49 protein-coding genes (1 of these 49 cut by a window edge) are annotated in these 57,671 nt (G+C 56.8%); 26 read left to right on the top strand and 23 right to left on the bottom strand.

Annotation, left to right across the window (positions count from 1 at the left end):
- Positions 1-1,130, bottom strand: the 5' portion of a protein-coding gene (locus tag RCI_RS10715; protein WP_012036456.1) for an MFS transporter. The gene continues 82 nt to the left of window position 1, outside the view; 1,130 of the gene's 1,212 nt are visible here — the first part of the coding sequence; it begins with the start codon at positions 1,128-1,130; its stop codon lies beyond the left edge, outside the window.
- Positions 1,131-1,302: 172 nt separating this feature from the next.
- Between RCI_RS10715 and RCI_RS10710 the strand changes: the two genes are divergently transcribed.
- Positions 1,303-1,827, top strand: coding sequence for a hypothetical protein (locus RCI_RS10710; protein ID WP_012036455.1), 525 nt, complete (start codon positions 1,303-1,305; stop codon positions 1,825-1,827).
- A 280-nt stretch (positions 1,828-2,107) separates the two neighbouring features.
- On the opposite strand, the gene RCI_RS10705 is transcribed toward RCI_RS10710, so the two are convergent.
- Positions 2,108-2,587 (bottom strand): chemotaxis protein CheW, encoded by a 480-nt coding sequence (locus RCI_RS10705; protein WP_012036454.1) that lies wholly within the window; start codon positions 2,585-2,587, stop codon positions 2,108-2,110.
- Positions 2,588-2,831: 244 nt separating this feature from the next.
- Here RCI_RS10705 and RCI_RS10700 point away from each other — a divergent pair, with 244 nt between their 5' ends.
- Positions 2,832-3,410: a M50 family metallopeptidase gene (locus RCI_RS10700; RefSeq protein WP_012036453.1), complete on the top strand. Its 579-nt coding sequence runs from the start codon at positions 2,832-2,834 to the stop codon at positions 3,408-3,410.
- Positions 3,411-3,452: 42 nt separating this feature from the next.
- Here RCI_RS10700 and RCI_RS17260 read toward each other — a convergent pair whose 3' ends face one another.
- The 5 genes from RCI_RS17260 to RCI_RS10670 all read right to left on the bottom strand — a co-directional run bounded on the left by RCI_RS17260 (position 3,453) and on the right by RCI_RS10670 (position 12,599).
- Positions 3,453-3,965 (bottom strand): hypothetical protein, encoded by a 513-nt coding sequence (locus RCI_RS17260; RefSeq protein ID WP_158308908.1) that lies wholly within the window; start codon positions 3,963-3,965, stop codon positions 3,453-3,455.
- Between the two features lie 284 nt (positions 3,966-4,249).
- Entirely contained in the window at positions 4,250-7,048 is a 2,799-nt protein-coding gene (locus RCI_RS10690) for a chitobiase/beta-hexosaminidase C-terminal domain-containing protein (protein WP_012036451.1), read from the bottom strand.
- A gap of 711 nt (positions 7,049-7,759) precedes the next feature.
- Entirely contained in the window at positions 7,760-8,704 is a 945-nt protein-coding gene (locus tag RCI_RS17255) for a hypothetical protein (protein WP_197535220.1), read from the bottom strand.
- 765 nt (positions 8,705-9,469) lie between these two features.
- Entirely contained in the window at positions 9,470-11,398 is a 1,929-nt protein-coding gene (locus RCI_RS10675; protein ID WP_012036449.1) for a molybdopterin biosynthesis protein, read from the bottom strand.
- Positions 11,391-12,599, bottom strand: coding sequence for a molybdopterin molybdotransferase MoeA (locus RCI_RS10670; RefSeq protein WP_012036448.1), 1,209 nt, complete (start codon positions 12,597-12,599; stop codon positions 11,391-11,393). Before RCI_RS10670 ends, RCI_RS10675 begins: the two co-directional genes overlap by 8 nt.
- A 116-nt stretch (positions 12,600-12,715) precedes the next feature.
- Here RCI_RS10670 and RCI_RS17190 point away from each other — a divergent pair, with 116 nt between their 5' ends.
- The 3 genes from RCI_RS17190 (at position 12,716) to RCI_RS10660 (ending at position 14,582) form a co-directional block, all read left to right on the top strand.
- Complete coding sequence (locus tag RCI_RS17190; RefSeq protein WP_012036447.1) at positions 12,716-12,868, top strand: hypothetical protein; 153 nt, start codon at positions 12,716-12,718, stop codon at positions 12,866-12,868.
- 344 nt (positions 12,869-13,212) lie between these two features.
- A complete protein-coding gene (locus tag RCI_RS10665) occupies positions 13,213-13,866 on the top strand; it encodes an ABC transporter permease (protein WP_231844833.1) in 654 nt (217 codons plus the stop codon).
- Entirely contained in the window at positions 13,863-14,582 is a 720-nt protein-coding gene (locus tag RCI_RS10660; RefSeq protein ID WP_012036445.1) for an ABC transporter ATP-binding protein, read from the top strand. The genes RCI_RS10665 and RCI_RS10660 overlap by 4 nt, the downstream gene beginning before the upstream one ends.
- Here the strand turns inward: RCI_RS10660 and RCI_RS10655 are convergent.
- The gene (locus tag RCI_RS10655; RefSeq protein WP_012036444.1) at positions 14,560-15,318 is read right to left on the bottom strand and encodes a matrixin family metalloprotease; all 759 of its coding nucleotides are present in this window, start codon (positions 15,316-15,318) and stop codon (positions 14,560-14,562) included. The two genes, RCI_RS10660 and RCI_RS10655, sit on opposite strands and share 23 nt — an antisense overlap.
- A gap of 362 nt (positions 15,319-15,680) precedes the next feature.
- Between RCI_RS10655 and RCI_RS10650 the strand changes: the two genes are divergently transcribed.
- Positions 15,681-16,085: a hypothetical protein gene (locus tag RCI_RS10650; RefSeq protein ID WP_048198475.1), complete on the top strand. Its 405-nt coding sequence runs from the start codon at positions 15,681-15,683 to the stop codon at positions 16,083-16,085.
- A 79-nt stretch (positions 16,086-16,164) separates the two neighbouring features.
- Here RCI_RS10650 and RCI_RS10645 read toward each other — a convergent pair whose 3' ends face one another.
- Positions 16,165-16,494: a winged helix-turn-helix transcriptional regulator gene (locus RCI_RS10645; RefSeq protein WP_231844832.1), complete on the bottom strand. Its 330-nt coding sequence runs from the start codon at positions 16,492-16,494 to the stop codon at positions 16,165-16,167.
- 438 nt (positions 16,495-16,932) lie between these two features.
- Between RCI_RS10645 and RCI_RS10640 the strand changes: the two genes are divergently transcribed.
- Both RCI_RS10640 and RCI_RS10635 read left to right on the top strand, forming a co-directional pair.
- A complete protein-coding gene (locus RCI_RS10640; RefSeq protein WP_148266597.1) occupies positions 16,933-18,468 on the top strand; it encodes a 2-isopropylmalate synthase in 1,536 nt (511 codons plus the stop codon).
- A 185-nt stretch (positions 18,469-18,653) separates the two neighbouring features.
- Positions 18,654-19,226 (top strand): TIGR00288 family NYN domain-containing protein, encoded by a 573-nt coding sequence (locus RCI_RS10635; RefSeq protein ID WP_012036440.1) that lies wholly within the window; start codon positions 18,654-18,656, stop codon positions 19,224-19,226.
- A 90-nt stretch (positions 19,227-19,316) separates the two neighbouring features.
- Here RCI_RS10635 and RCI_RS10630 read toward each other — a convergent pair whose 3' ends face one another.
- Together RCI_RS10630 and RCI_RS10625 are read right to left on the bottom strand one after the other, a co-directional pair.
- Positions 19,317-20,285 carry a DHH family phosphoesterase gene (locus tag RCI_RS10630; RefSeq protein WP_012036439.1) on the bottom strand — a complete coding sequence of 323 codons (969 nt, stop codon included), beginning with the start codon at positions 20,283-20,285 and terminating at the stop codon, positions 19,317-19,319.
- A gap of 7 nt (positions 20,286-20,292) precedes the next feature.
- Positions 20,293-20,982: a HisA/HisF-related TIM barrel protein gene (locus RCI_RS10625; RefSeq protein ID WP_012036438.1), complete on the bottom strand. Its 690-nt coding sequence runs from the start codon at positions 20,980-20,982 to the stop codon at positions 20,293-20,295.
- A 189-nt stretch (positions 20,983-21,171) separates the two neighbouring features.
- On the opposite strand from RCI_RS10625, the gene RCI_RS15885 reads away from it, so the two are divergent.
- The 6 genes from RCI_RS15885 to hsp20 all read left to right on the top strand — a co-directional run bounded on the left by RCI_RS15885 (position 21,172) and on the right by hsp20 (position 29,606).
- Positions 21,172-22,536: a cytochrome c biogenesis CcdA family protein gene (locus tag RCI_RS15885; protein ID WP_052309958.1), complete on the top strand. Its 1,365-nt coding sequence runs from the start codon at positions 21,172-21,174 to the stop codon at positions 22,534-22,536.
- Positions 22,537-23,020: 484 nt separating this feature from the next.
- Positions 23,021-23,716, top strand: coding sequence for a (5-formylfuran-3-yl)methyl phosphate synthase (locus tag RCI_RS10615; protein ID WP_012036435.1), 696 nt, complete (start codon positions 23,021-23,023; stop codon positions 23,714-23,716).
- Between the two features lie 149 nt (positions 23,717-23,865).
- On the top strand, positions 23,866-25,341 hold the full coding sequence (gene guaB / locus RCI_RS10610) for an IMP dehydrogenase (protein WP_012036434.1): 1,476 nt from the start codon (positions 23,866-23,868) through the stop codon (positions 25,339-25,341).
- A gap of 196 nt (positions 25,342-25,537) precedes the next feature.
- Positions 25,538-26,194: an ArsR family transcriptional regulator gene (locus RCI_RS10605; protein ID WP_012036433.1), complete on the top strand. Its 657-nt coding sequence runs from the start codon at positions 25,538-25,540 to the stop codon at positions 26,192-26,194.
- 70 nt (positions 26,195-26,264) lie between these two features.
- Positions 26,265-29,093: a CDC48 family AAA ATPase gene (locus RCI_RS10600; protein WP_012036432.1), complete on the top strand. Its 2,829-nt coding sequence runs from the start codon at positions 26,265-26,267 to the stop codon at positions 29,091-29,093.
- A 15-nt stretch (positions 29,094-29,108) separates the two neighbouring features.
- Entirely contained in the window at positions 29,109-29,606 is a 498-nt protein-coding gene (gene hsp20 / locus RCI_RS10595; RefSeq protein WP_012036431.1) for an archaeal heat shock protein Hsp20, read from the top strand.
- Between the two features lie 230 nt (positions 29,607-29,836).
- Here hsp20 and RCI_RS10590 read toward each other — a convergent pair whose 3' ends face one another.
- The 3 genes from RCI_RS10590 to RCI_RS10580 form a co-directional block, all read right to left on the bottom strand.
- A complete protein-coding gene (locus RCI_RS10590; RefSeq protein WP_048198473.1) occupies positions 29,837-30,565 on the bottom strand; it encodes a DUF1614 domain-containing protein in 729 nt (242 codons plus the stop codon).
- Positions 30,566-30,573: 8 nt separating this feature from the next.
- A complete protein-coding gene (locus RCI_RS10585; RefSeq protein ID WP_012036429.1) occupies positions 30,574-30,825 on the bottom strand; it encodes a PRC-barrel domain-containing protein in 252 nt (83 codons plus the stop codon).
- 218 nt (positions 30,826-31,043) lie between these two features.
- On the bottom strand, positions 31,044-33,275 hold the full coding sequence (locus RCI_RS10580) for a CDC48 family AAA ATPase (protein WP_012036428.1): 2,232 nt from the start codon (positions 33,273-33,275) through the stop codon (positions 31,044-31,046).
- 579 nt (positions 33,276-33,854) lie between these two features.
- Between RCI_RS10580 and RCI_RS10575 the strand changes: the two genes are divergently transcribed.
- Entirely contained in the window at positions 33,855-35,051 is a 1,197-nt protein-coding gene (locus RCI_RS10575; RefSeq protein WP_231844830.1) for a LarC family nickel insertion protein, read from the top strand.
- Between the two features lie 414 nt (positions 35,052-35,465).
- Positions 35,466-36,440 (top strand): transposase, encoded by a 975-nt coding sequence (locus RCI_RS10565; RefSeq protein ID WP_231844829.1) that lies wholly within the window; start codon positions 35,466-35,468, stop codon positions 36,438-36,440.
- A gap of 370 nt (positions 36,441-36,810) precedes the next feature.
- Here RCI_RS10565 and RCI_RS10560 read toward each other — a convergent pair whose 3' ends face one another.
- The 3 genes from RCI_RS10560 to RCI_RS10550 all read right to left on the bottom strand — a co-directional run bounded on the left by RCI_RS10560 (position 36,811) and on the right by RCI_RS10550 (position 40,295).
- Entirely contained in the window at positions 36,811-37,101 is a 291-nt protein-coding gene (locus RCI_RS10560; RefSeq protein ID WP_012036423.1) for a hypothetical protein, read from the bottom strand.
- Between the two features lie 173 nt (positions 37,102-37,274).
- The gene (locus RCI_RS10555; RefSeq protein WP_012036422.1) at positions 37,275-38,309 is read right to left on the bottom strand and encodes a glycosyltransferase family 39 protein; all 1,035 of its coding nucleotides are present in this window, start codon (positions 38,307-38,309) and stop codon (positions 37,275-37,277) included.
- Positions 38,310-38,360: 51 nt separating this feature from the next.
- Entirely contained in the window at positions 38,361-40,295 is a 1,935-nt protein-coding gene (locus RCI_RS10550; protein WP_012036421.1) for a glycosyltransferase family 39 protein, read from the bottom strand.
- A 184-nt stretch (positions 40,296-40,479) separates the two neighbouring features.
- On the opposite strand from RCI_RS10550, the gene RCI_RS10545 reads away from it, so the two are divergent.
- The 3 genes from RCI_RS10545 to RCI_RS10535 all read left to right on the top strand — a co-directional run bounded on the left by RCI_RS10545 (position 40,480) and on the right by RCI_RS10535 (position 43,268).
- Positions 40,480-41,475, top strand: a complete 996-nt coding sequence (locus RCI_RS10545; RefSeq protein WP_048198469.1) for a nuclease-related domain-containing protein — start codon at positions 40,480-40,482, stop codon at positions 41,473-41,475.
- A gap of 137 nt (positions 41,476-41,612) precedes the next feature.
- The gene (locus RCI_RS10540; protein WP_012036419.1) at positions 41,613-42,605 is read left to right on the top strand and encodes a hypothetical protein; all 993 of its coding nucleotides are present in this window, start codon (positions 41,613-41,615) and stop codon (positions 42,603-42,605) included.
- A 69-nt stretch (positions 42,606-42,674) separates the two neighbouring features.
- The gene (locus tag RCI_RS10535) at positions 42,675-43,268 is read left to right on the top strand and encodes a YdeI/OmpD-associated family protein (protein ID WP_048198466.1); all 594 of its coding nucleotides are present in this window, start codon (positions 42,675-42,677) and stop codon (positions 43,266-43,268) included.
- Between the two features lie 3 nt (positions 43,269-43,271).
- Here the strand turns inward: RCI_RS10535 and radB are convergent, their stop codons facing one another.
- On the bottom strand, positions 43,272-43,943 hold the full coding sequence (gene radB / locus RCI_RS10530) for a DNA repair and recombination protein RadB (RefSeq protein WP_048198463.1): 672 nt from the start codon (positions 43,941-43,943) through the stop codon (positions 43,272-43,274).
- A gap of 227 nt (positions 43,944-44,170) precedes the next feature.
- Here radB and RCI_RS10525 point away from each other — a divergent pair, with 227 nt between their 5' ends.
- A complete protein-coding gene (locus RCI_RS10525) occupies positions 44,171-44,917 on the top strand; it encodes a hypothetical protein (protein WP_012036416.1) in 747 nt (248 codons plus the stop codon).
- 17 nt (positions 44,918-44,934) lie between these two features.
- On the opposite strand, the gene RCI_RS10520 is transcribed toward RCI_RS10525, so the two are convergent.
- Positions 44,935-45,657 (bottom strand): hypothetical protein, encoded by a 723-nt coding sequence (locus RCI_RS10520; RefSeq protein ID WP_012036415.1) that lies wholly within the window; start codon positions 45,655-45,657, stop codon positions 44,935-44,937.
- Positions 45,658-46,066: 409 nt separating this feature from the next.
- On the opposite strand from RCI_RS10520, the gene nrdD reads away from it, so the two are divergent.
- Both nrdD and RCI_RS10510 read left to right on the top strand, forming a co-directional pair.
- Entirely contained in the window at positions 46,067-48,409 is a 2,343-nt protein-coding gene (gene nrdD / locus RCI_RS10515; RefSeq protein ID WP_012036414.1) for an anaerobic ribonucleoside-triphosphate reductase, read from the top strand.
- Positions 48,410-48,494: 85 nt separating this feature from the next.
- A complete protein-coding gene (locus RCI_RS10510; RefSeq protein WP_048198458.1) occupies positions 48,495-49,262 on the top strand; it encodes an anaerobic ribonucleoside-triphosphate reductase activating protein in 768 nt (255 codons plus the stop codon).
- A gap of 6 nt (positions 49,263-49,268) precedes the next feature.
- Here the strand turns inward: RCI_RS10510 and RCI_RS10505 are convergent, their stop codons facing one another.
- Entirely contained in the window at positions 49,269-49,868 is a 600-nt protein-coding gene (locus tag RCI_RS10505) for a hypothetical protein (RefSeq protein WP_012036412.1), read from the bottom strand.
- 701 nt (positions 49,869-50,569) lie between these two features.
- On the opposite strand from RCI_RS10505, the gene RCI_RS10500 reads away from it, so the two are divergent.
- The 4 genes from RCI_RS10500 (at position 50,570) to RCI_RS10485 (ending at position 54,841) form a co-directional block, all read left to right on the top strand.
- Complete coding sequence (locus RCI_RS10500) at positions 50,570-51,520, top strand: AAA family ATPase (protein ID WP_012036410.1); 951 nt, start codon at positions 50,570-50,572, stop codon at positions 51,518-51,520.
- Positions 51,517-52,296 (top strand): sugar phosphate isomerase/epimerase family protein, encoded by a 780-nt coding sequence (locus RCI_RS10495; protein WP_012036409.1) that lies wholly within the window; start codon positions 51,517-51,519, stop codon positions 52,294-52,296. Before RCI_RS10500 ends, RCI_RS10495 begins: the two co-directional genes overlap by 4 nt.
- Complete coding sequence (locus RCI_RS10490) at positions 52,293-53,486, top strand: MFS transporter (RefSeq protein ID WP_012036408.1); 1,194 nt, start codon at positions 52,293-52,295, stop codon at positions 53,484-53,486. The genes RCI_RS10495 and RCI_RS10490 overlap by 4 nt, the downstream gene beginning before the upstream one ends.
- Positions 53,487-53,620: 134 nt before the next feature.
- Positions 53,621-54,841, top strand: a complete 1,221-nt coding sequence (locus RCI_RS10485) for an MFS transporter (protein ID WP_012036407.1) — start codon at positions 53,621-53,623, stop codon at positions 54,839-54,841.
- A 625-nt stretch (positions 54,842-55,466) separates the two neighbouring features.
- Here the strand turns inward: RCI_RS10485 and RCI_RS10480 are convergent.
- The 3 genes from RCI_RS10480 to RCI_RS10470 all read right to left on the bottom strand — a co-directional run bounded on the left by RCI_RS10480 (position 55,467) and on the right by RCI_RS10470 (position 57,502).
- Entirely contained in the window at positions 55,467-55,961 is a 495-nt protein-coding gene (locus tag RCI_RS10480; protein ID WP_012036405.1) for a DUF5806 family protein, read from the bottom strand.
- A gap of 98 nt (positions 55,962-56,059) precedes the next feature.
- Positions 56,060-56,974, bottom strand: coding sequence for a ribonuclease Z (locus RCI_RS10475; protein ID WP_012036404.1), 915 nt, complete (start codon positions 56,972-56,974; stop codon positions 56,060-56,062).
- 48 nt (positions 56,975-57,022) lie between these two features.
- Positions 57,023-57,502, bottom strand: coding sequence for a carboxypeptidase-like regulatory domain-containing protein (locus tag RCI_RS10470; protein WP_052309957.1), 480 nt, complete (start codon positions 57,500-57,502; stop codon positions 57,023-57,025).
- Positions 57,503-57,671: the final 169 nt, after the last annotated feature.

Below are 57,671 nucleotides of genomic sequence, written 5' to 3'. Positions count from 1 at the left end.
AGAGTAAAGCCGACACATGCTATGAAGGCCGCTTTCAGGCCCCAGATGTCGCTTAAAAAGCCCACGAGGATCGGGCCACCGCCGTCTCCGAGCTCTTTGAAAGTCCCGGACAGGCCCATGACCGTACCCATAATTGCGGCAGGCGCAATATAAGCGAGGTACGAGTTGGATACCACCCACAATGATGCGATACCGATACCAGACAGGACTACGGCTGCAAACCATATTGGGGCCGATGGTACGAGGGCGATCATCAACAGCGCCACAGTCAGCAACACTGAGCCCACCATCAGCGGCAGACGTGAGCCGTACTTATCGGCCGCTTTGCCGCAGTAGTACTGGGCCAGGACGTAGATTACGGCCTGTACTCCCAGGATAAGGCCGGTAGTGCCCGTATCAATCTGGTTTTGCAGACCGTACATGGGCAGGAAAGAGATGATGGAGTAGAAGACCAGCATGCCGGTCATACCGATGAAGTAGCAAGCCAGATAGTCGGACTGGGAACCCTCCCTGATCATCTCCGCGACAGGAACTCGCTTGTGCTCTTTTGGGTTATAGCTTTCCCGTACGAACGCAAAAGACAGAAGCAGACAGACCAACGCTACCCCGGTACAGAGCCAGAACATCATGTTGAAATCCCGGAAATACTGGATGATGAGGCCGCCCGCGATGGGGCCGAGAGCGTAGCCTGCACCTTTGATGGAATTGTAGGTGCCCATGGCTTTCCCCTTTCCCTCCTTGAAGAGATCGGCTACGAGGGCTACCGATGTCGTGGAGAATGCGCCGATGGCGATCCCCTGGATGAACCTGATGGAGAACAGGATGGTCGGATCGTGGAACATAGGATAGACCACGGATACAACGATCAGCCCGGCGAATCCAAGGAGCATCAATTTCATGTGCCCGTAGCGGTCTGCGAGAATCCCGAACGGCGTCTTGAAGATAACCTCAGCGATGGCCAGCGAGCCGATTACCAGGCCTATCTGGGTGGTCGTGGAGCCGAAGGAGTCCATGTAGGTACCCAGATTAGATGCGATCAAGTGGCCGGTGAATGACGCCGCGAAGCCCGCGAACGAAAGGGTGAGTAGAGCCAGTGTCTTAGAAAAGCGATCAGTGTTAAGCAATGACACGATAAAGCCTCTTATGCGCTATAGTAATTTTTTACTGTGAATAATATAATCAATTGTTTGCGTTGATAGCCCATATAGTTTTGGGCATCACGCCAGTGCATGCCCATTATCATAAAAAAAGCATAAATATATAATTCCGGTACACGAATGATACGCTGGCAGAGGTACTCCCATGTACAATTTCCCCGTCGGCACGTCACGCAAAGACCCTTCGTTCAGCCGCATCCTGAGGATCATAGAAGGCTTCCGGGGCTACGACAGCATCGACGACCTGAAAGCAGCCGACAGCCAGGTCAGGGAACGGCTCGCAGAGCAGCTGAAGAAGACGAGGGAGGAAGCAGACAGAGCACGGAGCAGCCTCGAAAGCCGCATGCGCCTCTCGAACGCCCTGGAGTTCACCGATATGCTCTCCAGTATAGAAAAGGCCCGGATCAGGCTCTCGCAGCCGCCCAGCCCAAAGATAGCAGCATGCAAAGCCTACACGCCGCAAGAGGATATTGTGGGCAAAATCATCAGGCTGGACTTCCAGATGCTTGGCGACGCCGAAAACGTGTACAATCTCATGCAGGAATTCCAGCGCATGGACCAGGATCATTTGATCCGCTCCAACATCCTCAAGATCATCATGGCAGCCCGGGACATCACCGCCAGCCTTGACGAGAAAGACAGACTCGTGAATTGTATGATACAAGTCTAATTCTCCCGATGACTGTTGACCTTCTGACCACGGAGAACTGGTTACCACAGAGACTCACGGAGAAACGGTTCACCACAGAGGCACAGAGAAACACAGAGACGCACAGAGATATTTAAGTGAATAATTGGATAGGAATCAATTTATAAATACATCTCTGTGAACCTCTGTGCCTCTGTGGTAAACAGTAACTCTGTGAACCTCTGTGCCTCTGTGGTGTGCCGTTTTCTGTGGTACACAAGCTAGTCGAGGATGGTTAAAAGGAAAAAAGTTTGTTGATCTCTTATGCAGTAACACCATGAGCCACTGCGTCTATGTCGTCGCGGATGACCTGCTTGAGGTCTACGAGGATTAAGAGCCTGTTGTCGATCTTGCCCACTCCCTGGATGTACTCGGAGCTGATGGCGCTGGACAGCGCCTGGGGGAGAGGCTCGATCTGGGCTGAGGCGAGGTTCTTGACCTCGGTGACCGAGTCCACGATGACGCCGACTACGTTTTTGTTGACTTCCATGATCATGATCCTGGCGTTTGAGTCCATGTCCTTGCCATCCAGGCCGAGCCTGGTCCGCAGGTTGACTACAGTGGTGACCTGGCCGCGGAGGTTGATGACGCCGTCGACGTACCTCGGAGAGCCGGGTATCCGGGTGATCTCTCCGACCCGTATGATTTCCCTGACCTGAGATATGTCTACGCCGAACTCTTCGGTGCCAAGCTTAAAAATGACGAGCTGCATCTCACCGCTTATTGAAGTATCTTCAGCCATAATAACGCCCCTGATAACGAACGATGTAAAATTTAGAGCCGGATAATAAATAGCTATTGTATTCAAACTGTAATTACAGAGCAATGGCCAAAATGAGCTTATCAGGGCTCCGGGTAACACGTGCAAACATTATGCTAATAGCATATTCAAGGGAACTATAACGATAACTTAGATACGCAGGGGATTAGAAAACAGTTTAAAACGTATAATAAATATATAAATATAATAAAATAAAAAGCATTGTGTGCATAGCCCCCCTTATCCAGGTGTCCAGGATACAGCAGATCAGGGCACAAATACGCCTGCTCACGGATTACATAAGATAGCCAGAATAGAGGCTCTGCCAGCAATACTGCAAAAAATAATTTTTACGGCTATTCTCATATGGCTGTTTAACGTTCTGTTCGTCGGCATCCATGAGATGGGACATGCCCTCGCCGCCATATGTTGTGGTGCCAAAGTCTGCAGCCTATATGTCAGCTTATCAGGATTTAATGGCGCTACAACCTATACTCTGCTCACCGGCAGTATCGAGAGCAGCACAGTGATGCTGGGCGGCATCCTCTTGACAGTAACTGGTACAATAGTCCTGTATTATCTAAAAATGGAGCTCGCCTTATACGTGGTAGGGTTACGTACTATTGAGAGCCTGAATAATTACAACCCCGGATCCGACATGACCACTCTCCTGCAATGTATAGGACCATGGAGCTACCTAATCTCTATAGGCCTCACTTGCCTCCTCACACTTTGTATGTGGTACATGCTCTACGAAAAAAGATTGAAAACATACAGCCCCAAAAATTCGGCGCCAGAGATATAAAAAAGAAGGGGGGCGTAAAAGCCCCCGCATACCTATTTACTTTTACTTTCCGCCCTTCTTGGTGTAATAGTAGACGCCTACTACACCTGCAACAACAAGAATGAGCAGCAACAGAAGCCACCAGTAGTCACCGATAGACGTCTGAGCCGTGGTCGTCGGGACCGGGGTCGGTGTCGGTGCAACGGTCGGCTCTATGGTCGGAGTCGGCGTTGCCGGGGCCGGGGTTGCCTCTACGGTCGGCTCCGGGGTTGCAGTAACGTTCGGGTACTCAGTGACCCTGATCATCTCGATGTTGTAAGATGCAGGGTTGCCCGGGGTGCTGGTCGGAGAAACTGTTGGAGTAATCGTCGGAGTAACAGTTGGTGTTACCGTAGGCGTTACCGTTGGCGTTGCAGTTGGAGTAACGGTCGGAGCAACCGTAGGCGTCACCGTAGGAGTAACCGTAGGAGTAACTGTAGGCGTCACCGTCGGAGTAGGAGTCGGAGTCGGAGTAGGAGTCGGAGTAGGAGTCGGAGCCGGACTGCTTAGTGATATGTAAATATCAATGCTCGTCACATCAGAGCCAGTTCCTATGTTATAACCTTGAGATGCGCTCTGCCCGTTATAGGAAGCAGATACTGTACCACTCTGCCCTTGAGTACCGGCGAATGTATAAAGGCCGTTTCCACGGTCGGATACTCCGTGGCCATTGCTATCCGATACCGATGCACCACTGACACCAGAACCATCGTATGTCACATGCACTTTAACTAAGCATGGAACCTGTGCATTTGCAACTGCGGCAAAACTGCTGGTTAATAAAACCAGCAGTAAGCTGAAAATTAACAGTTTTCTCATTTTCATACTGGCACCTCATATGCGAGAGTTGTCGTCGTATCAGATGTGATGAAGTAGCCAACTCCGGGGCCCATCACGAAATTTTCTGCATCTTGGACAGTGTTGATCTCTTCCGAGAAGATAGTGAAGCCGCCGGTATCATGGTTGTATACTGCGATCATCTGCATACCATCCATGAGGGAAGCAACTTCATACGCGGTTGAGCTCTGGAGAGAAGTCCATCCGTAGATGTCCCATCTGTTGTCACCGGGTACATCAATGGAGTAGGGTACAGGCGCGTACACACCGACAAATGTGTAATCCATATCCTGGCTTGCGGCGAAGTAGTAACCAACGTCATTGGTAACCACAAAGTCTTCGGGATCGCCAGGCTGGTTGATTTCCATCGAGTAGATTGTGAACTCGCCAGTGTCCTTGTTGTACTTCGCAACCATGGTAATGCCATTGCCTACAATGTCAGAAGCTCTCATCGGCTCAATTATCAGTGGCGATGACACCAGGTTCCAGCCCGTCAGTAGGTGGATCGTATAGCTCTGGACAGTCTCGACCGTGAAGGTTTCAGTGTTCAAGCCGTCACCGTGGAGTTCCACGTTGCCCGCGACGTCCTCGCTCCAGAACTCGATGGTATACGTACCGTCAGGTAAGGGGAACGAGCCGATATAGGTCTGCGTCAGTCCGCCATTGAGCGTGTAGTAGGTTGCAGCCACACCCGAGCCGTCAATGTTGTCTGCGGCATCGAGAGTCACCTCTGCACCGGTTACGCTAAATGTAGTGACCGGGGCATCCTTGTCGATCTTGAAGTTGTCGGTGTTCGGTTCCTCTGCGTTGCCTGCTGCGTCTACACTCCAGAAAGTGATGACGTGCTGGCCGTTGCCGGTCACATCGAACCCGCCATCCGGGTAGGCGATTGGTGCACTCCCATCAAGGGTGTACCAGATCTCGGCGATGCCGGAGGATCCCTCATCGGAACTCCCGGCCGCCAGGAGCAGGAGCCCGCTGCCCGACACAGCCTGGAATGCGGCCCCGTCGGTGGCGCTGAGCGTCACGTGGACGTCGGTGAGGAACCAGCCGTCATTGCCCAGTGTGCCTGTCAGATCATCCGTGGTGGTTGGAGCAGCCGTATCTATGTTGATCCCGCCAACAGTAGCCGAAGCACTGTTACCCGCCAAGTCACTAACAGACCATGAAGCTTCCTGATCCTCACCATCACCGGCCACAGTCTCCTCATAGGTAGCATCGCCATCTATGCCGGAACCTGCGTCAGTAGCAGTGAAGCTCACAGTCACCGGACCGTTATTCCAGCCATTTGCGTTTGCCGGAGTCCTGGCAGTCGTGATAACCGGAGCGGTCTTATCAAGCTTAATACCAGTCACATAGAACGTTGCAGAATTACCTGCCTTATCGGTAAACGTATACGAGGCAACCTCATCCGCACCTTCAGTTGATACAACGACATCTGCAGAAGTGCTGCCAGAGATACCCGACAGGGCGTCGCTACCAACAAAGTTCACAGTAACATCGCCGTTATACCAACCGTTGATATTCGGTGAGGTCGTAGGACCAGAGCTCACCAGTACAGGAGCAGTCTTGTCAACATTGATACCGCTCACAGTAGTCGAAGCAGAGTTACCCGCCAGGTCAACAACAGTACCAGTAACAGACTGACCTGCACCCTCGCCCAGAACAACCGGATCAGTGATCGAAGCTATACCAGACAGGTCAGCACCAGCCGTGAAGGTAACAGTCACATCAGCGTTATACCAGCCGTTCGCATTCGCATCCCGGTCAACAGCACCAGTGATGCTCGGAGCAGTCTTGTCAATGTTGATGTTACTAACAGTAGCATTCGCCGTATTACCGGCAAGGTCCGTTACAGACCATTCTACCGACTGACTTGAGCCTTCGCCTGTTAGGGTCTGGCTGTAGGATGCTGAACCGGAGATTCCAGAGCCATCATCCGTAGCCGTGAAGCTCACAGTGACATCACCGTTATTCCAGCCGTTGGCATTAGCCGGAGTCCTGTCAGAGGTAATTACAGGGGCCTTGGTGTCAACATTAAGATTGAGAGTCTGAGCAGTTTCTGTGTTCCCCGCCTTGTCCACGCTCCAGTACTGGATAGTGTGGGTACCATCGGTGACCGTAAACGGAGCAGAATAGGTCTGCTGAGCGCCACCATCAATGGTATAATAGGTGTTGGCGACTCCCGAGTCCTCATCACTGGCAGTCAAAGTCACCTGTACGATACTGGTGTACCAGCCGTTGGCACCAGAAGTGCCGCTGGCCGTAGCAGTCGTGATTGGGGCAGTTGTATCGGCATCGTAGATCGTCACATTTGACCGTTTGATATTTTTAAATGAATCATAGTCAGGATAAATCCAACCGATTAATGTTTTGTAGCCTTTCCAGTAGCCGCGCATCTCTACGACGAAATATTCAGTTGCTGCATCGTCAACGGTATTACTGTGTACCGTGACGTCGAAATGTTTCTGGGCAATCGCCCCGTTGTCGGCGCTCGTAAACTCAAGATATCTATAGTCATGTTCCCAGTAGGGTACGTAATCTCTTTGCCCATAACGATCTTCATCACGTAGCGCAGTTCGCTGGTCAGTGTTGATATGAACCCTGTAGCGCTCATCATCATCCAGGTCCAGGTCATTAATGGTAACAGTAATTCGTACAGTAACATCATTCCCGTTTGCCAGTTCATAAACGTCATAGTTAGACTGGCTGAACTGTATGTCGCTTGATTTTGGAAAGTCTGCCAGCGCAGGTGCGGCAAACAAAGCTGAAGCCGCGATCACAAGCAGTACCAGGATAGTTGTAAAGACAGCTATCCTCCATATCCTATCGGAATATAGCCGATAGGCCGCATTACTATTTTTGATGGTACCCTGCGGTGTCCTGCTTAAGGTACCAACCAGTATGTTGGCTGTCGTATAGTTCCCCCCAATATATACATCTTAAGATAGCTGTCACAAGAAACATATGCGACTGCCTGCTGATAGCAACCGCACATATGGTAACAGCCAAATTTATAGGAATTTATGTAATTACCAATTAGTAACTACATAAATATAAGCTTTCTCACAGCCCTAAAAAAGAAAATATTATAATATTAGATTTATTTCGCATGCTAACCAGGCTCTTGCAACCCCGCCTTGAACTTACCAGACCTCAGCACTTCCAGAAACGCCTTTACGGCAGGCTTAACTACCACATCTTTCTGACCATGAAGTCATACTCCTCCGCCATTCGAGTTCGCCTTATACGTGGTAGGACTGCGTACTATTGAGAGCCTGAATAATTACAACTCCGGATCCGACATGACCACTCTCCTGCAATGTATAGGACCATGGAGCTACCTAATCTCTATAGGCCTCACTTGCCTCCTCACACTTTGTATGTGGTACATGCTCTACGAAAAAAGATTGAAAACATACAGCCCCAAAAATTCGGCGCCAGAGATATAAAAAAGAAGGGGGGCGTAAAAGCCCCCGCATACCTATTTACTTTTACTTTCCGCCCTTCTTGGTGTAATAGTAGACGCCTACTACACCTGCAACAACAAGAATGAGCAGCAACAGAAGCCACCAGTAGTCACCGATAGACGTCTGAGCCGTAGTAGTCGGCACCGGAGACGGTGCAACGGTCGGCTCTACAGTCGGAGTCGGAGTGGCCGGCACCGGCGTGGCCTCAACCGTGGGCTCCGGGGTCGGAGTCGGAGTAACCGTAGGAGTCGGAGACGGGACCTCTGTTACACGCACGTAGAACGCGCTCATGTCAATCGTAGCAGGATTTCCTCTCGGCGTAGCAGTCGGAGTCGGCGTCACAGTCGGAGTAACCGTCGGCGTCGGAGTCACAGTCGGCGTAGCAGTCGGAGTCACAGTCGGCGTAGCAGTCGGAGTCGGCGTCACAGTCTGAGTCGGCGTCACAGTCGGAGTCGGCGTCACAGTCGGCGTCACAGTCGGAGTCGGCGTCACAGTCGGAGTCGGCGTCACAGTCGGCGTCACAGTCGGAGTCGGCGTCACAGTCGGCGTAGCAGTCGGAGTCGGCGTCACAGTCGGCGTAGCAGTCGGCGTAGCAGTCGGAGTCGGCGTCACAGTCGGCGTAGCAGTCGGAGTCGGCGTCACAGTCGGCGTAGCAGTCGGAGTCGGAGTCGGCGTCACAGTCGGAGTCGGCGTCACAGTCGGCGTAGCAGTCGGAGTCGGAGTCACAGTCGGCGTAGCAGTCGGAGTCGGCGTAGCAGTCGGAGTCGGAGTCACAGTCGGCGTAGCAGTCGGAGTCGGCGTAGCAGTCGGAGTCGGCGTCACCGTAGGAGTCGGAGTCACAGTCGGCGTAGCAGTCGGAGTCGGCGTCACAGTCGGAGTCGGCGTCACAGTCGGCGTAGGTATTGTATCCAAGGTTATAGTGAACCACGGGGTTGTTGCGTTGAGTTCCATACTCTTCGTCTTTAACAATGCTCCAGTTGTATCAGTTACCTTAATTACATAAATACCATGAGGTACCTGGTTCATAGTTACCTTACTGCTAGTGGTAGGATTGTTACTATGGACTAGCTGAGTAATTCCGTCACTAAGGTATACAGTTATAATAATACCGCTGGCCGGGCTATTATCTGCATTTACTACTTCGATCTTCAGATTTGCAGTATTTGGCGCTGCGGTTGCAGGTACTAGCAGCGCCGGCGCCAGCACAGTGGCGAGCGCCGCCATTACGATTATCATTACGATCCATATCTTTCCAGTCAGGCTGGTTTCTTTCTTCATGCTATATTTCCCCCCATCGTTATTTCGCATCTACCTGGCAACCGTCAGTTAAATTACCCTCATATATGCGGTAACCCATACTACGGCAAACGCCAAATAAACGAGTTTTTTCGTAATTACCAATTAGTAATTAGACCTTTATAATCTTTCTGATCGAAGTGAAGGCGCCAAATAAAAGGAAATATAGCTTATATAAACACCACATGAATATAAAACTTCAAATAAGTCGCTCTGTTATCGAAATAGCCTAAAAGGATAATTGGGAAGAACCATGCCCCCAATCCGAGGAGTAATCAGTTATATAAAATAAGCTTGTTCACATAGTTTACTCATTCCCAGTGGATGGATAATCAGGCCTTGTTACTATCTGCCATATATCCAGGGATGAGGCCTGTGCCAGAAGCCGATAACACAACTATCAGACCCCATCTCTTAACTAGAAATGATTCGTAATCATTAGATCTTTAGCCTGTATCCCAGATTTTGGAGCTCCGCGTCAAATTCCTTTGACTTAAGTATCTCAAGGAAAGCCTTTGTAGCAGGCCTATCCAGGACCTCTTTCCTGATCACGAAATCGTACTCCTCGTCCCTCAAAGGTATGAAGTCCAGCCTGTTCTGGACCGCTACTGTTTTAATCCCCAGGCCCGCGTCCGCCTTGCCGGCAATGATCGCCGCAGCAACGGCACTATGTGTCTTAGCCTCCACGTCATAGCCCCGGATTGACTCGATCAGCTTTTCGAAGGGCACACCCTTCTCTGCTGCCAGCTTCCGCAGTTCCATGTCGAACAGCGTCCTTGTACCAGACCCTTTAGTCCGGTTGACGATCCGCTTTCCGGGCAGGTCAGCGATTCCCCGGATGTGCAGGGGGTTACCCCTGGCCACGATGATCCCCTGCTCCCGGATGTAGCCCTTAACCAGGGTGGCGTCCCCGATGCCCAGCGACTTCAGGAAGGGCTCGTTATAGACGCCGGACTCGTCGAGCAGGTGTACCCCTGCCACGTCGGCCACGCCTTTGCGGATGGAGCGGAAGCCGCCCAGGGAGCCGACGTTGATCGACCTGACGGTGAAGCCTTTCTCCCCCATAAGGTCCGTGATCACATCGATGCCCAGGCAGTGGCTGCCTATGATGAGCAGGTCAGGGAACGAGATGACTGGAGAGAACAGCCTCACCTCTACTTCGGAGCCTTCCTCGATCACGTGGACGTCCTCACCGATCTCCACGTAGCCGTCGGCGTCCCTCAGAGACGTCACTGCGCCTGATCCCTTTTCTATCGGGTAAGCCGCCAGGCCGTCCTTTGTCCTGGTAAGGCCTACCGGCTGGAGGACTTCCCTGCCCGCCTCGGACTGGAGGGTGAGGGCCATCTTCGCCTTAACTGTGGAGCGCTCCGGTTCCGGGTGGCCGCTCATGTGCCTTATCAGCGGTGCGGCCACTTCGTTGAAGATGGTCAGCGCCGAGGAGGGGTAGCCGGGGAGTCCGATGAAAGGCCGGCCGTTGGCTTCGCCTATGATCGTGGGCTTGCCGGGCTTGATCTTGATGCCGTGGACGAGGACTTTGCCTACTCCGCCCACGGTGGAGAACATCATGTCCGACGCTCCGGCGGAGGTGCTGCCCGAAGTGAGAACCAGATCTGCCTTTGTGCTGGCGTCCAGCAGCGCTTTGCGGAAAGCGTCGGGCTCGTCACGGACGATGCCATAGTAGCACGGCTCGCCCCCGTTCTCGATGACTCCCGCTCCGACTGCGTAGGCGTTGACGTCGTAGATCTGCCCGGGCTTCAGCGGCTCGCCCGGGGAAGCGATCTCGTTGCCGGTGGAGATGATGGCGACCCCTGGCCTGCGGTACACTGGGACCTCTTTTAGACCTACCGCAGCGAGGACGCTGATCTCTCTAGATGTGAGCCGTGTGCCCTTCCTGAGCACCAGCTCGCCCTGCATGACGTCGGCGCCTGCATGCATGACGTTCTCCCCGGGGGAAACGGGCTTTCGTATGTTGACAGTGTCGCCCTCGGTGTCCGTCTGCTCTACCATGACGACCGCGTTGGCCCCTTCGGGCATCATGGCGCCGGTGGCGATCTCGACAGCGGTGCCTGGCTCGACCTTCACAGCGGGCGTGTCCCCTGCGTGAATGATGCCGGCGATCCTCAGCGATCTGGGCTCTGCCTCATCTGCTCCCCATGTGTCCCTGGCTTTGACTGCAAAGCCGTCCATGGAGGCCCGGTCGAACCCGGGCACGTCTACCCTGGATGCGATGTTTCGGGCCAGGGTGCGGCCGTAGCACTCAGGAAGGGGCACCTGCTCCTCTGCCGTTTTGTAGAACGGAAGCAGCGCCTTGCGGGCGTCTTCCAGCGACACCAAGGTGCGGAATTCTTTTCTGCTGCTGTTACTCAAGGTAAACGACCTCCACGGTCTCGCCTGAATCGTAGCCTTCCAGGTCCTCGGGCACGATCACGTACCCGTCTGCCAGGGAGACGGAGCTGAGAATGCCCGCGCCTTTAGTGCGGAGAGGGGTGGCCTTGCCGTCTTCGACGGAGACGCGGGTGTAGGTCCGGTAGCCGGCCTCAGACGGAATTTTCCTCGTAAGGACTGCCCGCTCAGTTCTGTACCTGGCTGCGGGATAGTGGCCCAGCTTCTTCACGGCCGGATCTACGAAGACTATGGAGTCGATGGCGCATGCCGCCGGGTAGCCGGGAAGGCAGACGATGGGCGTCCGCTTGCCCGCAGTTTCGACGTAGCCCAGCGCCACCGGGCGGCCGGGCTTGATGGCCACGCCGTGGACGAGCACCTTGCCGACTGATGCCACGACCTCTGCGAGCAGGTCCCGTTTGCCCACCGAACTGCCGCCGGTGGTGACTATCAAATCGTAGGCTGTGGCTTCTTTCAGCGCTTCCCGGATCTTATCCCGGTCGTCCACTACGATATCGTGGACCGTGGGCACTCCTCCGTACCGCCTCACGTACAGGCAGTTCATGACGCCGTTGCTCTCGTTCATCTGGCCCGGGAGTGGCTCGGTGCCCCGGGGCACGATCTCCTCTCCGGTCGGTATGATCATGACCCTGGGGAGGCGGTAGACTTCGACCTGCTGCAGGCCCATGGAAGCCAGCAGGCCTGCGTCGGACGGCTTGAGCTGCCGGCCCTGCCTGAAAACTAAGTCTCCCTTGCGCACGTCCTCGCCTCTGAGGCCCACGTTCTGCCCGGGGGACACCTGTCCGAGCACCTCTATGGAGTCGCCCGCTGTCTCGGTGTGCTCCACCATGACCACGGCGTCGGCGCCTTCCGGGAGGGGGCTGCCGGTGTGGACCTGCCTGCACTCGCCGGGGCCGATCCGCTCTCCGGTGACCAGCCTGAGCATGATGCCGGCGTCCCGGCTGCCGCCGAAGGTGTCCTCCGCCCGGACCGCGTAGCCGTCCATCGCGCTCCGGTCGTAGTGGGGCACGTCCCTGGGAGAGAGAATGTCCGCCGAAAGGACGCGGCCGTCACATTCTTCGATCGTTACCTGCTCTACGGCGGCGAGGGGCTCGAAGGAGCTCAGGAAAATATCGAGGGCTTTGTCGATGCTCGTCTTGGTCTGGAAGCCAGATTTCAGAGGCATAATGAAGTAAATGGATTTGATAGCCTTTAACGTTATGGGTTGGAGGAATCCGGCAGCAGCCCATCGAATCCGGCGTTTTTAAATAGATAGCCATCGTAGGGTTTACTGGTGATCATATGAAGGTCGAGTTAAACGTCGATGGCAAGCACATCCCCATGAACAAGTTCGTGCAGAAGATCGTGGGATCTACGATCAAGGGCATGATCGAGACTCTGGACGATGTGGGCGCCTGGAAGAAGCTGGAGATCAAGATCAGCACAGAAGAATAATAAATCCACTTTTTTACCCTGCCCGGAGATATCGGCTACCGCAGGCTGCAGCCACAGATCGCGGTCCGGCGCCTCGCATAAGCATGCAGTAATCGGTGACGATTACGCAAGGTTTATGTATTAATCTGTATCACTTACACGCATAATATAACCGCAACACACACCTGCTTAGGTATTTCCCCTACGGATACACCAGTAGGTCCGGGAGAACGGAAATCCCGAAGCCGCCCGGCCGCACGTAAAATGCCAAAATTTATGTGGCCGGGCATCACATTAACTTTACTTATTGTTGGTGGGCAATGGCATCCAATTATCTCATAGATGGCTTTTTCCAGGCCGTTAATATGATAGCGAGCCTCAACCCCGAGATCATAGGGGTGACCGTGCTGTCGCTGCAGGTATCCGGCACCGCCACCCTGCTCGCCGCAGCCGTCGGGATTCCGGCCGGAGTCTTCATCAGCCTCAATGAGTTCCCGGGCAAGCGGCTCATCCAGAACATTGTCAACACCCTGATGGGACTGCCCCCGGTGGTCGTGGGCCTGCTGGTCTTCCTGACCGTTTCCAGAGCCGGTCCGCTCGGCTCTTATGGCCTGCTGTTCACGCCCACCGCCATGATTATCGCCCAGTTCGTGCTGGTCACGCCCATCATCATCAGCCTGAGCATCTCCGCCACAAAAGCTGTCGACCGCTCCGTGATCGAGACCGCGGTATCGCTCGGCGCCCGGAAGTACGAGACCATGTCCGTGGTGCTCTTCGAGGCCAGGCAGGCGCTGGTTACGGCAGTGCTGGCAGGCTTCGGCAGGGCGGTGGCAGAAGTGGGCGCCGTCATGATCGTGGGCGGGGACATCCGGTGGTCTACCAGGGTGCTGACCACCTCGATCGTGCTGCAGACCAGGATAGGGGACTACGCGATGGCCATAGCGCTGGGGCTGATCCTGCTGGTGCTGTCCTTCACGATCAACTTGATTGTCAACATGTTGCAGAGGGAGAAGCGATGAGCGGCCTGTCAGTCAGAAACGTCACTAAAAAAGTCGGGAATAAGGCCATTCTGAAGGACGTGAGCCTGGAAGTGGGCGACGGCGAGATTATGGCGATCCTGGGGCCGAGTGGCGCGGGGAAGAGCACGCTGCTCCGGATCATCAACATGCTCGACCGCCCGGACAGTGGCCGGGTGCTTCTTGACGGAAGGGACATCTGGTCAGGGAACCGGCTGGAGATGCAGCGATCGATGGCCATGGTCTTCCAGAAGCCAGTCGCGTTCTCCTGGAACGTTTATGACAACGTTGCCTACGGCCTTCGGCTGCGCGGGGTCGATAAGGCAGAGATCGATTCGAGGATAAAGGAAGCGCTGGCACTGCTCGACATGACGGGTAAAGAGCGCCAGTACGCCCGCAGCCTGTCCGGGGGAGAAGCCCAGCGGCTCGCGTTTGCGAGGGCGTTCGTGCTCAGGCCTAAGCTGCTGCTGCTCGACGAGCCGACGGCCAACCTGGACCCGGCCAACGTGGCCATCATGGAGCGGGCGATCAAGGATATCAACCAGAAGTACCGGACTACGGTCGTGCTGGTCACTCACAGCATATACCAGGCCCGGCGGCTGTCTACCATGGCTGCGTTCATGATGAACGGCGAGGTGGTAGAGTCAGGCAAAGACCTGATCGGGAACCCGTCCGACCCGAGGACCCGGATGTTCATCAACGGAGAACTGGTATATTAAGCGCGGCGGCCAGTTCGTCTATCGGCAGGCGGTGCCGGCCCTCTTCCAGCAGTTTCCAGTGATCGGGACAGTAGTCATCCGGCGGCGGTGCCGCATAGTTTTTCCTGTACACCCGCTTGAGAGATCCCGTCATGGCGCAGCCCTGATCGTCATCGTGTTCCAGCCCTAAAAGGTGGCCGGCCTCATGGATCAGTACTGTTTTCTCTTCGCCCTCGTCCCGGAGGTTGTTCTTAAAGATCACGAAGGAATCGCCACGATAGCTTACGCCCCCCACCCTGTTGCCCATGTTCAGCTTCGGCAGAGGAGCCGAGGCGTTCACGTAAAACACGTACATGACGGCGTCACCCCTAATCATCCCGGTACGGGCGACGGCATGCTCTTTGATCATCGAGTTCCCGAACTCAACGACGTCGCCTCCGGCGATAGATGAGGGTACTTCTCCGGGCGCTATATCTCCGTATTCCCGGACGGTTACGGCTTTGCCGGTGGCGTTATAGAGGAGCGACTGCAGGTGCGCCAGCGCAGCTTCGGATGGCCTGGCGGATTCCTCATAGTGCACTTCGATGATTATACGGTCATAAGGAGACTGCTCGAAGAGATACACTGGCGCATATGCACCCACCTTCCCGGCCAGGCTTTTATGGGCATACAAGGGAACCGCTGCGGATGACACAGCGATGCAAAGCAGGGCGGTGGCGAGGATTCCGGCCAGCAGCTTAAGGGTCCACCGGGGCATGGATAGTGGTTATATGTGACTGTTTATAGCTTTTAGCCTTTTGTTGCCACAGAAATACGAGGCCATGAACTATATAATTCCTATAGCATGTGGCATAAGCCTTATATAAGCCTCGAGATACAGACTTGCTTACTTTTTTCTAATTTATCTTTTGAAATTTACCCATATAAAACTTGGGAAAGCTTTATATGCGATTGATACTTGAATGTATAATAATCGTAGTTATACGATATATGCGGGGGGCATAGCCAGTGACAGACTTACATATACCATACAGTGGACATTTTAGTGCCGGTACTACTCAGTGCGCCTATGACGAAGAGCCCTGGCCGGCAGCAGACGTTCAAGTCTCAGAGCATACAGTGGACTCGGAATTTTTAGATGCCCTGTGCAATGGTGTCATCATCGTGGGCGACGACCTGAAGATCGCTTCCCAGAACTACATCTCCCGGGTCAACATGGGCGACCTCAGGGGCCAGGACTGCTTCAGGGTCCTCGAGAACAGGGACTCCCCTTGCGAGCACTGCCCGAAGTTTGGCGGCTCCGGCGGCGACTTCGAGACGTCCATGCGGTGCGCAGGCGCTTCTTGCACTCTGTATGAAGTTCGCATCTACCAGTCTGAAGACGGCAGCATCGCAGAGGTTTACCCCAACATGATCGACCGGGATGCGCTGCTAAAAGACCTCCACGCGTACGATGAAGAAATGCAGTTGTTGCAAACCGTGGTGGAGAACGTGCGCACGGCCATCATGGACAATGAAGTATAAGTGAAGTAAAGTAAATAAAGACCTTTTTAAATTACCTGTAAAAAGGATGCGGGTAAGCCCGTTTTTTATTGGCCCGCCGTTATCCGATGACGGTGCCCTTTGCCTGCTCGAGCCTGGTGGACAGGGTTTTGATGAGCTGCAGGTTCTCGGGCTTCTCGTTGCTGGAGACCTCGACGATCTTCAGGATGTACAGCGAGATCTTGATGCCTTTCTCGGTGAGCTCGTAGCCCTCGTCGTTCGGGGACTTGGATACGATGCCCGAGGTGATGAGGGTCTTGAGGACTCTGTTGAGGATGCCGGGGTTGAGCTTGGTCTCGAACATGATTTCAGTAAAGCGCTTCTGACCTTTGCCAAGCGAGGCGAGGACTTCCATGGTCCCGGCGTAAGAGATTGTTTTGAGTATTTCCATAGGCATACCAGCATATATTAGTTTAATGCAGCAGGAACCAGGCGGAGCAGCAATAGTTTGGGGGGGTATATAGCTTGCGACTTGTATTGCCGAGTTCCTGCTGCGTTAATAGTAACTAAGCAATATGGGCTATATATACTGGTACAACGGTAGTGTACATACAGATTGTACAAAACATTTATAAAAAAGGGTAAATTCTACATATATTTCTGCAATATGGCCAATATTAACAGAATTTTTTGAATATAGAGCAACATTTATATAATACTCCTGCAGGGACTTGAAGCCTGTCACAATACGTAGAACTATCCGGCCCCGGTGGCCGAATCAGGCGGCTGTAGCCCCTCCAGCAGTTGGTCATCAGGCCTCCGTTATTGGCGGCAAACGTTCAAATACTTAAAGCGTCTTTTCGGTATGGTGATCAAATGGAAATGAGGGATCGTTTTTTACCAGGATTGTATAAAACCCGTACAGAATAGGAAAGTAGAGATTTTTGATACGACTCTCCGTGATGGGGAGCAGACGCCCGGCGTGTCTTTCACGCAGGACAAGAAACTTGAGATCGCCCGTGCCCTCGACCGGCTCGGGGTGCAGGTCATCGAAGCTGGTTTTCCGATATCTTCCGCAGGAGATAAGGCCTCTGTCAAAGAGATCGCAGGCCTCGGGCTGAATGCCACGGTCTGCGGGCTGGCGAGGGTCATCAAGGCCGATATCGACGCCTGTATAGACGCTGACGTAAGCATGGTACACACCTTTGTGTCGACATCGGACATCCAGCGGATCAACACGATCAAGAAGTCCCGGGAAGAAGTCATCGACATCTCTGTAGAGATGGTGGAGTACATCAAGAGGCACGGGCAGAAGTGCCTGTTCTCCGCGATGGACGCGACCAGGACCGACGTGGACTACCTGCTCCAGGTATACAAGGCTGTAGAGGATGCTGGCGCAGACGCGATTAACGTACCGGACACAGTAGGCGTGGCGGCGCCCCCGGCGATGCGCTGGCTCGTGGGGGAGATCAGCAAGACAGTGAAGATCCCGATCGCGGTACACTGCCATAACGACTTCGGACTGGCGGTGGCCAACAGCCTCGCCGCAGTCGAAGGAGGCGCTTCCCAGATCCAGGTGACGCTGAACAGCCTCGGCGAGCGGGCGGGCAACGCGGACATGGCCCAGACAGTCATGAGCCTCGAAGCGATCTATGGCGTGAAGACCGGCATCGATACGAAGCACCTCGTGGAGACCGCCCGCCTGGCGGAGCGCTTCTCAGGGGTGCCGCTGGCGCCGACCTTCCCGGTCGTGGGGGCGAACGCCTTCTCGCACGAGTCGGGCATCCACAGCCACGGCGTCATTAAAGAGAGCAAGACCTTCGAGCCGGGCATCATGACGCCGGAGATGGTCGGCCACATGCGCAGGCTGGTCCTCGGCAAGCACACGGGCAAGCACGCGGTAAAGAAACTCCTCAACGACGCGGGACTCGATCCCTCCGATGACGAATTGAACCAGATCCTGGAACGTGTCAAGGACCTCGGGGACAAGGGCAAGAAAGTGACGGACGTCGACCTCTACGCGATTACCGAAGCGGTGATGGGCGACGTGGCCGCTGCAGAAAAGCGCATCGTCCTCGAAGAGCTGTCCGTCATGTGCGGCAACAAAGTCACCCCTACGGCCACAGTCCGCGTCACCGTGGACGGCAAGTCATACACAGGAGCCATGACAGGCATCGGCCCGGTGGACGCCGCCATGAAGGCTGTAGAGCGCATGGTCGACGGCAATGGCATGCGCCTCCGGGACTTCAGGATAGAAGCGATCACCGGCGGCAGCGACGCCATGGCAGAAGTCATGGTGGGCGTGGAAGACGGCAAAGGCAGGATGGTCACCGCCCGGGCGGCCCGGGAAGACATCGTCCAGGCCTCGGTAGAAGCGCTCATCAGTGCCATGAACCGCCTCGCCGCCAGACCCGGAAATGGTTAGAGGAGAGGGGCTTACCCACGCCCCTTTCGGTTTTTATTTTTACATTAAATATAAAATATAGCGGAGAGGTTATTGTTTTGGCGCTTATCCGCAAATAGCTTGCGTCACCCTTATATGTGCAGGAAAATAACCCCACATTAAGACCCCCAATAAATATTTATATTCACGTATCGGGAGATTAAGTGATGACACCTATTAAAAATTCTATTATCTCACCTATTAAAAATCCGTTCAAGCTCGACAAGATTAAGAACACTTTTCTCAAGGACAAAGGCCGCAGGAAAGGCATTGCGTTACTGGTCGACGGCCCCAACATGCTCCGCAAAGAGTTCCAGATCGACTTAGAGGTAGTCCGCGACATCCTCAAGAGGTACGGCGACATCAAAGTAGGCAAAGTCTTCCTCAACCAGTACGCCTCCGACAAGCTCGTGGAAGCCATCGAAAACCAGGGCTTCGAGCCGATCGTGGGCTCCGGCGACGTAGACGTACGCCTCGCCGTCGACGCCATGGAACTAGTCTTCAACCAGCACATCGACACCATCGCCATCGTCACCAGAGACGCCGACTTCAAGCCAGTCCTCTCCAAGGCCAGCATGTACGGCAAAGAAACCATCGTCTTCGGAGCCGAGCCCGGCCTCTCCATCGCCCTCAAGAACGTGGCCGACTACGTCATCGTATTCAACGGCACCGAGTGGATCGAGGTCAACAAGCTCGCGACTGAAGAATTAGAGGCAGAAGTAGAGGCTGCGCCCCAGTAGGCTCTTTTTATCCCGTACCAGTACGGTGCAGCAACTTTAGAAAACGGAGAGCTATGTGGCTATTTACCGCAGAGACTCTCGGAGAACGGTTCAGCCGCTCTTTTTAGACCCTTTCTTCGCGGAGCTCAGGAGCTGGGCGGTGGTCATGTCGACGCACTCTTTTAGGGCCCGGTCGAGGTCGCCTTTGACGACGACGCCGGCTGCCGCCGCGTGGCCGCCGCCACTGCCGCCGAACTTTTTGCCGACTTCCTCGAGGAGCCGGGAGAGGTCGAGGTCCACGCCCCGGCGGACCCGTCCGGAGATGCGCTTTTCGCCCTCCTTCTCGGAGCCGACCAAAGCCACGTCGGCACCCAGGCTGATGAGGGAGGTGGCGGACTGGGCACCGAAGGAGCTGACTCTGGTATCGACGACGAGGAGATCGCCTACCCGGTGCAGGTTCAGCCTTGACGCTGCCTTCAGCGTCGCTATGCGGCAGGAGAGGTCGACGGGCACGTGGGACAGGAACTCGGAGACGTCGGCGTACCTGATGCCGCCGGCCTGCAAAATCTGGCCGACTATCCCGAACACGTGGGCGCCGGCGTATCTGAAGTGCCCGGTGTCGGTCACTATGGCCAGCACCAGCACGAAGGCGACCTCGGCGTCGATGGGCAGGCCGTTCTCGTGGTACAGCGAGTAGACGAGCTCGCCTGTGGAGGATGCGATGCGGGCGTAGGAAAGCTGGCAGTGCTCGTGTAGGTCACCCGGGGTGTGGTGGTCGATGATGGCACACCTGTCGATGGTTTTATAGCCGGTCTGAACCAGCGTGGAAGTGTCTACGACCACGACGATGTCGTATTTTTTCAGGTCCGGGGCGATGACCGGCTCGACTTTCAGGCGCTCGCAGAGCATGGCCGCCATGGCGCTGGGGCTGTCGTAGACTCCCACGTGGCCGCCGAACAATCGCTGGAGAGCGTAGGCGCTGCCCAGGGAGTCCACGTCCGCGTTCTTGTGGCAGAGGAAGAGGATATTCTGGTACTGCTTCAGGGTCTCGTAAAAGGTTTTTGCATCTGCCGCTGTCATGATCGTATTACCTCAGTAAGTCAAGGGGTATCGCGAGAGAATGAACTGCCGAGGCGATGATGGCTCCCGCTGCACCAGCCTTCTCCATCTGCTCCAGGTCCTGCACGTCCCGGACGCCCCCGCCGACGATCACCGGGTGCCGGGAAATCGATGCGGCATCGCTGAGCAGCCCGAGATCGATGCCTTCTCCTGAGCCTACCCTGGCGATGTCGAGCAGGATGATGCCCCCGAGGTCAAGCTCGTTCAGCCGCCGGACAACCATCATCGGCGACTCCGGGAGGGCCGGGTCTGCCGCCATCATCTGGCCGTGCCTCATGTCGACGCTGACGAGGACATCTCTTGCCTGCAGTGCCTCGATCAAGGACAGCGAAGCCGTCTCAGTGCCCATGATAATGCTGTCCGACACCTTCCTGAGCCGGGCAGCGTCCTCCTCCCGGGAGATGCCCGCGTCTACCATCGTGCTGCTGATCGCAGAGATGTCGGAGATCGTGCTCAGGTGATCCCCTGCCCCAGTGATACGGTCCAGATCTGCGATGTAAGTCTCCTTCGGCCTCATCGTCCGGATCACCTCCAGCGGAGCGGACGTAGTCACCAGCCGGCTGTACTCGTGAATGGGGCGGTACTTTTCCCGCTCCCCCCGGACACCCCGGACCACGACGCCGCCTTTCAGATCACAGGCCAGTATGCAGCGGAACATGACATAGCGTTCAACCTGCTGTTATTTAACTGTTAGTTTTCAAACTTGCATCGGAAATCCCCGGGCAAGCCGGCCATATGAGATTCTACATTACATGCCCGTGTTGATATACGCAACGCACCATATCCGCTGCGCAAAAAATGCTGATCTTATATCTATATGTCAAATCCTATTGGTCTGGTGAACGGGATGACCTGGAGGAACATAACTGGCATACTGCTGGCACTGTTTTTACTGGCAGGTACGCTGGCCCAGATAGCCGGCGCCGCCCCGGCAGGCCCCGTCGAGATATATTACATCTATAGCTATGAGTGTCTGAGCTGCGAGCAGTCCTGGCCGCTGATTGAAGCTGCTATGAATGAGGCTCAGGCGCTGGTCAGCCTGCACAAGTACGACATCAATTCCAGGGAGGGCGCTGCGTTCGCCAGCGCCAGGGGAATATCCACGGTGCCCGCGGTCGTCTTCGACGACGGCTCGGCGATCCTCTTCGAGCACTATCGAGACCCTGAAGCCTTCAGGGCGGCGTTCTCGGAAAAGCTCCGGGAGCGTATCCTGCACGGCATGCCGCTGACGATCGTGAGGAACGCGACGGAGAGCGAGTCCCGGAAAGGCGTGGTGACCGTGAACACCTGCATCACCTGCAGCGGAGACAGGCCGCTTAAGGTGGAGGTTAACACCGGGCTGCCCGAAGGCACCACTTTAATTGCAGGGACAGAGAAGTGGACCGGCTTCCTTCAGCCCGGCGAAAGCCGCCAACTCTCCAGCACCTGCGAGCTGGCTCCCGGCACCCGGACTATACCGCCCATGACAGTGGCTTACGATGACGGTACCGGCATGCGCAGCATGGTCTGGCCGGAGACGACGGTGATCAGACTTCAGGAACTGTCCGCCACAGCAGCCTATATCGCCGGTCTGATCGCCGGGATCAACCCCTGCCTGCTGGCGATCATGGCCTTCATCGGCACAACCGCCATCTCCGATACCGGGCACCGTAAGGCAGTCATTGTCAGGATCATCGCATTCTGCGGCGGCATGCTCGCCGTCTACCTCCTCATTGGAGTAGGCCTGATAGAGCTGATAGAGCGGGTTCCCGCAATAGATATCGTACTCCATGCGCTGATTATACTATTGTTGATCTGCCTGTCGGCGTGGTCCTTTTTCGACGCGTGGCAGACCAGAAGAGGCAAAGACAGCACAGCATTCAGGTCGGTTCTCGACCGGATCAAGCCCTTGTATGTCAGGTTCGGCCTGGCCGCCAGCTTTGCAATAGGAGGGGCCTTCGGCCTCATCAAGATGCCCTGCGTAGGCGGAATATATGTCGCCATCCTCGGCACCATCCTCGAATCGGGCAACGCGGCCCAGGGCATACCACTGCTGATCATCTACAACCTCGGAGTAGTGACCCCGGTGCTGCTCCTCGGAACCCTGATCACCGCCGGCCTCAGCCCCGCGGCCGTCAACCGGTTCAGGCTCCGCCACCGGATCGGGCTGAAGATCTTCACCGGAGCGCTCCTCGGCCTCATGGCTCTCGCTTTCCTGCTCGGGATCATGTGAACGGTGACGAACGCTGCGCTCTGCATAACAGATGATTATGCGACGTGAGACAGCAATACGAACGCTGCGCTGTGCAAAACCTCACAGATTGCACGGATAAGGCAGAATCTGATGATTCTGCCGAGTTGCAGAGATACATAAAATGTTCTGATCGACTTCTCTTATGATTGCTAGTGGTGATCGAATTGTATTAGCGTATTCCTTCTGTGCTATCGTGTAGTAATCCGTGGATTCTGCAGAGGAATCTGTGGAATCAATCGGAATCCGTGGCATCTGTGAGGATTGGCACAGCGCAGCGTTCGACAACGTTCACCCACACAGAGACAACAATAACGAGGCCATGAAGATCACGGGCGGCAAGACTTTTATAAGCTTTACAGCCCCGCACGTGGGGGCGACCATTTTTAAAAATCGCTTAGCATCGAGTCAAAGGACTCGCTTTCCCAGTAACTATTAAATACCAAAACGATATAAGGTGTTGTGCATGAAGCTTCTAGTCAGCCCTATCAACATCGAAGAGGCGATCATTGCCGACACCGGCGGCGCCGACATCGTCGATGTCAAGAATCCTAAAGAGGGTTCGCTGGGCGCAAATTTTCCCTGGGTCATCCAGGCAGTGAAGGCCAGAGTAACCAAGCCAGTGAGCGCCACCATCGGGGATTTCAACTATAAGCCGGGCACCGCCTCGCTCGCCGCGCTGGGCGCAGCCGCGGCAGGAGCCGAGTATGTGAAAGTCGGGCTGTACGACATCCAGACAGAAGCGCAGGCGTACGAAGTCCTGGCAGGCATCGTCAAGGCAGTGAAGACCTATGACAGGAACCGCATCGTCGTGGCCTCGGGCTACTCCGACTACGCCAGGATCGGCTCCATACCTGCACTGAAATTACCGGCCGTGGCACAGCGCGCCGGGTGCGACGTGGTCATGGTCGACACGGGCATCAAGGACGGCAAGTCCACCTTCGAGTTCATGGGCCAGCCGGAACTGCAGGCGTTCGTGGATGCAGCCCACGCCGAAGGCCTCCAGTGCGCCCTCGCAGGGTCGATTAAATTTAAAGACATTCCCGTACTCCAGGAGATCAAGCCCGACATCATCGGCGTCAGAGGGCTCGTCTGCGGCGGCGACCGCACCGAAGCTATCAGAGCCGACCTGATAGAGAAGCTCCGGGCGATGCTCAACTAAAGTTCTATTTTTCACCGTGCAGCAGCCAGCGAGGCCGCTGAGCATTCCCGTGCTATCCATTGTCAATATCGGCCACTGCCGGCAGTATAGGAAACCTATTAATATATGGTCCGGGAATAATCACCCAAAAGGGTATATGGTGATTAACCGTGTTCTCAAAAAAATTAGATGTACCCCTCGGGATCACTTTTGACGACGTGCTGCTCGTACCCAGCCGGTCGTTCGTGGAGCCCGATCACACTGAAGTCAAATCCAGGTTTTCGAAGAATATCAGCCTTAACGTTCCTCTTGTCAGCGCTGCAATGGATACGGTCACTGAGGCCGAGATGGCCATCGCCATGGCCCGGGAAGGCGGCATCGGCGTGCTGCACCGCAACATGTCCAGGGACAGGCAGGTCGAGGAGGTCCGGAAGGTCAAGCGGGGCGAAGAGATCATCATTCGTGACGTGGTTACCGCCAGCCCCGGCCAGACGATCGAGTCGGTCTGGCGGGCGATGAGCGACGAGAACGTCACCGGCTTCCCCATCATCGAGGACGGCAAGCTCGTGGGCATTATCAGCCGCCGCGACATCAGGCCGATCGTCAAGAGTGAGCCGGGCAAGAAGATCAACGAAGTCATGACCAGGAATGTCGTGACTGCTGCCGAGACCGTCACGATTGACGAAGCGATCGACATCATGTACGAGCACAAGGTCGAGCGCCTGCCGGTGATCGACGAGAAGGGCAGCCTCGTGGGCATGATCCTCATGCAGAACATCCTCGAGCGCAGGCAGTACCCCAACGCGAACAGAAACGGCGCAGACCAGCTCAGGGTTGCTGCCGCAGTAGGCCCGTTCGACATCGAGCGGGCGATCGCGCTGGACAAGGCCGGCGTGGATGCAATTTGTGTCGACTGCGCTCACGCGCACAACATGCGGGTCGTCGAGTCGGCGAAGCGCATCAAGAAGATGGTATCCGCAGACGTCGTTGTCGGCAATATCGCCACAGGCGAGGCTGCTCAGGAGCTGGCCAGCTTTGCGGACGGCATCAAGGTAGGCGTGGGCCCCGGATCTATCTGCACCACGAGAATCGTGGCCGGCGTGGGAGTTCCGCAACTGACGGCGATCGCCAGCGCGGTCGACGTAGCGAAGGAGTATGACGTGCCCATCATCGCTGACGGCGGCGTCCGGTACTCCGGCGACATCGCCAAGGCCATAGCGGCAGGCGCCGAGTGCGTCATGCTGGGCAACCTCATGGCGGGCACCCAGGAAGCCCCGGGACGCCTGATCACCATCAAGGGCAGGAGGTACAAGCAGTACCGCGGCATGGGCTCGATGGGCGCCATGGCTGGCGGAGAGTGCTCGGACAGGTACTTCCAGAGCGAGAGAGAGATCGGCAAGACCAAGTTCGTCCCCGAGGGCGTCGAAGGCGCCATCCCCTACAGGGGCACCGTCGCGGACACCATCTACCAGCTGGTCGGCGGCCTGAGGTCTTCCATGGGCTACTGCGGCTGCACGGCGATCAAGGAAATGAGGGAAAAGGCCAGGTTCGTAAGGGTCACCCCGTCGGGCATGAGCGAGAGCCACCCCCACGACATCATGATCACCGATGAAGCGCCCAACTACCCGCTGACGACCAAGTTCTGAGCGCAGGCTGGCGCCTGCGCCCCTAGTTTTTTAAGATAAATATTATAGCCATGTTACGTTTCGGATAGCAGCGGCTCTCGAGACAATTGCACGCCAGTATTATCGCCCACGGTACGCGGGTTTAACCCAGACATGCCGGCCGGATACGTCCAAAACGTATATATACAAGTAATACTAACTCAATGTTAATGATAGTATGGACATGTCATACCTGCTAGATATTCTGGGGAACGAGAACCGCCGGAATATCCTGACGCTGCTCTCGTACCGCCCGTGCTACGTGACGGAGATCTCCGAGGAGCTGAAAGTCTCCCCCAAGGCCATCATCGACCACCTCAAGATCCTGGAGGAGGCGGGGCTCGTGGAGAGCTACCACGACCAGCAGGGGCGGAAGTACTACGAGATCGCCAACAACGTCAGGATAGAGGTGGCGATCTCCCCGATCAGCTTCCAGGTCGAGGTCACCCGGGTGGAGACCGGAGAGGCCGAGCAGAAAACGCTCCGGGACCGCTTCGGGGAGAGCCGGATCAGCGAGGATCTGGCCGGCTCGCTCAAGTACCTCTGTGAGGAAGTGCGACGGCTCAACGAGACAAGCCTCCAGCTGCGAGAAACCCAGAGGTCAGTGCAGGCCATGCTGTCGGAAGTCACGGGCATGTGCATAGAGATCATCAACGAGGTCGCCTCTGACCAGATCGAGGCAGAGGTGCTCTACCTGCTGGTACGCGGCCCCGCCGGCTTCGAGGACATAGCCGAGAAGCTGCACATCCCTCAGACCGTCGTCCGGGCGGAGCTGGCCAGGCTGATGAAAAAGGGGCTCGTGAGATACAAGTCGGGCTTATGGAGCATAGAATAGCATAGCGAACATGGCAAGCGTAGCAAGCACAGGATAGCTTAAGAACCACAAGAAGGAGAGGTGAACAGAAATGGCTGACAAAAACGAAGTCACGCTAAGAGTGCAGGAAGCCTACCACAGAGACGTCGGCCGGGGCATCGCCCGGATCGACATGGAAACCATGAGACAGCTGGGCATGGTCAGCGGAGACATCATCGAGATCGAAGGCAAAGGCGCCATCGCGACTGCTGTAGTCTGGCCTGGCTACCCCAGCGAGGAAGGCAAAGGAGTCATACTCATCGACGGCAACATCAGGTCCAACGCCAGAGTCGGCATCGACGACCGGGTCAAAGTAAGGAAGATACAGGCTAAGAAGGCAGAGCGCATCACCCTCGCGCCCACCCAGCCGGTCAGGATCACGGGCGGGGAATACTACCTGCTGAAGCTTCTCGAAGGCAGGCCGATCTCCAAGGGTCAGGCCATCCGGGTGGAGATGCTCGGCAGCCCCATGACTTTCGTGGTCACCAACACACGTCCGGCTGGCACGGTCATCGCGGACATGAGCACCGAGGTGACCATCAGCGAGAAGCCGGTCGAGGCGGAAAAGGCTGAGAAGACGCCCCACATCTCCTACGAGGACATCGGCGGCCTGCGCAGGGAGATCGGGCTCGTCAGGGAAATGATCGAGCTGCCGCTGCGCCACCCCGAGCTGTTCCAGAAGCTGGGCATCGAGCCGCCCAAGGGAGTGCTGCTCTTCGGCCCGCCGGGCACCGGCAAGACGATGATCGCCAAGGCGGTCGCCAGCGAGACCGACGCTCACTTCATCAACATCAGCGGCCCCGAGATCATGTCCAAATACTACGGCGAATCGGAGAAACAGCTGAGGGACATCTTCAAGGAAGCCGAAGACAACGCGCCTTCCATCATCTTCATCGACGAGATCGACTCGATCGCGCCCAAGCGAGAGGAAGTCACGGGCGAAGTGGAGCGCAGAGTCGTCGCCCAGCTCCTGTCCCTGATGGACGGGCTGCAGAGCCGGGGCCAGGTGGTCGTGGTAGCCGCGACCAACAGGCCGAACGCTGTGGACCCCGCGCTGAGAAGAGGCGGCCGGTTCGACAGAGAGATCGAGATCGGCGTCCCCGATAAGGTAGGCAGGCTCGAAATCCTCCACGTGCACACGAGAGGCATGCCACTAAAGACCCTGAACAGCGTGATAACCAGGTACCTCTCGACCGTGCTGGACGTGAAGGACCTGTCGGACATCATTGAAAGGTCCAGGCTGAACGAACTCCTCGGAAAGCAGCAGTTCATAGAGGAGCTGACAGAGGCATCGACCCTGCGCGGCGATGACATACCGGCGGTTCAGAAGAAGCTCACTAACGTGCTGGAGCACGCCAGCGACTCCGCCTATAAGGAAAGCGGGGAGGCCGCGACGGTCACCGAGCTGAAGCGGAAGCTCCTGGACGCGCTGTTCCAGGTGATGACCAAAAAGGACGAGCAGCAGTTCGCGAAGGATGACGTCGACTACCTCCAGAAAAATATACCCCTGATCGAGAGGGCGACAAAGCAGAAGATCAGGATGGAGGAGGTCAGAGAAAGCGACCTGCTCAACAACCCGAGCTTCATCAAAAGCGTCCTCAAAGGCCTGGGCGCGGGCAGCGATTCCGTCGACAAGATGAGTATCAAGGAGCTGCACCTGAAGCTGTTCGAGGAACTGGACAAGATCAAGCAGAAGGAAAACGAGAAGAACAAGACCAACTTCGTCAACCTGGAGCGGCTGGCAGACACTACCTACGGCTTCGTAGGCGCTGACATCGCCGCCCTCTGTAAAGAGGCGGCCATGCACGCCCTCCGGATGATTATGCCCAGCATCGACATCGAGAAGGAGATCCCGCAGGAGGTCCTGGATGAGCTGCAGATCACCGGCGACGACTTCACCGAGGCGCTGAAGAACATCGAGCCTTCGGCGATGAGGGAGGTCTTCGTAGAGGTACCTGACGTCCACTGGAGCGACGTAGGAGGCCTGGACATGGTCAAGCAGGAGCTGCGAGAGTCGGTCGAGTGGCCGCTGAAGTTCAAGGAAGTTTTCAGCGCCACCAACACCACGCCCCCCAAAGGTATCATGATGTTCGGCCCGCCGGGCACCGGCAAGACGTTGCTGGCGAAGGCCGTCGCCAACGAGTCCGAGGCTAACTTCATCAGCATCAAGGGCCCGGAGATCCTCAACAAGTACGTGGGCGAGTCGGAGAAGGCCATCAGGGAGACGTTCCGCAAAGCGAGACAGAGCGCCCCGACGATCATCTTCTTCGACGAGATCGACGCCATTGCCCCGACCAGAGGCGCCGGGTTCGACTCCCACGTGACCGAGAGAGTCGTGAGCCAGATGCTGACCGAGCTGGACGGCCTGGAGGAGCTACACAATGTAGTAGTAATAGCCGCCACCAACCGGCCGGACATGGTCGACACTGCGCTGCTGCGCCCGGGCAGGCTGGACAGGCTGCTCTACATCCCGCCCCCGGAAGAGGAGTCCCGCCTGCAGATCTACAGGATCCACACCAGAGGCAAGCCCCTCGACAGGGACGTGGACCTGGAGAAGATCGCCCGGGACAGCAAGGACTATGTGGGCGCGGACATTGAAGCCGTATGCCGGGAGGCCGCGATGCTGGCCATCCGGGAGCACATCACCCACGGCATGACTCCCGAACAGGCGAAAAAGGAAGCTGGCAACATCAAGATCAAGATGAAGCACTTCGAGGCCGCGCTGCAAAAGGTCAGGCCCACGCTATCCAGGGACATGCACCAGCGGTACGAAAAGCTGACCGCAGAGTTCGCCAGGCAGGTCGTGGGCACCGGGGAAACGGCCCCAAAGAAGGAAAAGAAAGAGGAAAAAAAGCCGGCGGAGATCAGGACCGCATCCTAGAGGAGGTAGTGTAAAATGGCAGAGAGAAACCCGAGAAAGAGAAGAGACCCCTTCGACATCTTCGGCGACTTCGACGAGATGTTCGAGGAACTGATCAGGAGCATGGAAACAGGCCGCATAGGCCAGGGCGGGCCGTTCTTCTACGGCCGGTCCTGGAGCGTACGCCCTGGAGAAGAGCCCGAAGTGAGGGAGTTCGGCAACATCCGCCCCGGAGAGCAGAGGCTGGAGATCGGCGAACGCAGGCCGCTCGTAGACGTCTTCGACGCCGACGGCACAGTCCACGTTGTGGCGGAGATGCCCGGCATCGAGAAGGAAGACGTCGAGCTCTCGATAGACGACCGTGAGCTGGAGATCAAGGCGTCCCGGGGAGACCGGCAATACCACGAAACCGTAGAGCTGCCCGCCGACGTCGACGACAGCAGCGCGAAGGCGACTTACAAGAACGGCGTCCTGGAAATAACATTGAAGAAGAAGGGCGACAACCGGAAGCGCAAGAAGATCGACGTGGAGTGAGGCGGGCTATCGCCCACTCCCCTACTCTTTTTAATTCCCGGCAGTGGTGAGGCGATTGTTCACCACAGAGGCACAGAGGACACAGAGACGCACAGAGATTTTTCTAAAAAATTTTTATAAATAATGTGATAGTAATCCCTTAATAAGTAAGCCTCTGTGCGTCTCTGTGAATCTCTGTGCCTCTGTGGTGAGTTAGTTAGCTTCTTTGTCGGGTTATCCTTCTCAATGTGTTACATAGGCAGGGACACGATCACGCAAGCGATAATTGTAGAAACTAAGGCATTGAGCACGATGCCGTCGAAGCACCCGAGGCCGCCGACGCTGATGAAGCTGGTGCCGATCTTGCGGAGGCGGGGGATGTTGAGGACGGTGGTGCCGACGATGGTGCCGGTGACGCCTGTGATGATGCTGAGCCGGGCCAGGTTTTCCAGGCCGGTGCCGGAGACGTACAGGGCTATTGCAGAGATCCCCACTGCCAGCAGGGCCGGCAGGTGCATGGGCACGTAGAAGCCGATGCTGCGGGACGGTTTCGACAGCAGGAATACGCCGAGAGAGACGGCGATGATCGACAGGGCGATCGGGAGCACCGGCAGGCCGGCCGCGAGGTAGATGGCGGCGATCAATGCCACGATGCAGCCTCCGAGGTTGAGGGAGACCACGGTGTTGTGGCCGTGCCACACCGGTAAAGTGTACTTGGAGCCGAGGTAGGGCACCGTTTTCTCGGGGCTGTCCCTGCGGCTCTTGAACTCGTGTACTGGCACGTTGAAGATCCCGGCCATCAGCACGGTCAGGTAGAGCACGACCGACTGCAGGACGGATAGTCCGAGCACTTGCTGAAGCAGGGGCCCCGGGCTGATCTCCAGCAGCGACAGGAAGGCCAGAGCCATGAAGGGAAAAGCCAGAAACAGGATGAACAGAGGCACCGATACCGGTAAAAAGAAATAGTTTTTCTTCTTCATTTATGATCTCAGAACATCGAGGCCTTTTTGTCGACAACGATGTAGTCCTGGATCGCGCGCACTGCACCGAAGGGTATCAGCACGAGACCGTCTTCCGTCCGGTAGTTCTCGACATTCAGCGTCATGTCCGGGCGGATGATCAGGTCGATCAGGTCTCCGGTCCTGGGCTCGCAGGTGATATCGTAGAGAATGCCCATCTCAGACCCGTCAGTACCCATTACTTTCTTGTTGGAGAGTTTTTTTGCCATCCATCTTGCCATAAACTAAATCCCTCGAATCCATCTCCTACCCGCCGCTTCGGCGGCGGCCTATAGGTATGATAATTGTAAGATATAATGATGCTACCCATAATAAAATTTCGCATCAGGCGGGCGCTGTGCAGTTTAGTTGACCTCTCCCCGGACCTTTCGGCTGCCTTTTGAAAGTGCTGTGGCGCTCGTGCATTCGTAGCAAAAAAGAAAAGTGGCGAGTACGCTTTTTACACGTACTCGTACGTCGGGAACGCCTTCTGGATTTCCTTGGAGGTGCCGCCCTTGAAGTGGTCCCGGATGCTCTTGTAATAGCTCGAGATCATGTCGTTCATGGTCGGCTTGACCTTCTTCACCGCTTCCTGGAAGTGGCGGAAGCTGACCTCTTTGGCCTCGAAGCTCTCCCTCAGGGCGAGCATGGCTGCCTCCCTGCAGATGGCCTCCAGGTCGCTGCCCACGTAGTTCTCGGTCAGGTCGGCGATCTGGCCCAGGTCCACGTCGGCTGCCAGCGGCATGTTCCTCGTGTGGATCTTTAGGATGCCGATCCGGCCCTCTTTGGAGGGCGCGCCCACGTAGACGAGCCGGTCGAACCGGCCGGGCCGCAGCAATGCCGGATCGATGATGTCGGGCCTGTTGGAGGCGCCGATCACGACCACTCCTTCCAGCTCCACTAAGCCGTCGAGCTCTGTCAGGATCTGGTTGACGACCCGCTCGGAGACACGGCTGCCATCCTCGCCTCCGCCGCCCCTGGCCGGCGCCAGGGCGTCGAGTTCATCGAAGAAGATGATGCTGGGGCTGACCTGCCGGGCTTTGCGGAAGGTTTCCCGGACAGCTTTCTCGGACTCGCCCACCCATTTGCTCAGCAGCTCGGGGCCGCGGATGTTGATGAAGTTGGCCTCGGACTCGCCGGCGACCGCTCTGGCGAGCAGCGTCTTGCCAGTTCCCGGGGGACCGTAGAGCACGATGCCCTTGGGAGGCCTGATGCCCATGTCCTTGAACTTTTTCGGGCTCTTGAGCGGCCACTCGATGGCCTCGATGATCTCCTGTTTCGCCTCGTCCAGGCCGCCGACGTCGCTCCACCGGGTGTTGGTCGGCTCCAGGAAGATCTCCCTCATGGCAGACGGCTGCACGTCCTTGATGGCTGCGGCGAAATCGTCCCCGGTGACCCGCATCTTCTCCAGGAACTCCCTCGGGATTTCCTTGTCGAGGTCAAGCTCGGGGAGGTACCGCCGGAGGGCTTTCATGGCCGCTTCCTTGGATAAGCCAGAGAGGTCTGCGCCTACGAAGCCGTGGGAGATGGCGGCGATGCGGTTCAGGTCCACGCCTTCCAGAGGCATTCCCCTGGTGTGGATCTGGAGGATCTCGAGCCGGTCGGAAGCGTCGGGCACGCCGATCTCTATCTCCCGGTCGAACCTGCCCGCCCTGCGCAGCGCCGGATCGATGGCGTCGAGCCTGTTCGTCGCCCCGATGACGACGACCTGGCCCCGCTCCTCGAGGCCGTCCATCATGGTTAGCAGCTGGGCTACAACTCTCCGCTCTACCTCTCCGGTGACCTCTTCACGCTTCGGGGCGATGGAGTCCAGCTCGTCGATGAAGATGATGGAGGGCGCGCTATCCCTGGCCTGCTCGAAGATCTCCCTCAGCCTCTGCTCCGACTCTCCGTAGTACTTGGACATGATCTCCGGGCCGGCGATTGAGTAGAACTCGGCGCCGCACTCGTTGGCCACGGCTTTCGCCAGCAGCGTCTTGCCCGTGCCCGGCGGGCCGTGGAGCAGCACGCCCTTCGGCGGGTCGATGCCCAGCCGCTGGAACAGCTCCGGGTGCTTCATGGGCAGCTCGATCATTTCCCTCACCCGCTGCACTTCTTCACGCAGGCCGCCGATGTCCTCGTAGGTGATGCCCGTCGTCTTGTACTCCTCGTACCCCCGGACCGGCTTGTCCCTCAACTCGATCTCAGTGCTCTCGTTAATCAGGACCGGGCCCTGAGGATCCACCTTAACTGCGATGAGGGGGATGGCCTGGTTGGAAAGCGTCCGGCCCATAAACGGGTTGGTCATGCTGCTCATCAGAGGCACCACATCGCCTAAAACGATGGGCCGCTTGAGCAGCTGATGCTTGATCATCTCCACTGCGTTGCCGCTGAACTGGATAGCCGTACCCTCGGGCGGAGCGAGCACTACGTGCTGCGCATCTTTGACCGTAGCCTTGCGCACTTTGACGCGCTCGCCAATCCCCACGTCGGCATTCTGCCTCGTGAAGCCGTCGATGCGGACCATTTCCTGGCCCCAGTCCTGCTTTTCGGCCCGCCAGACCTTAGCGACCGTCGTCCGCTTCCCCTCGATCTCGATGATGTCGCCGGGAGAAAGCTTCAGCTCCAGCAGGGTGTTCGGATCGATCCTCGCGATCCCCCTGCCGAAGTCGCTCGGCAGCGCCTTTGCAACTTTCAAGTATAAGTCTTTCATAAGATACCTCGTGCTAGATGGATAGTGTAATCTCGATCTCTGCAGCTTCCCGGCAAAGTCCGGCCTCAGTGTAATTTATGGGTATCGAATTATTTAACGTAGTTGGTATACCTCATCCGGAAAGCTGGCTGCATATTCTCGGCTGTGGCGGTCTGAGAAAAGCCGGGCTGTTAACTTTAAGTATATGTTGTACCTACAAAAATTTTCTCGTCTTATAATTGAGTATGGATATATGCTTGCCGTAAAACAAGCGGTTATAGACGGATCCCGGGGTTGCAAGCTCTTTAGAATCCACCACCGGAGAAGTCTCCACAGGTATGCCCCCATATGGATTCCCTGCCGGTGAATCCTCGCCGGGCATACCCCGGCGTGGATTCCTTCCGGGGAATCTTCTCGGGGATTCCCTGTCGGGGAATACTCGCCGGGCATACCCCGGCGTGTATTCCCCGCATAATGTAGATATAATCACTGGTCTTACCTGCTTATGTCTGGCACGCGTTCAGGCTTCCGCGGCTGCTGGAGACTGGCTGGTTCATCACTAAACATATATGCACAAAGCGACTGATACTACTGGGAGCGTTGAGACTGTTGAAGTGCCTGATCTTTGATCCTTATTGCGGGGCGAGCGAGCAGATGATCCTGGGAGCGCTGCTCGGCTGCGGGGCAGACGAGTGGCGGGTGAAGAGCGCCGTGGAAGGCCTGTGCGGAGCGCCGCTGAAGGTAGAGGGCTACGGCAATGGCCAGACGCTGGCCGTGATCAGCGAGCGGGACGCCAAAGTATGGCCCGGCTTTCTGACTGGGGAAGAGGCGCTGGGCAAGCTGAACGTGATGCACGAGAACCAGCCGATCAGGATCGACGCGATGAACATCGTCCGCAGGATACTCGAGGTCAGGGGCGGCCCCGGCAAGGACAGCCCGGGCATCAGCATCGCTTCCGTGGCCATGATCGCCGGCATCTGCACGGCTTACGATGATCTCGGAAGGCCTCAGATCCGCTCGACTCCCGTGGCCATGGGAGGGGGCATGATCGATACCGAATGCGGTAAAATGCCAGTGCCCCGGCCAGAGGTCCTGTCAGTCCTCAACGGCTCGAAGCTCCTCACCCAGGGAGGCCCCTTCGACGGGGAGCTGCTCACCCTCGAAGCGGCCGCGATTCTCGCCTACTATGTGAAGGAGGCCGGCCGGTACTACCCGGAGCACCGGCTGATCTCGGCCGGGTATGGCAAGGGCTATTTCGAGCTGCCCGTGCCCAATCTGCTGCGGGCGGTCCTGTGCGAAGTGGACGACGCGCTGATCGGGGACCGGATAGAGCTGCTGGAGACCAACGTGGACGACGTCACCGGCGAGGTACTCGGCAACCTGATCGAGGAGCTGCTCGCCATGGGCGCGAGGGACGTGAGCATCCTGCCGGCCACCATGAAGAAAGGCAGGAGCGGGCAGCTCATCAGGGTCGTGGCCAAGGCAGAAGACGGGCCCGCACTATCGAGGAGAATCATGCTGGAGACAGGCACCCTCGGTGTCCGGGTCATACCGGTCAAGCACCGGTACATAGCGAAGCGGGAGATTAAGGTCATCAAAGTCACGATCGAAAATAATGAGTATAACATGCGCTTCAAGGTCGCCTCGGACATGAACGGCACAGTCCTCGATCTATCCGTCGAGTACGACGACGCCAAAATGATCGCCAGAGAGCTGTCCATACCCCTCAAGACGGTGATGCGCAAGGCCGAGACCCAGGCGTGGCAGAAGTACGATGCCTCCGGCGGGAAACTTTAACCGCATTTATCTGGTACTAATCGTATGCTACGCTGTGCCTCACCTGATCGCACAGGCTCCCCGGGACCGCAATACGAACGCTGCGCTGTGCTACTCCTCACAGATTCCACGGATGATGCAGAATCTGATGATTCTGACCGATTTCATAGATACCAGTATCCCCGTGTTTGTGGTGTTGGTGGTTGGGTTGCTGGTGGTTTGGGGGGTGGAGTAAAGTGAGGTATTTGTGTGGGGGCGGGGTTATCTCATGGTTTGTGGTAATAACGTATGAGACAGCCTCTTCCGCCCTCAGATGTGAATCATAAGTGTGTTGGTTTAAAGTCTTTATCTCGGGTGTTTAATGCATACTTCCAGTTCAGTAGGGCTGGTTGGTATTTCCTCCTATTGATCTGGTGTGCGTTGGAGAAGACTAGTATGGAGGATTTGTCTGAAAAATTGTTTTTCAGCAGCGATCAACTCTTTGTATTCTTGGGGCGGATGAGTATTGAAGAGATCACTTGCGGGGTGAACCTGCTTCTGTATCATTCTTTCAAGTTGTTATGGAAAAGAGCGGTTCAGTATTGTCCGGATATCGTGGATTCACCGGTCCTCTTGGCTATTGATACTACGGATAAACGGTATTATGGAGTCGATAATGAATATGTGCATCGTACTTTGAAGATGGAGGGGCGGAAGAAGAAACGGGTTAGTGTTCTCCGGTATGCCTCGATCAGTATCGTGGCGAAGAACTTTAAATTCACTTTGGGGGTTACGCCTAAAAAGAGTGATGAACCCCTGGACCGGGTGGTGGAACGACTTTTAAAGTTGGTCCCGGAGGAACTCAGTGTTTTCGCAGTGCTCATGGATAAAGGATTCTACCTGAGCAGTGTTATGAAAACAGTGGACAAGCAGGGTTACAAGTACATTATACCGGTGAAACAGTATGGTAGCATGTCCCTCCTGTACCGGTTGTTAGAGCTTACCGGAGTGTCTCATTGGAAGTACACGATGCGTGGTGGGGAGTCTTTGGAGTACACGTATGACGTGTACCTCGAGGATCTTGGAATTGAAGCGTACTGTGGCTTCGCTACCAACCTCCCGGTAACCAGGATGAGTTTCACAATTCTTGCTGAAGCGTACGCTAACCGTTGGAATATCGAGAACGGGTATAAAGAGACTAAGGAGTACACGATAAAAACAAACAGTCGGAATCACGGTTACCGCACCTTAGTATTCGGTTTAAGCCACCTAATCCTGAACCTGCACGGCATCATGAAAAAGACACATCAAAAAGCAAAGATCACTGTTAACCAGATGAAAAACATGCTGAAACAATTTTTGGAAAGAATTTTACAACTACCTAAGAGACCAGACAACATGATCTCAAAACACCTAAAAGTTGCCTGGTAACAGCCAACCGGATAGCTCAGGCTATCAACAAAAACCTATTAAACCCCCAATTTTTAACACCGACTCGTAAATAAGCCCGCCCCCGGATAAGCACACCAATCCCACCCCACACAAACCACACCCACCCAACCACCACCACACACCACGTGGATACTGGATACACAAAATATTCTGATCGACTTCTCTTATGCTTGCTATCGGTGATCTAATAGTAGTGTATTCAATCTGTGATATCGAGTAGTAATCTGTGGCATCTGTGAGGATTGGCACAGCGCAGCGTTCGACATGCTATCTCACGCTACGATAAAAATAGTATAGTCAGGCATCCCGCCTGACCACCTTTCATTACTCCTTGCCTGTTCAGCTCAGTTCAGCAGAACCCGAACGGGAATCCGAGCCCGAAGCCGCCGAAGCCGAGACCGAAAGGTACTCCGAAGCCGAAGCCGAGCGGAACGCCGCAGCTGCCGATGCCGGCCGTGCCGAAGGTGCTGAAGCTGGTGGAGCTCTGGAAGTTGCTGGAGAAGCTGGTTCCTACGCCTGCCCCGAAGGGGAAGCCGAAGCCAGTGATGCCGAACGGTCCGAACCACGCGCCTGCCGGCACTGCGACTGTAGCCAGCGACAGTGCGACAACAAGGACTAATGCAATTTTGGATAGTTTCATCTTATCTTATCCCCCCACACTATAACAGGACTTGGGCCCGGATTTATTTATAGACTATTAATGATAATAACGCCTGGAACCCCTGCGAACCGTTCATTTCGCCGATAGGTTGAAAATATGACTCTATTGCTTAAATAGCCGGTAATTGTCGCCTCAAAGCTCTGAACGGCCGCTCACCGGCCGTTCCTGAACTGCCTGGCGCACAGGAAGGCGAAAAACGGGAGCGCCAGCACCCAGTAGTGCAGGTACTGGCGGATGGCGAGGGTGAGCGCGAAGCCCACTGCGGAGAGCAGGAAATACTGCTCAAGGGCATCGAGCCGGCGGTCTTTGACGACGCCAGCCAGCGCGAATACAAGCAGGGACGTGAACACGCTGGCGGCCATGGCGAGGTTGGCGCACAGCATGAGCGGGTCAGTTGTCCGGTAGCTGGTCACTGTGCCCATGTTCTCCTCTGTCAAATAAGTCGCCGCCACGCCGAAGCTCCAGTTGAGAGAGGCCACGCCGGCCTCGACGCCGTAGTGGAGGAAGATGGCGGCGAAGATTACTATTAACGGCAGCAGGACGCCGGCCAGCAGGGATGGCACCTTTCTGAGGTCGCCGTTACGCCACATCAGGAAGGCAAGCAGCGGCACAGAGAGTAGCGCGTACTGCTTGAAGCCGATGGCGATCCCCGCAGAAATGCCTGCCCAGAGATAGTGTTTCTTTTCAGTGAAGCCGGCCAGGTAAGTGGCGAGCAGGATGAAGGTGACGGTGAACGGCTCGGTCAGGATGAAGTAGCCCTGGGCGAAGGCGATGTTGACGGTGAAGAGCAGGCCTGCGATGAAGCCGGAGAACCGGCCGTAAAGTTCGCATGCCATCTTCGTGACGAGGATGGCGCTGGCCAGGTTGCATAGGCCCACCAGGATGAGGCCGCCGAGGTACTTCTGGCCCAATAGCGTCGGCAGCGCGAGGGTGAAGAATATGAGGGGCGGCTTCGGGTCCTGGAAGTCCAGGTAGGGCGTGGCCCCTTTGACGATGACGTCCGCCATGGCGTAGAACCGGGCCGTGTCGTAGGTCGTCCACGCGCTGGTCATGAAGAGCGAGGAGGCGACGACTATGGTGCCGATAATCAAGGCGAAGAGAAGGATGCAGCAGGCGAAGTACTGCCTGTCGGAAATGTTGATCAGCCTGTCAGGCTGCTCCTGAGATACCCGGGCCTCTGCTTTCATGTTCGCTCTCCAGACTGTAACCAGTGCATAAGAGAGGCAATTGTTTAAGTTTTACGGTCTGCCCCCGCCTGGCTCCGGGGAATGCAGAAGCGCTCCGGCGCAGGCCAGCGAGAGGAACGGGAGAGACAGATACCAGTAGTGGACGTACTGGCTGGCCAACAGTGTCAGCAGCATCAGCCCGCCCGCTAATAGCAGGCACTCACCATAGTGAGAACGGGGCCTCTTCGCCAGCGCCATTGCGGCCACCGGCAGGATGATGGTGATCAGCACCGCGCTCATGGCAATGTTCAGCATGGCTATGAGCGGGTCAGTGACTATGTATCCGCCCTCGTGAGCGGTAAACGGCAGCATGCCGATTGAGATGCCCCCTGCTCCCGGGGCCGTTCCGGGGATGGCCAGCCCAGCGGTCGACAGGATTGCCAGAGGCACTGCGGCTGTCCCTGCGGCTAGCCAGGGCAGGCTCCGCAGATCGCCCTTCCGGAAGGCCAGGAAGGCCAGTGCCGGAAATGCCAGGAAGGCCAGCGGCTTCAGGGCAATTGCGATCCCGAGGCAAAGCCCGCAGAGCAGGTACCGCATGATTGTGCCGTTAACGGCTGCGTACACCGATGCGACGAGGAGCAGCACGGCGAGCGCGTCCGATACGCTCAGGTATCCGAGAACCCATGCAATGCAGCAGGTGAACGTAGTTCCGGCCAGGAAGCCGGCTCTCCTGCCGTAGATGTCCATGCCGATCTTCGTAACGACGAGGGCGGCCAGGAGCAGCAGGAGGGCGGCCAGGATTATGCCTCCTGCAGCGCTCTGCCCTGCGGAGTAGAGATCGATTTCGGCCAGCGCCGGCTGCGGGAAGTGGTGCAGGTAAGGGTTAGTCGCCTTCAGCACGATGTCTGCCAGCCCGTAGAACTTCATGATCTCCAGCGGCCGCCACAGGGCGTCCACCAGAATAGTGCTCACCAGCGCGAAGACCAGCAGGACGAGGGCGTAGACCATGCCTGACAGGCAGAGGAAAGCCCGGTCGTTCAAGCCCTTTAACAAAGAGATTGTCCTGCGGGGCATATCGACGGAGAGCCCTGATGCGGCGAGGAGTATGATGAAGGGCAGCGCCAGCGCCCAGTAGTGGAGGAAAGGCCTGATGATCAGGGTAGCGGCAAAAGCCGCTCCCGCCAGCATGAAGAATTCCCCGACTATAGACGTCTTCCTGTCCAGGAGCGCAGCGCCCGCAAACAGGAGCAGCGGGCTGAAGAGGCTGACCCCCAGCACCAGCCAGGAGAGAGCGATGACCGGGTCGTCAATCTTGTAGGCTGGCACGCCTTCCACGTCGCCATCAGTCATGTAGGAGCCGGCTACGCCGAAGCTCCAGTGCAGCGCCGCTTCTCCGGCGGGAACACCGTAGGCCAGGAAGATCGCCCCGAACATGATCGCGAGCGGGATGGCCACGCCTGCCATGTAGGGGAGAAAACCGGAGTACTCTTTCTTCCGCCACATGAGGTATATGGAAAGAGGCAGCAGCAACAGCGCATACTGCTTGAAGCCGATGGCGATCCCCGCGGAAATGCCCGCCAGCAGGTACTTTTTCAGGGGATGATCCGGGCCGCAGATCAGGAAGTACGCTGACAGAAGAATGAAGGTGACGGTGAAGGGCTCGGTGATGATGAAGTACCCTTCGGCCAGCGAAAAGTTGATCGCGAACAGCACGGCGGCTAGCAGGCCGGCCTTTCTCCCGTAGAGCTTCCAGCCCAGCAGCAGGACGATTACAGCGCTGGCGAAGTTGGCCAGGCCTACGAGGGCGAGCCCCCCTGCAAGCTTATGCCCTATGGCGAGGGGCAGGGTGAGCAGGAAGAAGATGAGCGGCGGCTTAGGGTCAAGGTAATCGACGTACGGCGTCCCTCCTCGCAGGATGACTTCCGCCATCTCGTAGAAGATCCGGGTATCCCCGACCTGCCAGACCCGGAGCGTAAATACGCCGGCGAGCACGGTGATCACCGTCACGAGTAATCCCAGCAGTACTATCGAGCCGATGAGATATTTTCGGTCGGAAACGCCGCCTTTCAGTCCAGATCCCTCACTATTCCAATATCTTGCTCTTTATTCCCATAATAGGATTGCGATTCGGTAATTACTGGCTGGCGGGGCATGGCAACGTTTATTGTGCTTAAAGAGCGAGTGTATTATAATGGCAACTTTGATTGGCGGCAGCGGAGCCGGAGACGACCTGATACGCAAGCTCCACGAGAGCGGCGTCTCCCGCAGCTGTACCACCATCCGCCAGGTGATGGAAAGAAGAGAGGCCATTGACAGGGCGATCGAGTACGAGCGCATGAGGCAGAACGATCTCCTCGAGCGCGAGATCCGAAGCCTCAGGCATAAGGCGATGCGCCGGCATATAGTCGACTCGTTGCTCTTCTTCAGGAAGAGCAGGAAAACCGAGGAGATCGAGAGCCGGGTAAACCACCTGAGGGCCAACCGGGAGGCTATCGTAGAGAACAGCCTCATGTACCTGTACCGGGAAAAAGACGTGCTGGACCGCCTCACCAGGGAGTACCGCAGCGAGCTGAAAGGCTACTACGGAGAGCTCCTCGTCATGGACTCGCTGAAGCAGCTGGGCGACGACTACTACGTGATCAGTGACGTTAAAATCACCAGAGCGTACGGGCACAGATTCGACGGCCGCATGCTCAAGTCAGCCAGGGTTGACCACATCGTGGTAGGGCGAAAAGGCGTCTACTGCATCGAGACCAAGAACTGGAACTCGATCAAGAGGACGGACGACAAGCCCTCCCCGGGGGAGCAAGCCCGCAGGGCTTCTCACCTGCTCTACAAGTACCTGAAATTTACCTGCGGCCTGTCCGGGGTGAAGGTGATGGGCATCGTGCTCTACACCAACATCGCCCTCAAAGGCAGGGAAGACTTCGTCCGCTTCATGCGGAACGACGAGATCGTCCCTTACCTCGAGGCGAGACCGGATAACATCGACGAACAGACGGTCAGGGAGATCGTAGAACACCTGAAAAGCAGGGACATCGTGTTCGACGACAGCCACAGGGGTAGCCTCCCGGACGAGGAAATGGAGGCAGATAATGACCCGGCGGAAAGCGGCCGGGCAGCGGAAGCCGCCAGAAGCCTCTCCGGTGAAAGCGATGTGATCGCTCATGGCGAAGAAATAACATAACCAGATTAAGAATCGGGGCTCCAAAGCCCCTCTTTTTTTATTTACAGCCAGTGCCGGCCGGACTGTAGAGCCGGTATTACAATTATGTAAATAAGTTTATGTAAGTTCACGTGAACTATCTTAATTCAGGCAGCCGCATGAGCCACATACTCTACTTTTACGTCGACGAGGCGGACAGGCCGGCAAAAAAGGGCCTGTTTGGGCCGCTGAAGGCCGGCCCGGGATACGAGTACGTGTCGGCAGACGACCTGAAGTCGTTCCTGCACAGGTCCGGGCACTTCGAAGAAAAGGCGGCGGCTAAAGATGGCTTCGAGGCGGACTACTACAATAAGCACACCGGGACGACCATGACCTTCAGGCTCCGCAGGAGCACCATTCACGACGTGGAAAGCCGGTACTCGTTCCCCGGGTTCAGCTACACCGGCCTCTCCGTGAGCATCGAGTACTTCCGGCCGGCGTACTTCATCCACGAGGGATCGGCGCTGATAGAGGAGATGTGCCGGGAGTTCCGCATGTACGTCCTGGACCCGCAGCTCAGTCCCCTGCTAAAAAAGTGTATGGCGGTCACGATCGTCAGGTCGTGGGAGGCGGGCAACGATAAGGCGGTGAGAACGGCTCTGGCAGGCGGAGCCGGAGGGATGCCGGAAAATGCGCAGGTATCCCCGGGGAGACAGGCCCGGCCTTACATGCCGAGAGACAGGATGATGGCCTGGTGGAAGTACACTTACAGTAAGGAAGAGCTGAAGAAAAAGGTCGGGGAATCCGCTACTGTCAGGGTCCACGTCCCCGAGTGGAAGATCATCCGCCCGGCAGGGGTACGTCACCAGCTCTTTTTTGCCATGACCCTGGCCGAAGGCATCGGGTATATCATGCCTCCGTGCGACGTCTACCTCGTCAAGCGCAACGGGTTCAAAGAAGTCGGCGCCGTGGACGCCCGGGAACTGATGCCACGGATCAGAGAGTATCTCAGGCCCTGGAGCTTCTCCGGGATGGAGTTCAACGTGCTCACTTCTTCCGACGCCAGAAAAATTGTGGGGATTTTGCGAGACGTGCCTCTGGAAAGCATCCACAAGTACGAGCAGATCGCCCCCGGCAGCTTCATCGACGTAGATGCTGCGGCAGGCCCATAAACAAGCCGCTTAGAAAAGAGGCTGCCGGAACCACGTATCTATATGCTAAGAGATCATACAAGCACAGTGATGGCAAGGATAGATCCTGACGACGGCATACCCGACAGCGTGTATTGTGCCACCAGAGAGGAGTGGAGGGAGTGGCTGGCCGAGAACCATGATAAAAGGAAATCGGTCTGGCTGATCTACTACAAGAAAAACTCCGGAAAGCCCCGGGTTTCGTACGATGATGCGGTTGATGAGGCTATCTGCTTCGGGTGGATCGACTCCACGGCCCGCAAGGTGGACGACGAGCGGTACGCCCAGAAATTCACCCCCAGGAACGCCCGCAGCGAATGGTCTGAGATCAATCTCCGCCGGGCAGAGAGGCTGATCGCCGAAGGCCGGATGACGGAGGCGGGAATGGCCAGATACCGGAACCCGCGCAAGGTCAGGGAACTCCACCAGGTGGACGAGCGTGGAGAAGTTGTGATCCCGGAGGACCTTTTACGGGCCATACAGGAGAACCCGGCAGCTTCCGCTTACTTCGGCGGGCTGGCCCAATCGCATAAGAAACATTACGTGCGCTGGATCAACGATGCCAGGAGGCCCGAAACCAGGGCCAGAAGAATCGTAGAAGCCGTATCGCTGCTCGCCCGGAACCTGAAATACGGCGAAAAATAGGATTTATTCGACGCCTTTGCCGGTAATCGTAAACTCGGCCGTGATGCCCTCGGGCAGGGACCTGTGTTTTCTCAGCACCGCGATCCTCTTCCCCGGCCCGTTGCGCTTCAGTTCCACGATAGCCTTGCTGATGTGCTCCAGCCACTTGCCGCCGGTGGCGCGGAACTCCTCGCTGCCGATGTCGGTGTAGATCTGGTTGGTGATGACGACGGGTATGCCGTGTTTCCTGGCCATGCCCAGCAACGCGGTGACCTGGCTGGCCAGCTCCTGCATCGGCCGGATGCCGTCCTTGCCCTCCCGCTCGATGCGGTAGAAGGCCGTGGCCGAGTCCAGGATGACGAGCCCCACGTTCTGCCCGATGAGTTTCTCAGCGTCCTTGATAGCGGCGAACTGCTCTTCGAAGCTCAGCGGCGTAAAGATGATGACCTGCCTCGCCAGCTCATGCGCGTCCTCCCCCGCGATCTGGCTGAAGCGCTCTACGGAAAAGCCTTCGGTATCGATGTAGATGACCCGCTTGCCCGTCCTGAGCGTGTTGATCGCCAGCTGCATGCAGATGTTGGTTTTACCGCTGGCCGGCTCTCCGTAGATCTGCGTCACCGTCCCTGTCTCGATGCCGCCGCCGAGAAGGTCGTCGATCGGCTTTGCGCCCGTCGGAAGCCTGCTGATCAAATTCATCGCGCTATACCGGAGATCAATGCTCCCTGCTTATTTATATCGTTGTGGGTGCCTGCAGCACAGAGTGCAGAGATGGCCCGATTTCGGCCGCGGCGGGCAGATATGGGCGGATAAATATACATCACATGAGCGCGCATTTACACCTGTGAGCAACTCTGCGCTGGCAGGGCTGCGGAGGTAATCGCATAATCGCGCTCGTCACTTCTGATTTCGCGGTCTACGAAAAAATGGTAGCCGAGCTGAAAAACAGGAAGGTACAATTTGTCACGCTCCGGCTGCACGAGGCCATTCCACCCAGCGTGAAGGTCGTCATCACGACCGCCGAGGAGGCCGACACGGTCGCCTGGGAAGGGGAACATACTATTATTTACGACGATCCCGTGTCCACGGTCAGCCGGGCCATCTATGCGGAAAAAGGCTACGGGCCTGTCGAAGAGATGATCATCGGCATAGACCCGGGCAGGCGGCCGGGCATCGCAGTCCTCACCGGCGACATCGTGGTAGCCGTGCACCAGGTCAGCGTCACCGAAGTCGAGCCGCTGATCAGGAAGATCATCCGCGACTACCGGCCGAACTCTGTTTTAGTAAGAATCGGCCACGGCGCCAGGCTCGTCACCACCCAGATCACCAACAGCCTGCTTCAGGCAGGCCTCAGAGTGGAGATGGTGGATGAGAGCGGGACGACGCCGCACATAGGCCGGGACGTGCACACTCACACTTTAAGGGACATCATCGCCGCCATAAACATCGCCCGCATCAAAGGCGTCCCGGTCGGGAAGCGGGAAGTCGAGCCCTCCAAGGGCGAGATTCGGGTGATACAGGAAGCCAGCCGCTCCATGTCCTCGGGCAGAGCCACAATACCCCGCTATTTAGCCAGACAGGTAGCCAGAGGCGAGATCACCATCGACGAGGCCATCGCGATGCACAAAAAGAATGTAGGGAATGGTAGCGAGAACGGGAACGGCGAACGGTGACAGCCAGGCGCTGATCGTCACGTTCTTTTGCTGCGGAAATACTTCCACCCCGTCTTGGCGATCTTCATCCTGTTCTCGGGGTCCTCGTCGATCCATTTGATGACCTCTTTGAACGCCATGGCGGGGCTGCGGGTCTCCTTGGGGTCGTAGTAGGCCGGGTAGCCGAGGGATTTGACATACTCTTTGTACCGCTTTTCGAGCTGGTCCTGCAGCAGCCCGGTGATCTCGGTCACCTTTACGTCGTAGCCTTCTCGCTCAAGAAGGTCCTTTGATCGGGAGTTGACGTAGCCGGAGCAGATTTCCACCCGGGTTTCGCCCGGGCGGCCGCCCAGGTCTTTCACGAGCCCGAGGGTGATGCGAGCAGCCTCGGATAGGTAGGCGTGCGTTTTAAACAGCTCACCCTGGAAAAATTTAGTGTCTATCAGCCCGGTTTCCACTCTGGTACCGTCTGTGGCGCCGATCATGACTCCGCCCAGCGGGAATCCCCAGCCGGAGTCGTCCACCTGGATAACGGGCTTTTGTTCGACGGGCAGCAGCTTCCTGAGCACGGAATCGTCGGAAGTGACCAGCTTTAGCTGTCCCTTCTTATTGCGGTATACGGTCGCGGTCCACGACTCGGGCGCCCTCACCCCGTCTCCCCTGACGCTCAGCACTACATAGGGATTGGACTGATCGCGCCCGGGGAGGCCGATAGACTTCAACATCTTAAAAGTTTCGCTGTCGATGAGTCTGGTATCCATGCGCCTGCTCCATGAATAGAATATAAATTCAGTTCCGTTTACTTATTTACACCCGATTTTAAATAATAATGCCATCATGATATGATAATTATCGCATACATGGACTTAAGTGATGCCTCAGCAGTACCAGTCCCTTGCACAATACATCGCGTGACAGCCGCTATTTACACGTATTTTTGCCGGGCAAGCAATAAAACGGCCCGAGTATATATACCACCATGAATACATACAAGATGATATATATTAGTGAGAGAATTTGGAACGCACAACCCTTATAACCCTAAAGGAGAATGAAGTTTAATGCGCTACCTGAAAAGTATTTAGCAGATACGTTTCAGATGGTTGGATATCATGCGACTGCCAGGTTGCATGATTCGTTAATTAATTACTTTAACAGGGTGATCGGCGGATGGCTTCTCTGAATTATAACAGGCCCGCAGGGGATGGGAATCTTTACATAGTCAAGTCTGATAACCGCGTCGAGCTATTCGACGCCAACAAAGTCGTGGTAAGCCTGATCAAGTCAGGCGTGGACTACAGGCTTGCGTGTGACATAGTGGACGATCTGCAGTACAGGGTCCACGACGGCATCACCACGAAGGCGCTGCGCACCATCCTGCTCAACATCATCGACCAGAAGAGCCCGGACGCCGCCCTGCGGTACAAGCAGTCCCACGAGATGTACGTCAGGACGTCCAGGGGCACGCTGGAGCCCTTCGACTACAAGATGATCGAGAACTCCCTGGTCAAGGAGACCGGCATTACGCAGGAGTCGGCCATGCACGTGGCCAAGGAAGTCGAGGCCAAGCTGCGGAAGCTCAAGGTCAACTACCTGTCCGCGCCCCTGATCCGTGAGATCGTCACCGTCCAGCTGCTGGAAGAAGGCCTGGAAGAGGCCCGCTCTAAGTACACGAGGCTGGGCATGCCGGTCCACGACGTCACTCACCTGATAGAGCAGGGGAGCAAGGAGAACGCCAACCTGCACCACAACCCGGAGACTATCCACAAGTTCGCGGGCGACCAGATCCTGAGAGAATATTTACTGGTCCAGGTCCTGCCCAAGCACATCGCCGACGCCCACATGAGGGGCGATATTCACATTCACGACGCCGACTACTTCGCCGTGCGCCCCAACTGCCTGCAGCACGACCTCAGCTGGTTCTTCGAGAACGGCCTGAGGGTGGACGGCACCGGCAAGCACACATCGGTCGCGGCGCCCCCGAAGCACGCCATGGTGGCGGCTCTGCACGCGGCCAAGATCCTGGCCTCGTCCCAGACCAACATGGCCGGCGGCCAGTCGCTGGACAATTTCAACATATTCATGGCCCCCTTCTTCACTGGCATGTCCAGAGAGGAGGTCAAGCAGGTCGCGCAGGCCTTCGTCTACGAGATGAACATGCAGTACGTGGCCAGAGGCGGCCAGGTGGTCTTCTCCAACGTCGACATCGAGCTGACCATCCCGAAGTACCTCGCGGACAAGCCCGCCATCGGCCCGAAAGGCAAGGTCATGGGCACCTACAAGGACTACCAGGATGAGCTCTATACATTCACCGACGCCCTGCTGGACGTCTTCATCGACGGGGACGCACTGGGCAAGCCCCACCTGTTCCCCAACGTCATCGTCAAGACCAGAGACTCGGCGTTCAAGGACCCACAGCAGAAGGAACTCCTGTTCAAGGTCCACCAGCTCTTCTCCAAGTACGGCACGCCCTACATCCTCAACATGCTCCCGGACTGGCAGCACGATGCGGTCAACAGCATGGGCTGCAGGACCCGCCTCAGCGGCGACTGGGCGGACAAGCAGGGCTACGAAAACCCGGGCATGTCCACCATGAGAACGGGCAACATTCATTATAACACCGTCAACCTGCCCCGCATCGCCCTGGAGGCAAACGGCAACGACGGCAAGATTTTCGAGATCCTGGACAGCAGGCTGGACCTCATCAGGGAAGCCCTCGAGATCAAGCACGATCTGGTTAAGAAGAGGCTGTACGAGAACCAGATCCTGCCGTTCCTCACCCAGAAGGGCAGGCACGGAGAGGACTACTACCGCTTCGAAGACCTGACCCACACAGTCGGCTTCGTCGGCCTGAACGAATTAGTGCAGGCACATACCGGCAGCATGCTGCACGAGTCGCAGGACGCCTACGACTTCGGTATGGACGTGATCCGGTACATGAGGGACTGGGCTGACTCCCTGTCGGACATCACAGGCTGGAGATGGACGCTCACCCAGACGCCGGCCGAGTCGACGGCAGGCAGGTTCGCAAGGCTGGACATGAAGGCGTTCGGCGCCAGGGCCCTCGTCCACGGCGACAGGAACACGGGCGGAGTATACTATACCAACAGTTCCCACATGCCAGTCGACGCAGACATCTCGCTCTTCGACAGGGCAAAAATGGAAGGCAAGTTCCACCCGGTCTGTAACGGCGGCCACATCACCCACCTGTTCCTCGGCGAAGGCACCCCTGACCCGGCAGGCCTCATGAGCCTGACCGAAAAGCTGTGCCGCAACACCAGCATGGGCCTCTTCGACTATACGAGAGATCTGACCACCTGCCGGAAATGCGGCACCGTCGCCGGCGGCCTGCTCAACAGCTGCCCGAACTGCAATGCGAACGGCAAAGACCTGGAATACTACTCCAGGATCACCGGGTACTGCCAGCGCATCGGCAGCGGCGACAGCGCGGGCGGCTGGAATGATGCGAAGATTGCAGAGCTCCGGGACAGGAAGAGATACTGTATAAACTGAAGCGCTTAAAAACGGCTCACTTCTTTTTTCTTCTTTTCTTCATGCAACAGCTATATGCCAAATTATGTCCTTGATAGTACTATCTATGCAGGTCTATCTCGGGGACATCATCCCCACTTCCACGCTGGACTGGCCGGGCAAGGTAGTGCTCACCGTATTTTTCAGAGGCTGCCCGTTCCGGTGCCCGTACTGCGCTAACCCGCAGTTCCTGGAGCCGGATTCTGGAGAGCCGACAGACACGGAGAGAGTCATCGCCGAGATCGACAAGGCAAGGAATTTCATCGACGGCGTGGTGTTCTCTGGTGGGGAGCCGCTAATGCAGTTCGCCGCCTTCAAGACGATTGCAGCACATGCGAAGGGCCTCGGGCTGCTGGTGGGCGCGCAGACGAACGGCGCCTACCCGGAGAGGATCGGGAAGCTCGTCGAAGAAAGCCTGCTGGACGCGGTGCTGCTGGACGTCAAAGCGCCCCCGGTGCCTGAGAAGTACCTGCATGCGGTGGGAGTCCCGGGCAGGAAAGAGACGTCTGACTCAGTGTACGGCTCGGTCCGGCTCTGCAACAGGCTCCGCTCGGAGGGTAAACTCGCATATTATGAGGTCCGGACCACCGTTTTCACCGGCTTTTCAGATACCCCGGAGGAGATCGGTGCCATCGCCGCTGAGCTCGCCTGCGACGCTTACGTGATACAGCAGGGAAGGCCGGAGATCGCCATGGACGAGAGCGTCAGGAAGCTTGTCGCCATACCGAGAAATGAGCTTTCGGAGCTGGCCAGATCAGTGAAGAGCGAGCGGATAAAGGCCGTAAAAGTAAGAACGAGAGAGATGGGGGACGAGATCGTCTCCCAGAGAAGCTGATTATGTTTATTTATTATTCGCCACAGCTGGAGCGGCCTCTGCCGGCAGCGGAGTCTGCCCCATCTTCTTCTGGGCGCGCATGTGCATTTTCTTCCTCTTCTGGCATTCTGCGTTCATGAGCTTCCACAGCTTGTGCTCGATCGTATCCCGCCGGTACTCAGGATTGTAGCTCAGCACCGAGAAGAGCGCCAGCCCGGCAAATAGCGCCAGGAGGACAAGCAGCAGGGCTACGGCGACGTAGGTGACCTCGGTGAGCATGCCCTGTAAGTACATGTACGCCTCGGCTGCGACCACCAGCACCAGAGGCAGGAAAAGGCTGACGTACGAAAGCCAGACCATGATAGGGCGATGGACTCGGTTCTTTGCCTTGAAAGCAGAGATCGTCTCCATGGCCGTCAGACGCTCGGGAGTCGTGCACGTGGCCGTGATAAAGGCGGATACATCCTTTACCTGGTCTTTCGACAGGGATGTCCCGGCCAGCCCCACGAGGATATAGCCGATCAACGGCAGCGAACCGGCGAGATGCTCTTCAGTCCGCTTCTCGATCGACGCCCTGATGGCGTATACTTTCTTAATCGTGCTCAGGATCATCTCTTCGTAGCTCATGGTAGTCACTAGCCTTCTGAGATATAAATTAAAGCTTAACAGACAAAAATTTTTCGTTTTTATTCCCGCAGATGCGGAAATATTTCCCGGCAGGCGCCTGGAGTGAATACTATTGCAGCCCTTCCCATCAGAGCACGTGAATGTTGTCGAACACTGCGCTGTACCTTACATGATTGCACAGGCTCCCCCGAGACAGCAAAACGAACGCTGTGCTGTGCATTACTTGATTGCACAGGCTCCCCCGAGACAGCAAAACGAACGCTGCGCTGTGCCAATCCTCACAGATTCCACGGATTGCGATTGATTCCACAGATTTCTCTGCTGAATCCACAGATTACTACACGATATCACAGAAGGAACACGCAATGTTATTAGATTACCGATAGCGATTATAGGAGTAATCGATCAAAATATTTTTTAGTTATCTGTGGAATCGAGCGTCATCTGTGCTATCCATTAGAAATCTGTGGATTCTGTTTCAATCTGTGGCATCTGTGAGGTTTTGCACAGCGCAGCGTTCGTATTGCTGTCACACCACACCCAGGCAACCAGAGAACGCACAGCGCAGCGTTCGTATTGCTGTTGCGCATCGCCCTGGTCTGGAGCTCACGCTGTAGCGTACACCGAAACTTAAGAGGACACAAGTATTATTATCTAGAACCAGTTAAGACTTCCAGCAAATATAGAGAGGAATTATTTTCATGAAGGTCATTGCGTTCGTGGGTATGCCGGGGGCGGGCAAGTCCGTGGCCTCGGATGTCGCCCGGTCCATGGGCCTCCCGGTCATCATCATGGGAGACGTGCTCAGGGAAGAGGTCAAGAACAGGGGGCTGGCGCCGACGGACGAGAACGTGGGCGGGGTCGCCAATCAGCTGCGCAAGGACGAGGGCATGGACGCCATCGCAAAGCGCTGCATTCCGAAGATCCAGGCGCTGGGCGCCCGGGTCGTCGTCATCGACGGCATCAGGGGGATCGCCGAGGTGGAGACGTTCAGGAAGGCTTTCGGGGACAACTTTACGCTGGTGAAAATCGACGCCCCGTTCGAGTTGCGGCTGGACAGGCTGCGGAAGAGAATGAGGGCGGACGATCAGGGCACTCCTGAGTGGCTGAAGCAGCGGGACGAGAGGGAACTGTCATGGGGTATGGGCCTCGCCATAGAGGCGGCGACGAAGTCCGTCGTAAATCTGGACCCGATCGAGAAGTTCCAGAGCGAGATCCGCTCGGTGATCAGGAAGGAGTGCATCGAGACCACGGTGTCGACGCTGCTGTTCCCGACCGAGCTGGAAGAGAAGGTCCGGCAGGCTGTGGAGAACATCTTCCCCGGCACGAAGCTCACTCTTATCCAGAAGCCGGGCTACGTGGACAGGCTGGAAGGCCGGGCTCCGTCTCTGGAGGAGCTGCACTGCCTGCTCAGGGAACAGAAGATCCTCGACACAGCCCGTAATTCCATGTACGCAGGCAAGAAGGGCAACGAGATCGAGTTCCAGCTTAACAAGCAGGCGGCGCTCATGGGCTACGTGAACTTCCTGGACCACGAGGTGGCGCTTGGCGGCATCGACGTGACCATCGTCGACGACGAGCCCGAGCTGATCATCGACTGGCTCGCCCCCCGGACTGCCGAGGGCCGGCCAGTGCAGGAGATCGATCTGTGAGCTGGCTCAGCTTCTCCGCTTACAGGCTGGTCGACTCCCAGTTCTCCTGGGCCTCGGGCCTGGAAGACATGGGGTACGAAGGCTGGGAGATCGTCAGCGAGGGCAAGCAGAAGATCACCCCGGAGACGCTGCCGGAGATCAAGAGCATCATCAACACGACTAACCTCAGGATCACCGTCCACGGACCGTTCTCGCAACTTGACCTCGCGTCGCTGCATGAGCCCCTGTGGAACGAGACGATCAGGCAGATCAGGCAATGCGTGGAACTGTCGGCCGACTTCACGGATACGGTAGTCGTCCACCCGGGCATCCTGTCCCCGCTTGGCAGGGAGATGAAGGATAAAGCCTGGGAGAGGAACGTCGAGGCCCTTAAGATCCTGGCCCGCCACGCGGAGGAGCACAGGGTAAAACTCTGCCTGGAGAACATGCCCGACATGGAGAAGCTGCTCTGCCGGACGCCGGACGAGCTGTTCGGCATGGTCGAGACTGTGGGCAGCGACGGCCTGGGCACCACGCTCGATGTCGGCCACGCTAACACCACTAAGAACATACCTGCTTTTCTGAGAGAGGTAAGGCGCATCAATCACATTCATATCCACGACAATAAGGGCACTTCTGACGAGCACCTTGCCGTCGGGGAGGGCACCGTCGACTGGACCAGAGTTTTTAAGGGACTAAAAGAGTATAAGGGGGCACTCGTTGTCGAAGGCCGCACGCTCGAAGAGGGCCGGCGCAGCCTCGGCTTCGTTAAAAAACAGAAGGCGAAAAGCCAATGAGCGATGAAAAATTCGACAAGCTCAGGGTCTCCGTCCTTGCCCTGGGCCACATGGTCAACGACTGCTACTCCAACGTCGTCCCGCCGCTGCTGCCGCTGCTGCAGGCTGCCTACGGGCTGACCTACACGCTGTCCGGCGTAATTATGACCGTTTACACGTTCACATCGAGCATCATCCAGCCGATCTTCGGCTACTTCGCGGACCGCTACGGCCGCCGGTGGATGGTGGCGCTGAGCGTGTTGTGGATCTCGTTCTTCATGTCCATGATCGGGGTCGTCGGCTACCTCGGCCTGGACCCGACGGGCTCATACATCGTCATCCTGGCGCTGGTCGCCATGGCAGGCTTCGGCTCCTCAGCCTACCACCCCCAGGCTTCGGCCATGGTGCCCCGAATCAGCGGCGACCACAAGGGGTTCGGAGTCTCTGTCTTCTCGGCGGGCGGGAACCTGGGCTACGCAATCATGCCCATACTGGTCGTCCCGGTCACCGCCATCTGGGGGCTGGGCGGCGTCATGCTGCTCTTCATACCCGGCCTGCTCATGGCGTTAATCCTGCACCGGTACGCTCCCGAAGCCCCCGTCGCTGCCTCACCGCCCACGATAGGAGAGCTGTGGCGAGATATCCGATCGGTCGCCCTGCCGCTGACCAAAGTCACCGGCGTGGTCACCATGCGCGCCTGGCTGTTCTTCGGGCTGATCACCTTCCTGCCGTCCTTCCTGATGCAGTACGAGTCCCACGAGTGGGCGAGCATGGCCCTCTCGGTGACGCTGTTCTGCGGCGCCGTGGGCACCCTCCTCGGAGGCACCATGTCCGACCGCTACGGGCGCAAGTTCACCATCGTCTCCACCCTCATGATTACCGGGCCGCTGCTGCTATGCGCCCTGCTGACCCATGGCTACCTGCAGCTGACGTTCTTCGCGCTGGCAGGCCTGGCGCTGCTGGCCTCCTTCTCCCCGGCAGTCCTCATCGCCCAGGGGCTGATCCCCAAAAACCAGGGCATGGCCTCCGGCATCGTCCTCGGGTTCGCCATCGGCATAGGCGGCCTCGGAGTCTCCGTCACAGGAGCTATAGCCGACGCTTCCAGCATCACGATAGGCATGCTCTCCCTCGTCCTGCTGCCGATCGCCGCATTCCTGATAGCCCTGCTCCTGCCCGGAAATGTGAGGCCGGAGAAAGCCAGAGTGCGATAGAACCTATCTGTTTGCTTATGTGTTAGTGAACGATGGCAAGCGCTGTGCTGTGCCAACGGCTGGCACAAACACTTTTTATACCTTCGCCGCCACAATGCTAAAAAAATTACAGAAGGGATACCCGTACGCCTGAAGTGAAAAACGATAACGCTTTTGACTCTTTCCGGGTCATGCTGCTGGCCCTCGGCCACTTTACCGTGGACGTTTACGCGAACCTGCTGCCGCCCTTATTACCTGTATTTTACATCATGTACAGCCTGAACGACACGGCGATCAGCCTGCTGACGGCGGTCTTTTCAGTCACCTCCACGCTGATCCAGCCGGTGTTCGGGTACATCGCTGACAAGTACGGGAAGAAATGGATTGCGGCGCTGGGCGTGGCGTGGGTGAGCGTGGGCATGTGCCTCCTCGGGGAGGCGCCGGGCTACATGGCGCTCGTCATCATGGTCGGCCTGGCGGGTATCGGCTCGTCGATGTATCACCCTCAGGCGTCGGCCATGGTGCCTAAAGTGAGCGGCAACCGCAAAGGCCTGGGCATGTCCCTGTTCATGGCGGGCGGCAACATCGGCTACTCCCTGATGCCCCTCATCGCCGTCATCATCGTGGCCGTATTCGGGGTACATTCGCTGATCTGGCTGATTCCCCCCGGCGTCATCGTGGGCCTGCTGATCTACCTGTATGCGCCGAGGATGGACGTCGACAGGCAGAGCACCCTGGACCTGAGGACGCTCTTTGGGAGCTTCAGAGAGGTCAAGGGACCGCTCACTACGCTGCTCACTGTAGTATCGCTGAGGGCGTGGGTCTGCATGGGCATGATCACCTTCATCCCCATCTACTTCATGCACAGCCACTTCGAGGGATGGGCGCTGTTCGGCCACGACATCGCCGGCATCGGGTACGCCATAACTTTATTCCTCTTTATACTGGCCGACGCCGTCGGCGGCATCATCGGAGGCTGGGCGGCAGACCGCTGGGGCAACAAGAAAGTCACCGTGCCGACGCTGCTGGCCGCTGCACCGGTCTTATTCCTGGCCTTCGTCGTCCCCGACATCCTGGTCTGGCCGTTGATCGTACTGGCCGGCGGCCTGGTCTATGCCTCTATATCCCCGACGACGCTGCTGGCCCAGGAAATGCTGCCCCGAAGCCAGGGCATGGCCGGCGGACTCACATTAGGGTTCGCCAACGGCATCGGCGGCCTCCTCGTCTTAGTGACAGGCGTGATCTCCGACTACCTCGGCCGGTTCGACGCCATCCTGTCGCTGATCCTGATCCTCGTCATCGCGGGACTGATAGCGGCCATGCTGCCCGGGGACAAACTGAAAGTCGAAGCGCCCGCGCCGATGATCAAGCAGTAAAACGAATTGAAAGTTGGCCCTGTGCAGGTCGAAAATACCGCCAAGAGCGCCAAGGAGCCAAGCTCGCCAAGAGCTAATTTTTCATGGAACACCAAGAGGCCAGGCACGCTAGGGACCTTTTCGATCGGAACCATGCCGATCACTTAAAATAGTTCTTGGCGTTCCATGAAAAATCTGGGTCCGGGAGGTATTGAGAGGTCGGAGAGGTTCACGGAGTTCAGAGAGGAAACGTTCAAGCTGGGAGTTCAGGGAGTTCATGGAGATCAGAGATGAGGTTATGTGAGGTACCCGGAGGTCAGAGAGAATTAACCTAAAAAATCCTCTCCGACCTTTCCACACTCCCAATCCTTCTCTCAGACCTCTCCGCCCTCTCGAACCTCCCAGCCTGAAAATCCTCCCCGGCCTCCCGGGAACTCCCCAACCTCCAGGAGTTTATCATCGGCTTCAATAGAAAAACCAATTTTTATGAGATGAGTGCTTAGCTCTTTGGCGAGCTTGGCGGCTTTACCAGCTCAGAAACTAGGAACTGCCAGTTATTCATCACTTATGCCTGATCAAGACTCCGATCATCGCCCGACTCTTTGCAAATTAAGTATAAGGCAGCCTGGCGCCCGGAATCACGGTTTTATTGCTGGACTTCTTTAAGCTTATCCGTGATCCGCTTTAACGTCTCGGCCATTAGCAACTGCACTTCGGCGCTGGTCTCATCTGCCGCAGGATCGCTGCCTTCGATGCGCTTCAGCTCTTCGATGTTTCGGATGATGCCCTGGACCATCTCGAGCATCTCTTCCAGCGAGATCAAGCCCGCATAGTAGGCGTAGAAAAACGTGGTGCCGGACCGGACGACCTTTCTCTTGAAGGCGGCCTCCGCAGAGGCCACGTCCTGCCGGGCGTACTTCTCGTTCATGAACGGGACTAATTCGGGCAGGTTCTCCCCGATCCAGGTCATCTGGGACCGGCCCCGGTCCTTGAAATCGGAACACAGCCTGGCGATGGCCCATTCTCTGGCCGTCAGGTGGGTCAGCTTTTTCAGCGTATCGTTGACCTCGGTGTACTTCTTGCGGTCGAACTTCTGGAACCGCCAGTACTTCTCGGTCACGGGGCCAGAGCTTTCGGGCATAGATGAAGAAAGAGAGATGGGCGATAATAAACCTTGTCCTGCCGCCAGAGAGTTAGTGCCGGCTGTGGCAGTCGCTGAAGTTCAGTTAATCCCGGCCACTATTCGACAGAGGGCAGCTCTATTTCCGTGAAATCCTCAGCCACAAGAACGTTATCGAACTTCTTCCTGGCATCCTCCAGTAAAGGCGTCGTGTCTGTCGAGTACCGGGAGCTGACGTGAGTTAAGACAAGCTGTTTGACGCCCGCCCTGGCGGCTAGTTCTGCTACACCGCCGGCTGTCGAATGTAAGGTTTCCTCTGCTTTTCCGGCCATGTCGTCCCCGAAGGTGGATTCGGAGATCCAGACGTCCGCTCCCTGCAGGTGTGGGAGGAATGAAGCCGATGCGACGGTGTCGCCGGTGTATACGATGGTCCGGCCACGCCGTGGTTCGCCGACGACTTCTTCACTGGTGATGGTCCGGCCGTTGACTACGACTGACTCGCCCCGGTGCAGCTTCGAGAACAGCGGGCCTTCGGGAACGCCTAACTCCAGGGCTCTGGCCTTATTAAACCGGCCAGGCTTTTGGTCTTCTTTCAGGGCGTAGCCCAGGCTGGGGACGCTGTGGAAGGTCCTGAACGCCTCCACTGAGTAGCCTTTGAATTTGATCACGTCGCCGGGGCTGAGGCGGCGGGGAATTACCTGATAGCTCAGGCTCAGATAGCCCAGCCTGCTAAGCAGGCTGCAATATTCCTCCACATAGTCGGGGCCATATATGTTTAAAGGCTCGGTGCGGCCTTGCAGGCTCATGGTCTGGAGCAGGCCGGGGATTCCGAGGGTGTGGTCAGCGTGGAAGTGCGTCAGGAACATGTGGCCGATGTCCATGAAGCCTGACCTTGCTTTCATCATCTGGCGCTGGGTACCCTCTCCGCAGTCGAAAAGCAGCCTCTCGCCTTCCCGCTGGATCATGATGGAGGGCATTCCCCGGTTAGGGGTGGGGATCGAGCCGCCGGTGCCCAGAAAGATGATCTTTAGCATGCAGGGTTGATATCTCGCCCACATAAGATATAATGGTTATGTATTACCTCAGCGGCTGCCGGCCAGCAGTAAGGCGTATGCAGTAGAGGTGGCCACCGCCCGGCTGAACGGGTAGGTCACGGCCGCTGTTGCGGGCGGCATTTTCCCGAAAGTGGCGGGGACAAAGCTGAAGTACTGCCGGGGCCGTTCCAGCTCAGGCTCTCTCACAGCAGGCGGGGGCATGAAATCCTCGGGAGTGACGTAGTAGTCGGCGAGCACGATGTTGGCAGTAGCAGTGCCGCTCTCCAGTCGCGCGATAGCGAAGAACTCGCTGTCCCCCTTTATAGCAGTGACGTTGTAAGTGCCAGAAGGCACGTCGGTAAAAGTGTAGACGCCGACATTGTTGCCGGTGCCGTTGCTGCTGAACTGAGGGTTGTCAGGCACAAACACGTAGTCCCCGTCCATATCGTACAGCGTCACCAGCGCATCCGGTACAGCCTGCCGGTTGCCGGTGGTGATCACGCCCGTAATAGTACCTAACTGAGCCATAGCGATAGCTGGGGCTGACAGCAGTAAAAAAACGAGTACTACGGCTAGCGCTGTCCTCATATATACCAGATAAACAACTCATATATAAAAGAGCAATCCGCTGTTTATACGGCCATATAAAAGAAAACCGTTCCAAAGATTAGGCCTTATTGTACATGAGCCCGGGCAA

This window comes from Methanocella arvoryzae MRE50 (genome assembly GCF_000063445.1).
Lineage (GTDB): Archaea > Halobacteriota > Methanocellia > Methanocellales > Methanocellaceae > Methanocella_A > Methanocella_A arvoryzae.
The sequence above is the reverse complement of the archived record's forward strand: the minus strand, read 5'-3'. Positions and strand labels throughout refer to the sequence as shown.

Excerpts from the sequence above, each read along its gene's own strand:
- RCI_RS10710 (WP_012036455.1), top strand. The coding sequence starts at position 1,303 with ATGTACAATTTCCCCGTCGGCACGTCACGCAAAGACCCTTCGTTCAGC.
- RCI_RS10705 (WP_012036454.1), bottom strand. The coding sequence starts at position 2,587 with ATGGCTGAAGATACTTCAATAAGCGGTGAGATGCAGCTCGTCATTTTT.
- RCI_RS10670 (WP_012036448.1), bottom strand. The coding sequence starts at position 12,599 with ATGCCTCTGAAATCTGGCTTCCAGACCAAGACGAGCATCGACAAAGCC.
- RCI_RS17190 (WP_012036447.1), top strand. The coding sequence starts at position 12,716 with ATGAAGGTCGAGTTAAACGTCGATGGCAAGCACATCCCCATGAACAAG.
- RCI_RS10665 (WP_231844833.1), top strand. The coding sequence starts at position 13,213 with ATGATAGCGAGCCTCAACCCCGAGATCATAGGGGTGACCGTGCTGTCG.
- RCI_RS10660 (WP_012036445.1), top strand. The coding sequence starts at position 13,863 with ATGAGCGGCCTGTCAGTCAGAAACGTCACTAAAAAAGTCGGGAATAAG.
- RCI_RS10655 (WP_012036444.1), bottom strand. The coding sequence starts at position 15,318 with ATGCCCCGGTGGACCCTTAAGCTGCTGGCCGGAATCCTCGCCACCGCC.
- RCI_RS10645 (WP_231844832.1), bottom strand. The coding sequence starts at position 16,494 with ATGGAAATACTCAAAACAATCTCTTACGCCGGGACCATGGAAGTCCTC.
- RCI_RS10635 (WP_012036440.1), top strand. The coding sequence starts at position 18,654 with ATGACACCTATTAAAAATTCTATTATCTCACCTATTAAAAATCCGTTC.
- RCI_RS10630 (WP_012036439.1), bottom strand. The coding sequence starts at position 20,285 with ATGACAGCGGCAGATGCAAAAACCTTTTACGAGACCCTGAAGCAGTAC.
- RCI_RS10625 (WP_012036438.1), bottom strand. The coding sequence starts at position 20,982 with ATGTTCCGCTGCATACTGGCCTGTGATCTGAAAGGCGGCGTCGTGGTC.
- RCI_RS15885 (WP_052309958.1), top strand. The coding sequence starts at position 21,172 with ATGACCTGGAGGAACATAACTGGCATACTGCTGGCACTGTTTTTACTG.
- RCI_RS10615 (WP_012036435.1), top strand. The coding sequence starts at position 23,021 with ATGAAGCTTCTAGTCAGCCCTATCAACATCGAAGAGGCGATCATTGCC.
- RCI_RS10605 (WP_012036433.1), top strand. The coding sequence starts at position 25,538 with ATGGACATGTCATACCTGCTAGATATTCTGGGGAACGAGAACCGCCGG.
- RCI_RS10600 (WP_012036432.1), top strand. The coding sequence starts at position 26,265 with ATGGCTGACAAAAACGAAGTCACGCTAAGAGTGCAGGAAGCCTACCAC.
- hsp20 (WP_012036431.1), top strand. The coding sequence starts at position 29,109 with ATGGCAGAGAGAAACCCGAGAAAGAGAAGAGACCCCTTCGACATCTTC.
- RCI_RS10590 (WP_048198473.1), bottom strand. The coding sequence starts at position 30,565 with ATGAAGAAGAAAAACTATTTCTTTTTACCGGTATCGGTGCCTCTGTTC.
- RCI_RS10585 (WP_012036429.1), bottom strand. The coding sequence starts at position 30,825 with ATGGCAAGATGGATGGCAAAAAAACTCTCCAACAAGAAAGTAATGGGT.
- RCI_RS10580 (WP_012036428.1), bottom strand. The coding sequence starts at position 33,275 with ATGAAAGACTTATACTTGAAAGTTGCAAAGGCGCTGCCGAGCGACTTC.
- RCI_RS10565 (WP_231844829.1), top strand. The coding sequence starts at position 35,466 with ATGGAGGATTTGTCTGAAAAATTGTTTTTCAGCAGCGATCAACTCTTT.
- RCI_RS10560 (WP_012036423.1), bottom strand. The coding sequence starts at position 37,101 with ATGAAACTATCCAAAATTGCATTAGTCCTTGTTGTCGCACTGTCGCTG.
- RCI_RS10555 (WP_012036422.1), bottom strand. The coding sequence starts at position 38,309 with ATGAAAGCAGAGGCCCGGGTATCTCAGGAGCAGCCTGACAGGCTGATC.
- RCI_RS10545 (WP_048198469.1), top strand. The coding sequence starts at position 40,480 with ATGGCAACTTTGATTGGCGGCAGCGGAGCCGGAGACGACCTGATACGC.
- RCI_RS10540 (WP_012036419.1), top strand. The coding sequence starts at position 41,613 with ATGAGCCACATACTCTACTTTTACGTCGACGAGGCGGACAGGCCGGCA.
- RCI_RS10535 (WP_048198466.1), top strand. The coding sequence starts at position 42,675 with ATGGCAAGGATAGATCCTGACGACGGCATACCCGACAGCGTGTATTGT.
- radB (WP_048198463.1), bottom strand. The coding sequence starts at position 43,943 with ATGAATTTGATCAGCAGGCTTCCGACGGGCGCAAAGCCGATCGACGAC.
- RCI_RS10525 (WP_012036416.1), top strand. The coding sequence starts at position 44,171 with ATGGTAGCCGAGCTGAAAAACAGGAAGGTACAATTTGTCACGCTCCGG.
- RCI_RS10520 (WP_012036415.1), bottom strand. The coding sequence starts at position 45,657 with ATGGATACCAGACTCATCGACAGCGAAACTTTTAAGATGTTGAAGTCT.
- nrdD (WP_012036414.1), top strand. The coding sequence starts at position 46,067 with ATGGCTTCTCTGAATTATAACAGGCCCGCAGGGGATGGGAATCTTTAC.
- RCI_RS10510 (WP_048198458.1), top strand. The coding sequence starts at position 48,495 with ATGCAGGTCTATCTCGGGGACATCATCCCCACTTCCACGCTGGACTGG.
- RCI_RS10505 (WP_012036412.1), bottom strand. The coding sequence starts at position 49,868 with ATGAGCTACGAAGAGATGATCCTGAGCACGATTAAGAAAGTATACGCC.
- RCI_RS10500 (WP_012036410.1), top strand. The coding sequence starts at position 50,570 with ATGAAGGTCATTGCGTTCGTGGGTATGCCGGGGGCGGGCAAGTCCGTG.
- RCI_RS10490 (WP_012036408.1), top strand. The coding sequence starts at position 52,293 with ATGAGCGATGAAAAATTCGACAAGCTCAGGGTCTCCGTCCTTGCCCTG.
- RCI_RS10480 (WP_012036405.1), bottom strand. The coding sequence starts at position 55,961 with ATGCCCGAAAGCTCTGGCCCCGTGACCGAGAAGTACTGGCGGTTCCAG.
- RCI_RS10475 (WP_012036404.1), bottom strand. The coding sequence starts at position 56,974 with ATGCTAAAGATCATCTTTCTGGGCACCGGCGGCTCGATCCCCACCCCT.
- RCI_RS10470 (WP_052309957.1), bottom strand. The coding sequence starts at position 57,502 with ATGGCTCAGTTAGGTACTATTACGGGCGTGATCACCACCGGCAACCGG.